The sequence below is a fragment of the Alteromonas sp. G5_S2_22_S1 genome (assembly GCF_054968525.1).
Window position 1 is genome coordinate 1 of sequence record NZ_JBQKUJ010000016.1, and the last position, 57,671, is coordinate 57,671.

Sequence of the window (57,671 nt, forward strand, 5' to 3'; positions counted from 1 at the left end):
GAAGCCGCCTGCGTGTTTGTGTCCCAGCCCGCCTGCGGGCGACATAATTTTTTGTTATACATTTACTTTGTACTTTAAATCGACCGCCTCGTCGCCTGTAATTCCTCTAAAACCCCACTGATATTTTTCTTGCTCTTTGATGGTGATTTCTATGTCGATTGGCTTAATACCGATGGCGGACTCTATTTCTTTGAAAAGCGTTTTAATAAGTTGCTTTTGCGTGTCCGGCTTGCGACCTTTCATCAAATTGATTTCGATTACCGTATAAGCATCGCTTCTTCCACCAGGATAATAAAAGTTGTCTTTTTCTAGAGGCACAAATCTATGTGCTCGTTTGTCTTCGGGCATACCAAGAACTGACTGCATGCAATGATGTATTACATCTGAAAGTGCAGCTTTAATTGGATTGAGATGTTGATTTATTCCATATATTACAACCACTGATGTTTCCTTGTGTATAACTTTCCAATAACGGGCGCATACATGTGGGGCATAATGGCGAAGCCGCCCCGCGTGTATGCGTCCCAGCGAACGAAGTGAGCGAGTTTATTGAGTTGTTATATTTCATCGCTTGTACAACCTGAATTCACTGGATTCAGCCACTTCACAAAGCCCTTTTAACATGCCGTATAATCTTGCTATGCAACCTGTGAGAGTTTTACTATGTAAGTTTTCACGAACAGAAACAGTTGCAATAAAGTTATGTATGCGCTGTTCTATTTTTTCATTAGGAAGGTTATGGGCGAGCTTGTTTCTTACTGCATTTAACTCTTTTATCTGTGTCCAAAGCCATTTGGGCTCTTCATTCGCTAGGCACATGCTTTCCGCAATAGTAATACACGATAATGCGTTTATTTGTGATTTTTCAAACGGTTCTGGATTAACTAACCTACTAGAAATGAATCTTCTAACTAATTTCTCTATGAGGAGGTGACCTTTAAGAACAATCAACGCAGGATCGTGTTCTTCAGACGGGAGGTGTATGATTAAGTCATTAATTGCATCTAAGCTTTGTTCGTCTTCTTTTTCCAATAAGTCTTCTAAAAAGGCGATTTCAGTATTAAAGCTGTGCTCTTTGTGTTCCCCACTATCAGACAGTTTACGTAGTTGTGATAGCTTTGTTCTCAAATCATCCTTTCTACTCATAACCCTTCCCTGAAATATAACTTTTAAATAAGGGGCGCAGGCATGTGGGGCATAATGGCGAAGCCGCCCCGCATGTATGCGTCCCAGCGAACGCAGTGAGTGACTTAATTTTTTTGTTAGGTGCGTGCTCATTTAAACTGCATTTTGTTTCTTACTAGTTGAAATATACATGCACCAGTTAATGCCGCATACACACCCAAAATAAAGTAAAACATGCTTGGGCTGGTTTCTAGAGAATAGTCCTCGCCACCTTTAGGGGAGACTTGTCCAGTAGATAGTCCATGAATAAATAAAGAGATGAAAAACAGACCACAAAAAACTAAAAGAACCTTGTCGGATTTTGAGTGTTTCTTCATAAATGGTTTCATCCAAATTACACTTGAGAAGCTTAAGCAAAGCTTGATTCAGCTGACTTTCGCTAGTAGCACCTAACACCCCACTAAGGGGCGATAACACATGGGCTAAAATTAGGAACGAAGTGACGCAGCCCATGTGTTAGCGTCCCAGCGAGCAGAGCGAGTGCCTTTAGTGTTTTGTTATGCGATTTTTAATAACAGCCTCGTTCTTTCGATGTTGGATATTTTTGAATTCCCATCTAAGGATTCTTGAAGTGACGTTTTTTCCTGTGCGTCTAGTACTGATTTTGAACTCAGTAATGTCGCTAAGCTACCAAGAGTTGCATACCACTCTTCTGAAAATGTTGAGATAAACTGAGACATTGCAGAAGCACAATTTTCTACAGAGTTTGAGGCCTCCGTGTATTCAAATTTGGTAGTGGCGCTAAGTTCCCGCTCGATTGGACCAAACAACCCAATAAATTCCAATTCAGAATTTAAAGGTCTAACACACGTGTGCAGTCTAAAGCACGGGCCAAATGTGAACTTGTGTATATGAATGAATTGAACCAAATATTCTTGTTCTCTAACCCAAAACGTTGGTTTTGTTCGAACAAAACCAAGTGGCTTGATTTGGTTAGTTAGTCTTCTTAAGACCTTATCTGCATTGGAACGTTCTAATTTTTTATCCATGTCCCACCAATCGCATAACTTTTAAATAAGGGGCGCAGACATGTGGGCTAAAATTCGAACGAAGTGAGCAGCCCACATGTTTGCGTCCCAGCCCGCGCAGCGGGCGAACTTGATTTTTTTGTTATACACGTGCCGATTAAACCTTGTTACTGGATACAAGCAGCATAACCACTGGCGAATACATTGCAATAGCCGCAAAAGCTAAAAGCGGATTCCATAAAACGAAGAACGGCATGTACACGTGATAAAGCGGAAAGTTTAAAGCGAAAGAAAAGAACTCAGACGCTGGTATCCCAACACATTTAAACCCTACAAGCATTGCGTCATAGGCGTAACAACCTACAAAATTAGACGGTTTATGACCGTAGTCCACGAAGGTGAATACGAATATTTCAATTAAAAGTAAAGCTGCAACTGCTGCGACATAAGCAATTGATAGCTTTCTCATTAACTTCCAATGTTTAGGTTTCATCAAAGTGTATAACGCTAAGCTTTGGGGCGCAAGCACGGGGCTATAATCGCGAAGCGGCCCCGTGTTTGCGTCCCAACGACCGAAGGGAGTGCCAACAGCGTTTTGTTATATTTCACTTAGTGCTCCGGACTCATTTAATACAGGCTGTGCCCACCTGTAATATTCTGACCTGTCATCAAACCAAGGCCAAAAACCATCAGTTGTTGGCCATATCATTTGTAACACATCAAAATCATCACCATCATGTAGCCACAGTCCCCAGCCTAAATATTCTTCGTAATGTGATTTGTCCACTTTTATGAAACAAACATCAAAGCCACCAAGAAAATCAGAATAGTATTTACCAGGTTCAAAGATTTCACCTGCAAGTAAACGATTTTTATAGTTATTAATAACAGAGTGAGCCAAATCAAGCTTGAGACCGACAATAATTAAATCCGGTTTGTTTTGTTGCTTGTTGATTCCAATCGAATAGCTAAAGCAGGGTTCTCCATCCCCTTCCATGACTTTTAATACGTGACATCCAAATTCTTCGATGTCACTCAGTGCTTTCTCATCCCTTTCGTCCACTAAAATCTCCGTGAAATATAACACCCCGCTTAGGGGCAAAATTAGTGGGCTATAATATCGAGCGAAGCGAGGACAGCCCACGTGTTTTTGTCCCAGCAAGCTCCGCTTGCGTCTACAGCGGTTTGTTATAAGCCCTGCCAATACAACCTTGTACAGAGTTTAAGGTTTTTAACTTACCCACTCTACTGACTACCATCGGAGCCCGCATTACTGCTGTCTTGTGCACCACCACCAAACTCAGAAAATTGTTTTACAGGCTGGTCTTGGCTTTTGTTAAATAGCCATAAACCGATAGCGGCAAAGTACGGAATTAACCAAACCAAAAGGATTTGAAAAAACTTTTGAACATTATCTAAGTCATCTCTTTTTACTAGAAAAACAGAAACAGCAAGGTTTAAAACCAAGTAGATAGCAAAAGCAATATAAACAATTAAAAGAGAGTCCATCTCACAATATCCTTTGGCTTATAACAATTTAGTGTAAGGAAAAAATCCTTTATGTAAGGTGGAAAATTTCCGTATATCACTTTTGATTTGAAATAGATTATCAAATAAAAACAACACACAAAATAAAAACGAAAGGTTTTTTAGATTGAAAGCCGGAAAATTTCTCTTTTATTTTTACCTATAGCAAAAGACTGAAGTGCTGGTTATAAAAACAGTGCTTCTTGCTAATTATAAATAGGCGTCAGGGTGAATCTTGTTAACCTTCCACTCGCCATCTTCTTTAATCAAATCCAGGCTTCGTAGGTCTTCTACTTTATCGCCGTTATAGTTGCCGCTTAAAAACACGGTAATCGTTGATTTTTCTGCAAACTCGTTTCTGCCAACCCGTCCCGCGCTTTGAGGGGTAACTGTCACTGTGTCGTATTTTAAATTAAGCAAGTGGCGTTGAACGTTACTATTCGTGTGATATCGGGTGAGTATTCTGGATAATTTTTCGCTAGAAAGCTGTATCGCAGTATCTAAGTTGTCGTCTTCATAAACACTTTTTAGAAATTTCACGGTAGTGTATTCGGGAGTGCTCTCGTCTAGCATGCCGTAGCGGCCAATGCCTTCTTCTTTTTCACCGCAGCCGGATAAAATCAAAACTGTAAAAAGCCCCAAAAGGGCGTACCACATACGCGTTTTCATTTGATATACCTTAATTTAAAGACGTCCGTTTCTTATTGATAGTTTTATATCTTAATGAAGTCAATGTACTGTTCGCTTCAATAAGCTATTGCTTGATTATTCACAATATTTAATGGAAAAGCAAAATAAGGAATGGGGGGCGTAACGCAAGAGGTAGTATAGAGAAGTCATCTAAGGCTGATTGAGACAAAAAAAGCGAGGCTTCAACAAATGCCTCGCTTCTCTAATTAAAAACGTTGCGTTTTTATTGAACTTCTTCTTGCTCGTCAAATGCACCAGCAAACAGCGGGCTACTTAGATAACGTTCGGTACCGCTAGCTAGCAGAACAACCACTACTTTGTCTTTGTTCTCTGGGCGTTCGGCAAAGCGCTTTGCAGCCACAACTGCAGCACCAGAAGAAATACCGGCAAGAATACCTTCGTCGGTCATAAGCTTACGCGCCATGTCCATACATTCATCGTTGGTCACTTGCTCAACTTCGTCAATTAAGTCTAAGTCTAGGTTACCTGGAATGAAACCTGCGCCAATGCCTTGGATTTTGTGTGGTCCAGGTGTGAGTTCTTCACCTGCAAGCGCTTGCGTGATAACCGGTGAGTCCGTTGGTTCTACTGCGATAGACGTAATAGCTTTACCTTGGGTATTTTTTAGGTATCGGCTTACACCGGTAATCGTACCACCGGTACCAACACCTGCTACAAACGCGTCTACTTTACCGTCTGTATCTTCCCAAATCTCAGGGCCCGTCGTTTTTTCGTGAATAGCAGGGTTAGCTGGGTTATCGAATTGTTGAAGCAGTACGTACTTGTCTGGGTCTGACGCAACAATTTCTTGTGCAGCAGCAACCGCACCTTTCATGCCTTTAGGCGCTTCTGTTAGCACTAGGTTTGCGCCTAATGCTTTAAGTAGCTTGCGGCGCTCTAGGCTCATGCTGCTAGGCATAGTAAGCGTTAGTTTGTAACCGCGAGAGGCAGCCACAAACGCAAGCGCTATACCTGTGTTACCGCTGGTAGGCTCTACAATCTCTTTACCTTCGGTAAGGACACCGCGCTTTTCAGCATCCCAAATCATGTTCGCACCAATACGGCACTTAACGCTGAAACTTGGGTTGCGCGATTCAATCTTCGCGTACACATTACCTGATGTTACGCGGTTTAGCTTAACTAGTGGCGTGCGGCCAATAGATAGGGAATTGTCGTCAAATACGTTCATTATAAATCCTTACCTCGTTCCTGATTTAAAGGAAACCCCGTCTGTCGTGATCTGTACGACCTTTTTAGTAGTTAATAATTCAGCGCACGTGATAGTTAATAATTCACAGCCTAAATTAGGGGATTTCGTCATACCCCTATATCATTGGTCCCAAACTGTAAAATGCAAAGTGTTTTTTAGCTATATGTTATATCTATGGGCAATCATCTAGGTGCCTTGATAATATAGTAAAAATTGCAAAGACGAAAAATTAAACGGAGTACAACAATAATGGCTTTTAGTGGCACGTCTAATTATATCGCAACCAAAGACTTACAGCTGGCGGTTAACGCTGCCATTACCTTAGAGCGCCCGCTACTTATTAAAGGTGAGCCGGGCACGGGTAAAACCATGCTTGCCGAAGAGCTAGCCGAGAGTTTAGGTACTGAACTCATCCAATGGCATATTAAGTCAACTACAAAAGCGCAGCAGGGCTTGTACGAATACGACGCAGTATCGCGCCTTCGCGATTCCCAATTAGGTGACGATCGCGTTCACGACATCAGTAATTACATTGTAAAAGGTAAGCTGTGGGAAGCATTCAGTGCAGAAAAACGTCCTGTTCTCCTCATCGATGAAATTGATAAAGCCGATATCGAATTTCCTAACGACTTACTGTTAGAGCTCGATAAGATGGAATTCTTCGTTTACGAAACACAAGAGCGTGTAGTCGCGAAGCAGCGTCCTATTGTAATTATCACGTCGAATAATGAAAAAGAGTTGCCAGATGCCTTTTTGCGTCGTTGTTTCTTCCACTATATTCAGTTTCCGAACCCAGATGAAATGCAAGAAATCGTAAATGTGCACTTCCCGGATCTAAAGAAAAAGCTGCTTGATGAAGCGTTGAAAGCCTTTTTCGAAATTCGCGATGTACCTGGCCTCAAGAAGAAGCCTTCTACCTCTGAACTGATAGATTGGTTAAAGCTACTTGTCGCTGAAGATATTCCACCTGAAGCGCTGCATTCAAAAGACGGCAAAGCAGCAATACCGCCACTATACGGTGCTTTACTTAAAAATGAGCAAGACATTCATTTGTTTGAAAAACTGGTCTTTATGGCGCGTCGCTAATGCTTATTCAGTTTTTTTATACACTGCGAAAGTATCAGGTTAAAACCACGCTCCGCGAGTTACTTGATTTGCTCAAAGCGTTGGAGCATCACGTGGTATATGCCGACATCGAAGCTTTCTACAGCTTGTCTCGTACCATTATGGTGAAAGACGAAACCCAGTACGATAAGTTCGATAGGGCATTTGCTGATTATTTTGAAGGGGTAGAGTCTGTCGATTTGTTCGGTAAAGACATCCCAGAAGAGTGGCTGCGTAAAGAGATTGAAAAAAACTTGAGCCCGGAGGAACGTGAAGCGCTGCGTAAAGCTGGCGGACTTGACGAACTTATGGACACCTTGAGAAAGCGCTTGGAAGAACAAGAAAAGCGCCATCAGGGGGGAAATAAGTGGGTAGGCACTGGCGGTACGTCGCCGTTTGGCGCCTATGGCGACAACCCGGAAGGTGTACGTATAGGTCAGAAAGGAAACCGCAAATTCTCTGCCGCTAAGGTGTGGGATAAGCGAGAGTTTAAAAACTTAAGTTCTGATGTTGAGTTAGGTACGCGCAACATTAAAGTGGCGCTTCGGAAACTGCGTAAATTCGCGCGCACAGGTGCTAGCGAACACTTAGATGTACCTACTACCATTGGCGAAACCGCGAAGAAAGGCGGCCTGCTTGATATTCACATGGCGCCAGAGCGCCACAACGCGGTTAAAGTGTTAATGTTCTTTGATGTAGGCGGTTCAATGGATCCCCACGTTAAGAGTACCCAAGAGCTCTTTTCTGCCGTACAAACCGAATTTAAGTACTTAGAGTACTTTTATTTTCATAACTGTGTATATGAAGAGGTGTGGAAAGACAATTTACGGCGGGAGAAAGAGCGTATTCCTATTTGGGATATCATTCATCGCTACGGTAAAGATTACAAGGTGATATTTGTCGGTGACGCCACTATGGGGCCTTACGAAATAACCTATCCAGGCGGCAGCGTAGAGCATTGGAATGAAGAGCCGGGTAGTGTGTGGATGCAGCGTTTGTTGAATCATTTTAGCAATGCCGTGTGGCTTAATCCGCAACCTGAAAACTATTGGCCTTATTATTCATCTATCAAGATCATCCGAGAGATCATGGAACAGAGAATGTATGGGTTAACCCTTGAAGGTCTAACTGAAGCCATAAAAGGGCTAAGTCGTAGCCGTTAGGTATAAACGACAATCGCTGATGGGCACGCGGAATTTGAATTTAGGTGATTATAATATAGCGTTCGTATTACTTGCTGGCGGGCAAAGCGCCCGTTACAAGGGTAATAAGCTGCTATCTACTCATCCCGTTTCTTCATTACCTCTTATTGAGCACAGCGTACGTACGCTCATTAAAGCAAAAGAGATATACCTTACCGCGCCATCGGCTTCTGCTTCTAGGGCTTTGTTTACAAGGGCGTGCAATCAGTCAACGTTACCGGTTCAAAACCAAGTCACTGTTGTTACGGGTAAGTGGCATTCAAGTATAGATGCTCAGTTGAGTCAGCTACCGGTTAACCTTGTATGTAACACGGCGTGGAAAGAGGGGATGGCTTCCAGTATTCGAGAAGGTGTAAAACACGTTCTGTCGATTTCTTCACAAGTCACGCTAAAAGATAAAACCATTTCTGAAGGTACACTTAAACCAGGTTGCCAAAAGGAAGCGGATTGGCCCACTCACGTTTTATTTTCATTGGCAGATTTGCCGTGCCTTGTTGAAAGTGACGTGTTGCGGCTTATCGAAGCATCGCAAAAGAACCCTAATAATATTGTTTGCAGCCAATGGCATATCAGTCGTGAAAAGCCAGGCGTAGCAAATAATTCGGGGGCACGGTTAACGGTACCAGCCATATTCCCCAAAGACATGTTTAACGAGCTACTTTCACTTCGCGGGGATGTGGGCGCTAAGCCAGTTATTAACAAATACTTAAAGGCGGGAAGGGTAACCATGGTGCCTACACCGAATGCGCAATTCGATATAGACACGTCACAGGATTGGTCGCGCATAAGCCGTCTTTTTATTTTACCCAGTCATAATCTCGCCCAGAGTAAAAAGCCAAAAGACGCTTAGGCAAACAGTAAGCTTAGCTACACGGCGTTTAAACGCACTGCATTACTAGGGCGTTGAACATAAAGAAGGCGTGCGCCCAACATGATCGCCGCCGCGCTTAAACCTACGATAATACCAATCCAAAAGCCCGCAGCTGCCATTGGCTCTGTAGTTATCCAACTGGTTCTGCCTAAGACTACGCCAGTCGGTAGGCCGATTAACCAGTATGAGACAAAGGTAATGAGAAACATCGCTGTAGTGTCCTTATAGCCACGTAATGCATTGGCCGAAATAACCTGCACCGCGTCGGATAGCTGAAATAGGGCGGCGTAGATAAGGAGCGCATTGGCAAGGGTGTAAACCGCGTCGTCACTGGTATAAAGGCCAATGATGAAGCCTTTAGCTAGCAGTGTAAATGTTGCGGTGCACGCGGCAGAGCAAAAACCAATAAAAATGGCGGTGCGAGCTGCAATTTTAGCCTGCCGCTGATTGTTTTGGCCAATTCGGTAGCCTATTCGAATAGCCGCTGCCATACCTATACTCATGGGAAACATAAACATGAGGGCTGAAAAATTCAGTGCAACTTGATGTGCGGCAACGGTTGTTGCACCAAATGGAGCAAGCAGCAGTGCAACCAATGAAAATAAGGTCACCTCAAACAGAATGGTCATGGCGATAGGTAACCCAAGTTTGAACGTTCTCGTTATGGTGGCCAAGTTTGGCTTGTATAGCTGCCCGAACAGGTTATATTTTTGCAAAGCTGGCGCAAAGCGTACGTATATCACTGTGGCGATAAGCATGGTGTAAATAACGATGGCTGTTGCAATACCACACCCTGCACCGCCCATTGCGGGTATCGGTCCAGCGCCGTAAATGAATAGATAGTTACCTACTATGTTGGCCATCAGTCCAATTACAGTAATAGTCATTGTTGGCTTGGTTTTGCCTAACCCTTCGCAGTAGTTTCTTAGCCACTGGTAAAGTGCAAAACCGGGCATTGCAAATAACACGTATAGTACGTAGTCCACGGTTATACTGTATAGTTCTGAGGCCATTGGGAATAAAGCAACAATACTTGCTGTAAAGGGAATTAAACCCGCCACCAGTACGCCTACAAAAAAGACCAAGTAGCCTGCCTGTTGACTAGCATCGGCAATGCCATTTAAATTCCGATTTCCTTGTAAACGAGAAATAATAGGGGGCAGCGCTAACGCAATCCCCTGAATAAAACACAGCAAAGGTACGGTAATACTGAAGCCCAGCGCTACGGCTGCCATATCGGTTGCACTGTAGCGGCCTGCCATGATGGTATCGCTCACGCCCATTAGCATTTGCGTAATTTGAGCAACCAGTAAAGGCCAAGCTAGTTTTAAAATATCTCTACCTTCTAAAAGAAAGCGTTTTTTATTCACGGCAATGTGTCTCTTAAGTTATCGCTAAGGTGCGAGCAGTGTGTTGGTTTATGAATTAGTGCTCTTGCCTAATAGGTTAAAGCGTGTGGAATTGAATAATGTACGTTAACCCTTCAAGTGCATACTTTATTTAAAAATGAAGAGGCATTACTTGAACCGTATCGCCTTCTTTTAATTCGCTTACTTCCTCAGGTACTATCATCAGGCAGTTTGCAGATGTAATTGACGTCATTACCCCAGAACTCTGCGATTTAAATGGCGTGACTTCCCATTCACCTTGGGCATTTCTAGCCATGGTGGCCCGCTGAAAATCCCGACGGCCTGCGCGGCGCTTTAGAGGCGTTGTGATAGTGGCGTTAATAAAGAGCGGCTCGTGGGTCTTTGCTTCTCCTTGCATTTTTTTGATAACGGGCACAACCAGTAGCTTTGCGGTGACGAACGACGACACAGGGTTACCAGGTAGGCCACAGAAAAGCGTATTATTTATTTTACCTAAGGCAAAAGGCTTACCTGGTTTAACTGCCACTTTCCAAAAGTCTATGCTGCCTAGCTCTGCAATAATATCTTTAACATAGTCTGCATCGCCTACCGATACGCCGCCGCTACTTACCATGACGTCAACGCGCTTGCTAGCCTCAATGAAAAGTTCCCGTAGCGAAACTTCGTTATCTTCAACAATGCCAAAGTCGATAAGCTCAACGTTTTCGTTTTGCAAAATACTGGCAATGCCTACCCGGTTCGATTCGAAAATTTGAGTGGCGGCGCGGCTTTCGCCCGGTGCAGCTAGTTCAGAGCCTGTAGCGACAACGCCCACGCGCAGCTTTCGGAAAACGTCTATTTTACACTTTCCTTGTGAAGACAGTAGCATGAGGTGCTCAGCGCGCAGTCGAGTGCCCTTATGAACGAGAGTATCACCACAGCCAATATCATTGGCCTTTTTACGAATGTTTTCGTGGGCGATGGGGCGTTTGTTTATCTCCACATTGCCGTTGCACTCAGAGGTATTTTCTACCATAACAACGGCATTGGCGTTGTTCGGAATAGGGGCGCCAGTCATTATTTTAAATGCCTTACCTTTTTGTAGCGGGGTATCGGCTTCCATACCTGCTGTGATAATACCTTGAACTTCGAGTTCATTGCTGCCAGAAAGGTCTTCAACGTTAACGGCGTACCCGTCCATTGCTGAATTGTCCCAAGGCGGTACATCAAGGGTGGCAACAAGGTCGTGCGCCAAAATGCGATTGTTAGCCTCAAAAATGCTTACTTGCTCTACGTCGTCAATGGCGTACGCCGCGTCTAATGCTTTGGCCAGAGCTTCTTCTAATGAAAGCCATTTTGATGACATACCCGTCACTCCTTGAAATATTTAACACGCGGATATTACAGAAAAAGCCGCGTTATACCAAAGGTTAAAGCGTGAAATAAAAGAAAGCGGGGGGTATTTTGCTTCTTCAGCTTTTGGCCCCCGTGTTTGGGTTTAATTTAAGCGCGTAACGACAGAATGTCTCTAAAGCTATCGAACACCCAGTCAGGCTGGTAGGTCGCAATACTTTCACCGTAATTGTACCCATAGGTAAGGCCTATACTTTTTATATTCGCGGCTTTAGCGGCAAGAATATCATTCTTAGAATCGCCTACCATTACGCATTCAGAGGGTAAAACGCCCAATTTTTCACAGGCATGCATAAGCGGTAAAGCAGAGGGTTTCTTCTCTAAAAGCGTGTCACCGCCAATGGTAATTGAAAACAAGGGCAACAATGAAAACGATGTAAGGATTGGTTCTATAAACTCTGAAGGTTTATTTGTTACTAACGCAAGTGTAAAGCCATGCGCTTTAAGAGTTTTGAGCGTGGCGGCAACACCGTCGTAAAGCACGGTGCTTTTGGTTTCTAATGTTCTGTAACAGATAAGAAATTTGTCTAGCGCGATATCAACTTCTTCTTGGCTAAAAGCATGGTTAATTTTTATATTACCGCTTAAACCTCTTTCAACCAGAACCCGAGCGCCATTGCCCACCCAGTGCCTTATTTTCGCTTCCTCATAGGTTGGCAGGTTGTAATCACTTAGCATCAGGTTCAGGGCTTTCGCTAAATCTGGCACAGAATCTACTAGTGTTCCATCTAGGTCGAATAGAAAGGTATTAATATCTTGCATGAACATATAATAGGGGGGAGTGTTAGGTTAATCATAACACCGCAGTATCCGTACCGCGGTATATTTATCGACCAGTTGGATTATTCAAAATCTTGGTTACTGATCCACAGTACTTGGTAGGGCTTCATTTGTAAAAAGCCGCTGGAAAGTGAAATCTCATCACGGGTAATGAGGTCAATCCAGTTGTCTGTACCTATCAAGTTAATGTCAGAAAGCAAAATAGTTTGCTCTTCGTCACATATATTGCTGATACAGAAAATACTTTGCTTTCTGTCTAAGCTCTGACGCCAATAGCCGAATATTTGATTGCCCAATTGCAGCGTAAACTGCGTAGCATTGGGGTGGAATGCAGGCTGTGCCTTACGTATGCGGATTAACTGAGAAATACGAGTTAAAACCTTGTGATGTTGAGAGAACGGAGAATCTAACAAGGCTTCTAGTTCGTTAAAGTCCCAGCGCTTTCTGTTTATCGAGCGGTTCTGGCCAGTGTTAGCGACTTTCTCATAGTCGTTAGAGGTGCCCAGTAAACTATGAATATAGATACCAGGAATACCTTCCATGCCTAACATAATGGCATGTGCACAGATAAAACGGTCGACCTGATACTTGTCAGGCCCCTTTATCGTGCCTTGCAGAGCGTCAAACAGTGTGATGTTAATTTCATACGGTTTTTGCTGACCATGCTCAGAGGCCCGCCAAGATACTTTTCCACCGAAGTGCTGCATGGCGTGAACCAAATCAGATATTTCCTCTTCAGAAAGCAGGCCTTCTGCAGGGCGCAGCCCAATACCATCGTGCGAAGCAATAAAGTTAAAGTATGCCGTGCCGTTTTGTGCAGGAGGCATGCTCATCATCCAACTCTTCAAATAAGTACAATCACCACTTACCAGTGTGTTTACAAGCAGTGGCGGTAACGAAAAGTTATAGATTGCATGGGCTTCATTTGCATTACCAAAATAGGTTAGATTTTCCCTGTTTGGAATATTTGTTTCGGTAATGATAATGATGGATGGGTCAACGTGTTCAATCAGGGTTCTTATTAAACGAATGACTTCGTGAGTTTGAAACAGATTAATGCTGTTTGTGCCCACAATTTTCCATAGAAAGGCAACCGCGTCTAAACGGAATATCTTGGCGCCTTTATCAATGTACAGTTTAATGATATCGATAAACGCTAAAAGCACTTTAGGGTTTCTAAAGTCAAAGTCTACTTGATCGTGACTGAAGGTACACCACACATACTTAGTGCCATCGGCGGTCTCGGTTTCACGCAACAAAGGGGAAACACGAGGGCGGGTCACCAGCGATAAATCGTCAGCCGGATCTGCGGTAAAGAAAAAGTCGGATCCCGGCCCTTCACCTTTAACAAAGTTGTCGAACCAAACGCTCCGCGCAGAGCAGTGGTTTATCACTAAGTCTGTCATTAAGCCATAATCTTTGGCTATGGCTTCGATATCATCCCACGACCCTAATGCTTCGTTTACCGTAGAGTAGTCGATGACAGAAAACCCGTCATCGGAACTATAAGGAAAGAAGGGAAGAATATGCACGTTATTGATTGTGTTCTTACAATAACGATGCATGAACTTATTCAACGTAACAAGAGGGCGTTCATCCTCATCAATCACGCTATCACCATAGGTGATCATGATAATGTCTTCTTCGTCCCAATAGTTGTGATGAGATTGAGGTGAAGCTATGTCAGTTTGTTGCTGAATACCTATTGTATTCATTAGCTCTGTGGCTAGCGTCTCATAAGAGACGTCTAGCGCTACATCGGCGTAAATGCTTTCTAAATGGTGCTTTACTTTGTCATGGAGGTGCTCCCATGCCATATTACTTACTCCATATATTCTGCAGTGTCAGCTTCAACCGCTTCTAATAAGCGTTCTAAAATATCCGGTACCGCACTAGTAACGCGGTTCCAACTAGGGATAAACGGTGTTTCCATTGGGTTTTCTAAGAAATTTTGTCCCGCTTTCATTATGTTGCTGGCAAACATTTCTACCGCTTTTTCCTCGCTGTGAATGTCTAAGTTCAAGCCGTTCATTACCGCGTCATTGTGATAGGTTTCTATAAAGTCTAGCGCAATACGGAAATAGGTAGCTTTTATTGAACGGAACATTTCGTTACTAAAGGTATAGCCTTGAGTCGCGAGCTTTCTAAATATCGCTTTAGTAATGTCGATAGACATTTTAGACAAACCGCCCTGGTCGTTATTTAGCGATAGGTCTTGGTGCTTATGGTCGTAAATGTCACAAATATCAGCCTGGCATAGGCGGTTGTGAGAATAATTTCGATGCATTTCAGAAAGCACACCAATCTCTAATCCCCAATCGCTGGGAATGCGGATATCGTTCAAAACGTCACGTCTGAATGAAAATTCACCGGCCAATGGATAGCGGAAGCTGTCCATGAATTCCAAATATTCGTTATCACCCATTATGCGCTTTAAGGCACGTAGTAAAGGCGTTACTAACAGGCGCGAAACTCGGCCATTAATTTTTCCATTAGCCACACGAGCGTAATAACCTTTACAGAATTCGTAGTTGAACATAGGGTTTGCAACCGGATAAATTAGCTTGGCAAGCAAATCTTTTTCGTAAGTCACAATGTCACAATCGTGCAGCGCTACAGATTCAGCGCGATTAGACGCTAAAACGTAACCCATGCAGTACCATACGTTTCTACCTTTGCCTAACTCTTTAGGGGCTAATCCTTGTGCCTGTAGCTCTTCATCAAGTGCTTTTAGTCGCGGGCCATCGTTCCATAGCACTCTGTGGTGCTGAGGAAGTTTGCCAAAGAATTTAAGTGCGTGCTTGTATTGCTCTTCGTTAGCTCTATCTAAACCGATAACAATTTCTGAAAGATAGGGCACGTTGGCCAGTTCATTCACAATATGCGGAAGAGCTTCGCCTTCAAGTTCGGAAAAAAGAGACGGTAAAATAAGTGCCATCGGGCGCTTTTGTGAAAACTGAAGCAACTCTGCTTCAAGCTCTTCGGTAGGACGACGAGCCAAGTTATGTAACGTAGTAACCACACCATTTTGATAAAAATCAGCCATGTGTCCTCCTGATCATAGGGATAGCAATTGAGTAAGCATTTCGTTCCAGCCTTCGGGGCCAGTTAGGGTGCTGGTGTATACCTCTTCTTTTTGTACTTCAGGTGGAGGATTTACCGGAGATAAAATGCGAATAGGAACGTGTGCAGCTTCAAGCATTGCCACGTCATTTTTACCATCGCCAAGGGCGATAGTGTTAACTTTCGTTAAATACTGTTTCTGGTATTCACTCGCCAGCCATTTAAGCGCTTGGCCTTTATCGCAATTACCAGAGATATGAATAAAGCGACCGCCTTCTAAAGGAAACGCGCCTCGGTCTTTAACAATTTTTAAGAAGCGGTGCTTTTCTTCCTCGCTACCTAGCCACAAAACAGGCTCCCCAAATTGACGCTTGGCCGCGAGGGCTGCAGAACGCTCATCTAAGCCAGTGCATTCTTGGATCTCTTCAATAGACATCTTAGAAAACTGCTTATATTTGCCATCGAACTCACTGCCCATTTTCTCAAGCAGTTTAATCCAGTAGTTTTTATTAGAGATAAATGCTTTACACCAATAGCCATCTATCCAAACGGTACCACTGGGCTTTTGCTTAAAAAATCCGTGGGGAATAAAAATAGCCGCGCCATTTTCAATGATGAATGGGCCATCTAAACCAATGCTTTCCCTTAGTGGCTGAAGCTCGGCAAACGTTTTGCTCGTTGTTGGAACAACCGGGATGTCTTTTTCTTCTAACGCTTTTAAAGCCGGTTTCGCCGCCTCGAATGAGTAGGTATGGTGGTCTAACAGCGTGCCGTCCATATCGGTGAAAACAAGCGTTTTCGTCATTGTTTTACGTCCTGTTTAGTAATCGTTCTTGTTTCATCAAGATAAAACACGGTATCGCTCTCTTTAGGCAGTTGGCGAAGGGCGTGTTCGGTAATCCGTTGGTAATGTTGCACAAAGTTTGCCACTTCTTCATCTGACATCACGCCTGTGCTATTTTTTGCGGCTTTTTTAGCGAGTTTATGTTCTTGCTCCAGTCGCCATTGATACACACAATCAAAACTTGGTGCTTTGAGCATAATACGGTAATCGATTTTGGCAAATAACGTTTGGTAATCGCCTGCAAGTTCGGTGTTGACGAAAGAACGCCAAATACCCAGCGGATCTTCAACTTCCTCTAAGTGATTTATAGGGGGCTTCAGTTCGCTTTGTGACTGTGGTGTAGCCCCTACACACCATCCTTCAAGTATGATGAAGTCAGGTGACGACGCTATTACAGGCCATTGTTCAGTAGGGAAGGGGTTGTCGGTTGCTTTGTCAAAGCGGGGAAGCAAGGTGCGTGACCCCGAATCTAAATTACGCAGGGTGTCTAATGCTAACGGTATATTGTGGGTGCCCGGTACGCCGCGAGTTGCGAGCAATGGGTGTACTTTTATCGCTAGTGCATTGCGCTGTGACTGATCAAAATAAAAGTCATCGATAGATAGCGATACCACCTGTTTGCCGTGAACCGATGATAGATAATATTCAATAAAACTGGTCAGCGTAGATTTTCCTGACCCTTGGCTGCCATTTATTCCAACAATAAATGGTTTGGTTGCACCTTCTTGGTGCTTTAGCAGCTGTTCACATAATGGAGTGAACCATTTTTGTGCAGTCTCTGCGTAACTACTTGGCAATTGATGCGTAGTTAAAAAGCCATGTATATCCATGTTGTCACCTCAATCATTGCAGAATTCGCACATTCAACTGGATTGGGGTAACAACATTTATGCCAATAGGTTGGTAAAGACGCTACGCGAGCAACTACTTCTTGTTCGCGACAATGACGGCCCGTTGTGGTGCAGGGTAACCTTCGATGGTGCGAGTAATATCTTCCGGATCGAGAAAATCTTTCAAAGACTGTGTATCCATCCAAGATGTTGAGCGCTGCTCATCTAACGTAGTATGGTTCACATCAACAACGCGAATATTTTCAAAGCCTAATCGGCTAAGCCAAACGGTGAGGGCGTCGGTACTTGGTAAAAACCAAACGTTTCTCATTTGTGCATATCGCTCACCCGCCATAAGCACAGTAGTTTCATCGCCGTCTACGACCAAGGTTTCTAGTATTAATTCGCCGCCTTTACGAAGCTGATCTTTCAGCTGTTGTAAAAATGCCATGGGGTCTTTTCTGTGGTAAAGCACACCCATTGAAAATACGGTGTCAAAGGCTTGCAGAGGCTGCATGTCTTCAATTCCCATTGGCAGAAAATGAATATTGTTAGCAGGCCCATAGCTGTTGCGTATAAACTGTTTGATTGCGTGAAATTGAATAAAGAAAAGCTGTGTAGGGTCTACACCAATAACCCTGTTTGCGCCTTCGCCCAACATGCGCCACATGTGATAGCCGCTACCACAACCGACGTCTAACACGTTTCGCCCTTTTAGGGAGCTAATATGAGGCGCTACTCGGTCCCATTTCCAGTCAGAACGCCATTCTGTATCTATGTGGATACCGTGCACGTGAAAGGGGCCTTTACGCCATGGCATAAATTGCCTTAAAAGCCCTTCGATTTGTTTTTGAGTATACTCATCCACATCGCTTTTAGCGCCGATGGTAACACTTGTCGAAAGGTCTATTTGCTTTGGCGAGGTATTAGGCAATTTGTTAAGTAATCGGCACCATTTATCGAACTCGCCGTGCTTAGCAGTACGCTGCCAAGTATCCATAAGTGCAGGTAAAGTTTGCAGCCAATGTGCTAATGGGCTGTCAATTAACGACGTGTAGCATTCGTTAAACCAAGTCTGTTCTAGTTTACTCATGGTGTTCTCGATGTGTGCTTGAAGCCGCTAAATCGCGGCGATGAAATAAATTGAAAGGGCTAGGCTTTAATCGCAACCATTGACGTAAAGTTATAGCATTTGTACCACATAACCACGTCGGCAAAGCCTACTTTCTTTAAGCGAGTTTCATGTTCATTAAATGTATCGGTAAGCATTACTTTTTCAAGTGCTGCGCGCTTTTGGCTCACTTCTAACTCGCTATATCCGTTGTCTCTTTTGAACTGGTGGTGAAGGTCGATAAGCAGTTCATTGCCGGAGCGAGTTGGGTGTTTCACCTTTTCCGACAGCACTAAGATGCCGCCAGGGTTTAAACCTTTATAAATACTGGCAAGTAGCCCTTCGCGATCGGAAGGAGGAATAAACTGTAGCGTAAAGTTCATTACTACCATTGAAGCGTTGTTGATATCTACGTCTTGTGCAAGCCCTTGCTCAATACTTATCGGGTTAGGTAGCGTAAATGTCTGCACAACGCGTCTACAGCGTTCAACCATAGCACTTGAGGCATCTACGCCAATAATCTCACACGTATTAGCACTCACTGCTCGTGACACTGATAAACTCGCCGCACCCAAACTACAACCTAAATCGTAAACCATGGAGTTCGGCGTTACTGATGACTTGGCGAGCTCGCCAATGGTATGAACGATGGTCTCATAGCCTGGAACCGATCTTTGAATCATATCGGGAAACACATCAACCACAGACTCATCAAATTTAAAGTCATCTACTTTATTGAGTGCCTTTGCGTAAATATTGTCGTGCTTCTTCACTGCTGTTCTTCAATTGCCTAATTTGGAGCGCAATTTTACCGTCTGATACGCAAATGCCAATGGAAAACGCTAATTTTGTTAAATTTTGAGTGATTTTTGTGGATTAGGGCTTTTCGTCACTAATCGAAAGTATTAATCTATACTCATAATATAATAAGGAAGCAGTAACGCTAATGACGAGAATTCTAGTAGCAGACGATCACCCATTGTTTCGCGAGGCATTAAGCGGCGCGTTGGAACCTTACTTTGAAAATGCGCAAATAATTCAAGCGGGAAGCTTGGACGATGCATTGGAAAAGCTTAATGAGTTTGACGGTGTTGAACTGGTGCTCCTTGATCTAAATATGCCTGGTGGTGAATATTTCAACGGTTTAATCACGCTTCGAGAACAATACCCGAATATTCCGATTGGTGTTATATCTGGTAGCGACACGGTAGAAGTTGTGGCACAAGTCATGAGTTTAGGGGCGCAAGGTTTTATACCGAAAGTGTCTGAAACGCGTGAAATTGCCCAAGCCATTGTTGATATCATTGGCGGTAAGAAGTGGCTTCCTGAAGGTATGGAAGAAGAACTAGAGAAAGTCGATGACGAGCTTAAAGTGTTGCTCCAACGTTTTCGCGAGTTAACGCCTAAACAAATTCAAGTGCTTTCATATTTGCGTGCTGGTCTAATGAACAAGCAAATTGCACACGAGATGAACGTAACAGAAGCGACAATTAAAGCTCACATAAGCGCAATCTTACGCAAGCTAGAAATTAACACTCGTACTCAAGCGGTATTGTTAATGGATAAGCTTCAGCTCAGCTAAACGCGTTTTGTTTGATAAAAACCGGATTATTCATCCGGTTTTTTCGTTTGTAAAATAACCTCACCACTTTCGGTAACAATGCCCAGTCCTTTGTCGGGCACCTGCTCAAACTTCTTCTTTCGCTTTGACAGTAATAAAGTAGACGGCCTTTTCGTTTCGGCCTCTGGCAAACGCTGTGTATCAGCTAATTTGGTTAAGTATATGGCCCAATATTCTACATGAGGCGTCGAATAGTCTTTAAAGAAAGCAATGCCTATCTGATCTTGTTCTTGATAGAAGGGGAGCTCTCCCAATAAATGCTGACGATGCGATGTAGAGGTTTTAAGTGCATACCATACGTCATCTGCCGTTTTGTAGCCGCCGGCTAAGGCCTCTACTTGATTACTCATAGCGTCGCCATAATACTCAGGCAACGTTAATCCAGCATTGCGGATACGTGTATTAGGGCTTCCACCTAGAAAATGTGATACCAGCCCTCTCTGTGCCATGTCTTTAGCTTTTTCTTCAGCAAGTTCAACAAGCGTAGGGTTGCACGTTAACACTTTTCGTTGCTGTTTCTTGTCCTTAGCGATGAGCAATGAAAGCGCTTGTGCTTGTTTGTTATTACCGCAAGGGGACCCATCAGCAAAACTAAGGGGGCAAATATGCAAGCGAGGGGAAGTGTGTAATGAAAAAGGCCGCGAGCGCGGCCTTTACGTTTAAACGTTAAACTAAGCAGCTTTACCACCTCGCTTTTTCGCGGCGCTGGTAGAGTTAACTTTAGCGACCAGTTCTTCGTGGTCAAAGTCATCAACGTTGATAGTACGAAGTCTGCCAGCTTCAGTCTTGCGAAGTAGATTCGCTTCTTCTTCGTTAATCACCTCTTCGGCAAGCGCTTCGTCAGCAAGAATATCTAAACGGGTAAATGGAAGCTTAGCTTTCTTATGCTTACAAATACGTTCGAAGATAGGCTCGCTCGCTAATACATCGTCAAGTGTTTGTTCAAGGTCGCCAAATAGGCTGCCTTCTTCGCGCGTCAGGTACTGGCCATACCCTAAGCGGCTACGTGCAGTGGATGGAGTTTGAAGCATTTTAGCAATGGCATGCTCTGTCTTATCCGAGGGCTTGCCAATACGACGGCCAAACGGTATTACCATAACGCGAAGCGCTGCAGCGATAGCACGGTTGGGGAAGTTCGCTAAGAAGTCATCAATAGCCGTTTCAATATCGTGCAACGTGGTTTGCATTGCCCAATGTAGAAGCGGTAAATCTTCTTTCAAACGACCCTCTTCGTCAAAGCGTTTAAGCGTTGTGCTGCCCATGTATAGGCCACTTAAAATGTCGCCTAAACGCGCAGATAGACGCTCGCGGCGTTTAAGATCGCCACCCAGTACACCCATAGACACATCGGTAAGTAACGCTAGGTTTGCGCTATACCCTTGAAGAAGTTTGTAATAGCGGGCTGTTTCATCAGTAAACGGTGCACTGCTAAACGCGCCATTGGTTAACGAGAACCAAATACTGCGAACCGTGTTAGCTACAGCAAAGCCGATGTGACCAAATACCGCTTTATCAAACGCTTGTAGTGCTTCTTTCTTATCTTCAATTGAAGCAGCTTCAATTTCTTTAAGTACATAAGGGTGACAGCGCATAGCACCTTGACCAAATATCATCATATTACGGGTAAGAATGTTTGCACCTTCTACCGTAATGGACACTGGCACGCCCTGGTAGCCGCGGCCCAAGTAATTATTTGGCCCAAGCATTACGCCTTTACCGCCGTGAACGTCCATCGAGTCGTTAATGACCTGACGCATTTTTTCGGTAAGGTGGTACTTACAAATTGCAGAGATAACCGACGGCTTCTCGCCAAGGTCTACACCAACCGTTGAGAAACGCGTGACTCCGTCCATTAAGTATGCATTACCGCCAATGCGCGCCAGCATTTCTTCAACCCCCTCCATGTGCCCAACAGGCATACGGAATTGGCGACGAATACGTGCGTATGCACCGGTGGCAAGTGATACTGATTTTGCACCACCAGCAGCTGATGAAGGAAGCGTAATACAGCGACCGACAGACAAGCATTCAACAAGCATACGCCAGCCGCGACCTGCCATTTGCGGGCCACCAATGATGTAGTCGATAGGTACGAAAATATCTTCGCCTTTAATTGGCCCGTTTTGAAATGGCGTATTAAGGGGGAAGTGACGACGCCCAATTTCTAAGCCTTTGGTATCGCGAGGAATAAGTGCGCAGGTGATACCTGGCTCTTTATTATCGCCAAGAAGGCCCTCAGGGTCTTGTAGTTTAAAGGCAAGACCAATAACCGTAGCCACAGGCGCAAGCGTAATGTAGCGCTTATTAAACGTTAGGCGCATGCCTAACACTTCTTCACCATTCCATTCGCCTTTACATACCACGCCTACATCCGGGATCGCACCTGCGTCAGAACCCGCTTCAGGGCCTGTTAGTGCAAAACAAGGAATTTCTTCACCCGCAGCAAGGCGAGGTAAGTAGTGGTCTTGTTGCTCTTTTGTTCCATAGTGTTGAAGCAGCTCGCCCGGGCCCAATGAGTTAGGTACACCAACGGTGCTTGATAATACAGCACTTACGCCAGCAAGCTTCTGTAGAACACGTGATTGTGCATACGCAGAAAACGCTAAACCACCATATTCTTTCTTGATGATCATAGCAAAGAACTTATGCTCTTTTAAAAACTGCCAAATTTCAGGAGGAAGGTCCGCATCTTTATGGTTAATCTGCCATTCATCAACCATTGAGCACACTTTGTCACATGGGCCGTCTAAGAATGCTTGCTCTTCTGCAGTAAGGCGACCTTTTGGAATGCGGTGAAGCTTATCCCAGTCAGGTTTACCACTAAAGATATCGCCATCCCACCATACGGTACCAGCGTCGATTGCTTCTTGTTCGGTGCTAGACATTTCTGGCATAACTTTGCGATAAAAGGCTAACAGCTTTTTAGAAATGTACTGTTGTCTGATATTGGCAAGGGTGAAAGGAAGCGTTAAGGCAAGAAACACCACCCAACCTAACAGGCCAATGTCACCAAATAAGGTGCCTAAAATCATTACACCTGCGCCCATGGCAACTGCTGTTACCAAGCTGGTGCGCTGATAACTAGCAACCGCTAGTGTCAGTACCACCAATAAAAACCATATAAAATCTGCCATACTTCACTCCTGAAAGGCGTTAAACGTTACACTTATCTGTTTCTCGATGCTGTTTTTGCTTAACAAAAAGCACGTTTAGATCGAGGTCAGACCAGCATGCTGTAAACGTATTATTTAATAGGGCAAAGATCAAGATTTTTACATGAATAATCTATTAACAACGTAATAAATAATAGAGCGATACACAGCAATACCTATAAGTATAGACGTTACTTATTGAAACCATTTACCACGTAAATTAACTCGCTGAAAAACACGATTATTTAGCGCTTACCGCCCTGTAGGCAAGCAGCAACATTGTGGGGAGGAATAGCGATAAAAAAAGCACGCCATTAGCGTGCTTTTTTGAGGAATTTAACAACGCGTTAAAAAACTACTGTATTTGAAAAGATTTGAGCTTAATGTCGCCTTGCTCATCGCCTTCTTTAAACTGCTGTAGCCGAACTAACGTGTAGTTCAATGAAGGGGCAAACCACGCGAAGGTTTCTCGTTTTTTCGAGTCCCGTATGAGTTTTACTTTTACAGCTTCAATTTTACCGTAAGGCAGAGAAAGCACTTCTTCATCGATAACTTGTACGCCGTAGTGTCTAAGTTGACCACGGTAATTAACGAAGTCATAGTCCAAAGAGGTCTCGCCTTTTGCTAATTGCTTAGCAAGGTCAATGCGATAAATTTGATTATCAAATTCACCGTTCCATTTAAAGGTATCCCCATTATCTACGGAGATTTTCCCTTCGCCCTGTTGACTGAACGTGACTTTAAGTTCTTTATCTGGGCCCGTACCCGATCGGTTATAGTAGTATTCAGAAGGTACTACCGTGTTGTCATCCACAAAGAAGATAGAATGCTCACTACGTTCGTCGGACAAAAAAAACTTAGAAACCTTAGAGGTGTAAATCATCGAGTACTGTTGGTTGCCCAATTCAGTAAGCTCTATGTTCGCTTCACCTACATCATCACCCCATTTATAGGCGGTGTACGTGGCCTTGTAAGGCTGAAGGGGCAGTTGCGCGCTAGTATCAGCTTGCGCTTCACATGAAAGCGAAATCGCTAACAGTGCGCCTACCGCGAAAGGCTTAGTCGTTTGCATAACCAGATTCTGGAAGTTCTTGCTCATCTAAAACTGCCTTATTGTTTCGCATTGAAAGCCGACCTGCGCTAAACCAAGAAAGCACAAGAGGGTAGATGCGACGTTCCTGTTCTTGAACACGCTCGGCCAAGTCGCTTGGAGTATCCTCTTCAAATACAGGTACACGACTTTGAATAATAACGGGGCCGCCGTCGAGCTCTGGCGTAACAAAGTGCACACTTACACCGTGCTCTTTGTCACCGTTGTCAATAGCCCGTTGGTGCGTATTCAAACCTTTGTACTTTGGCAACAAAGAGGGATGAATGTTCACTAATTTTCCAGTAAAACTATCAACAAACTCAGGCGTTAAAATACGCATAAAGCCCGCAAGCACTACGCAGTCGGCACCGAACGCATTAATTTGCGATTTTAGTGCTTCATCATAGGAAGCGCGATCATCATATTCCATATGATCCAAACAAACGGCTTCTATACCTGCTTCTCTGGCTCGTTCAAGGCCATAAGCATTTGGCCGGTTGCTAATAACGCCAGTAATTTGCGCGTTAAGACGGCCTGCTTGTACTGCGTCGATAATAGCCTGCAAATTACTACCGTTCCCGGAAATAAGTACGCAAAGTTTAGTTACACGAGTACTCACGCGTTGATCTCTACTTGTTCTTCGCCATCTTTAGACGCGATATCGCCAATTACCCACGCATTTTCACCGTGTTGTTTTAGAATGTTTACCGCTTGTTCTGTATCGGCATCATCAACTACGATAACTAAGCCAACACCACAGTTAAAGGTGCGGTACATTTCATGGCGGGTAACGTTGCCGTTTTCTTGTAGCCAAGAGAAGACCGCTGGCCATTCCCATGATTTTTCGTCAATGACTACTTTTGCATCCTCAGGTAGAACCCGTGGAATATTTTCCCAGAAACCGCCGCCGGTGATATGAGAAATAGCGCTCACTTGCACTTCTTCTAACAGCGCTAGTACTGACTTCACGTAAATACGTGTAGGCTCTAACAACTGGTCGATGATAGGCTTACCGTTAAGCTCTGCGTTTACATCAGCACCACTCACTTCGATAATTTTTCTTACTAATGAATAGCCATTAGAGTGCGGACCAGATGAGCCAAGAGCGATAAGTTTCTGACCAGGCTTAACGTTAGTACCGTCAATGACGTTGTCAGCTTCAACGACACCTACACAAAAACCGGCAATGTCGTAGTCGCCGTCGTGGTACATGCCCGGCATTTCAGCAGTTTCACCACCAATCAGTGCACAGCCTGCTTGTTCGCAGCCTGCGCCAATACCAGTAACCACTGAAGCAGCAACATCAACATCAAGTTTTCCTGTTGCATAGTAGTCTAAGAAGAATAGGGGCTCTGCGCCTTGTACAATAAGGTCGTTTACACACATTGCGACTAAATCGATGCCTACACCGTCGTGACGGTTAGCATCCATAGCTACTCTTAGTTTTGTACCCACGCCATCCGTACCTGAAACAAGTAGCGGCTTTTTATATTTGGTAGGCAGTTCGCAAAGTGCACCAAATCCACCCAAATTGCCCTTCACTTCAGGTCTATGGGTTTTCTTGGTAACAGATTTTATGCGTTCAACAAGTTGATTACCTGCATCGATATCTACGCCTGCATCTTTGTAACTTAAAGAGGTTTTATTTTCGCTCACGGTTGGGCCCTGAAACTAAGAGGTAGAAAACCGCGGATTCTACCAGCAAGTCGTCACAAGTCCAATTTGTGACGGCTATTTTATGCGCTTTTTGATCTTTTTTATTTTATGGGTGAAATTAAACCGAATATAAAAGACAATAGAAGGCTATCTTTTGGTGAACAACTTACTTAATAAAATGTCTCGCGCTAAGAGTAGAGAAAATAGTGTGCTTGTTTGATGTTTTGTCTGCGTCTTTCGCAACAATAAATCGGCGTAGCAACTCGATGGGTAAGGAATTGATTTTAAAGAGTATGGAGTGTCAATGTTAACCGCAGTAAAGCGTAACACCAAGAAAGCAAATACCAAGGGGCGACGTCTCACACCCGCTATAGGGCTTTCACTAATAGCATTGTTAAACTATTCTGCGTTTACCTTTGCTGCCCAACGGGTTGTCGTCAGCGAAGCGCAAATTCAAGTAGGTGACCAATCTCAACGTACCCAGCAAGCTGCGCTTAAAAAAGCGCTTCGCCAAGTTGTTATAAAGATGTCTGGCAGTACCCATGTTTTAGATAATGCAGGGGTGAGAGCCGCACTTAGTTCTCCTCAATCTTTGCTTCGCTCATACCGGTTTGCCTACGAAAATGGTCAAACTTATTACGTTGCTGAATTCGACCAAGCTAAACTTAACGAGATACTGCAACGTGAAATGCTCCCACTATGGGGTGACAGACGACCCGAAACTATCGTATGGCTTGTTGAAGAGGCCGAAAATGAAACCCGGTCTATACTCGATGAATCATTAAATACAGAACTACAACTGGCGCTTAAAAAAACGGCAAAAGAGCGCGGCGTGCCGTTAAGCTTACCTTTAATGGACCTTACCGATAACGTGAATATTTCTACGTATGATGTATGGGGGCGCTTTGTTGAGCCTTTGCGTCAGGCTTCTGTACGTTACAATATCGATAATATTATCGGCGCACGTGTTTATCCGAACGACCCTAGCGCCATCCCTGATTTGCCGGAGAACGCGGTGCCTTCTGGTACAGTTGAGTCTTTAGACGATGTGCTTAGCAAAGAAGGTCAGGACACCATGTCGGAAATGGGCGCTGACGCCACTGTCACCGGTGATAGCGCAGAAGGTGAGGCCCAGAGCGAAGTGAATGGCGACGACACAGAGAGCAACGGTAACGTGAGCAATAGCGAGCAAGCGTTTGATGCAGCTCTAAACAACCGTGACGATAGCGCGGTACCATTTACCATGAACGAATTTGCCGATTACGCTAAACGCGCTGATGAAGGAAAATATGCATTAGATTGGGTGTTCGTTGGTGGCGGCAAGGTCAGCTACGGCAGTATTTATGGTGATTCACCACAGGCTTTGGGTAAACAGCTCATTGATGCCTATTCAAATTACTTATCGTCGCTGTATGCTGTTGTTGGAATTGAGGTTTCAGAACGAGAAGTGATTACGGTATCAATTGCAAACATCGGTTCAATAAACAGCTATGCGAGTGCTACAGACTACCTTAATAGCTTAAGTGTCATTGAGAGTGCTACGTTAGTAGAACAATCGGGTACAGTGGCTACTTACTCGTTGACCTTAGTAGGAACGGTTGATGATTTACTTAATAGCATCCAGTTGGAAGGTCGGTTACGTTCAGTTACCGACGCTTACGGGCAAACCGTAAAAGGGCATAGTTTCTATTGGAGCAATTAATTTAACATGCAACTGCCTTTGCCTATAACGTTACCCGTAGACGAAAACTTCGATAGTTTCGTAAATAAGGGTAATGAAGAAGTCGTATCAATTCTCAGGCAAATCGCAGAAGCGTTGCCATATTGGCGAGAGGCCCCCGTATTGGGGCCGTTGTCTTCACTACAGCTTCCCCTTGTTACTTTGCTAGGCAATAGCGCAATTGGTAAGAGCCACTTATTATTTGCTACTTGTCATCAATTGGCGGGTAAGTCTGTAAGCCACCTGTATCTTAATTTAAACGACTACCAGGCGTGGTCGTTAGACATTTTCGAAGGCCTTGAAAACCTTTCACTGATAGCGTTGGACAATATCCACGCCATTGCAGGCAATGTGCAGTGGGAAGAAGCGTTATTTGACCTTTTTAACCGTGTTATTGAGACCAAGCGCGCGTTGATCATTTGCACCAGTCACCTTGGGCCATCGAACCCGGCGTTTACGTTGCCTGACTTGCGCTCGCGATTAGCGTGGGGTGTGATTTACCATGTAAATCAATTAGATGATGGTGGGCGTGAAGAAGCCGTTCGGCTGCGTGCTGAAGAGCGCGGGTTAACCCTTTCAAACCAAGCCTTACAGTTTCTCTTACACCATAGCGAACGAGACTTGAAAAGCTTGATGTCGTTACTTGCAAGGTTAGATGCACGTTCGCTGCAAGAGCAAAAGAGACTATCAGTAGCCATGGTAAAACGTGAACTTAACTTAGGTTAAGAAAACGCCGTCGCTAGAGCCAACGCCTCCACATATACATATTGCAACTAACGCTATCGTCACAAAAATGGCTAAACGCTTGGGCTAGCAACGTGCCCTTGTCACCTTTTAATAAAGGTTTTTTTTCTTGGTATGTTACTTATTACTGCAGGCTTTTTACTGCTGATTTTGCTCGAAACGGGCCTTTTCTTCTTTCATTTCTTCTTTTAGCTTTTTCAAGCCTAACCCTAATTCTCGACCTCGTTTCCTTGCAAAGGCACTGCAACCTACGAACATTCCCGTACATAAAATGATTTCAACCACAGCGTACCAACGTTCTGCCGGCACGGCGTACGCTACGGTGCAACCATGAATGAGATAGAACAAGACAACGAAATTCGCCCAAGCGTGGGTGTAAGGCTTGCCCTTGAGTATGCCCCAATAGGGTAGCAATAAAGGTAAAATATAAAACAGGGCAATAAAAATCGGCGAATACGTATGTGCTTTAGTAAAGGTAAATTGCCATAATGTTATCCAAATAATTAGCCCTGTGTGGCTAAGAAGTGCGAGATAGCGAAAAAAGCGCGTATCTGATGACATGTTAATTCTCCGATGAGATCGTGTTTTTAAATGTAAAACGTAAGTGTTTGCGTTTTTCCAAAGCGTCTTTTTCAGCGTTGTACGTGACAGCGTTAACGTTCTTCTTTTAGCTTTTCAGCCAATGTAGCTAACCGTTTACCTTGGGCAAAACAGAGCGCTCTTTCATCATCACTGAGTTGCTCTGGCGAAGCATGGCTATGATGCGCAACGTGAGTTACCCCATAGGGGCTGCCTCCAGTCATCGTATTGTGCAATTCAGGTTCGCTGTAGGGCAATCCGCATATAACCATGCCGTGATGCATAAGCGGTAGCATCATCGAGAGTAGCGTCGACTCCTGACCACCGTGCATCGATGACGAGGATGTAAACACACAGGCTGGCTTGTTAATTAACGCGCCTTTAAGCCATTGACTGCTCGTAGAATCTAAAAAGTGTTTAACGGACGCGGCCATATTGCCAAAGCGAGTAGGGCTGCCTAATGCTAAACCACTGCATTGCTCTAATTCCTGAGCGGTCACCACGGGTACCTCTGCTGAGGCGTTGTCAGGCGAAGCTTCGCCGTCTGTTTCGCTAATACTTTTCACCGTGCGCACGATCACCGGTACATTTTGAGATGAAACCCCTTGCGCAATAGCATCGGCTAAGCGCTTGGTGCTTCCGTGGCGGCTGTAATAGAGTACGAGAACAGGTTGCACTATAGTATTTCCAACACCGATTCAGGTGGGCGCCCAATTCGCGCACTATCACCTTTTATAACGATAGGGCGTTCGATGAGCTTTGGCGTTGCTTCCATCGCGTTAAACAGGTCGTCATCAGACAGTGTTTCATCGCCTAAATTGGCGTCTTTATATTCGTTTTCCTTTGTACGCATCATCTCTCTAACCGATTCAACGTTAAGTTTTTTAAATATGTCTTTAAGCGCTGAGGCGTTGAGAGGCTCTTTTAGATACTGAACAACCACGGGCGATAACCCTTTTTCTTCTAGCAGCGCTAGTGTTTGTCTGCTTTTAGAACAGCGAGGATTGTGAATTATAGTAATGTCTGTCATAAGCGACCTCATTGCATAGTTTTTTCAATTGGCGCGAACTATTGCGTTTTTGGTTTCTAATATCAAGCAGTTTACCGATAACTGCCAGAAAATTGGCCAATAACTAATGTTTAATGTAATTCAATCCATATGAAATCGCGGTTTCCCGTCGCACTAAATTAGCTTAGAGTAAGCAAAGTGGCATATGAAATGTGTGTGAAATGATTAAATTACGCTGTTACACAATGCAGTGCTAGAGCGCAAATATAGAGGAACGCAATGGGGTTATTAAAAGCAAAGGCCAATACAAACAAACTAAAGCCGCTTTTAACTCTGCTGTTATTAGTGACGGCGGCCATGGGCGGGGTTTTTACGTATCAGCACCTTCAGCATGATTTTGAAACCTTAGAAGGGCGAACATATAGCTGGAGCACACTAAAAGGCCAGTGGGTTGTAGTAAACTATTTCGCTCCTTGGTGCGCACCGTGTCTACGAGAAATGCCGGAACTTGCTAAATTTAATGCATCACTGCCAAGCAATACTAAGCTCTTCGCTGTTAACTACGACCTGAAAACACTCTCTGAGCTAAAAGAGATGACAGAAAAATATAATATTACCATTCCGGTTATAGTGAGTTCACAGAGTACGGCGCTTCCTATGGAGAAACCGCCCTATTTGCCGGCCACTTTTATTATAGGGCCAGAGGGGAAGGTCGTTGACACTATAATGGGTGAATTAACCGCTGCGCATTTAACTCAGCGCCTTCAAGCTTTAAGGCGCGAGTAAATAAAAGAAAGCATTCTACAGGCGTTCTAGCCGTTCTTCTTGATCTCTAAATTGCTTTATTCTTGCTCTAATTCTTTGCTTTATTAAATGATCATCGCCGGCGAAGTTGTAGGCATACTGTAACTCATCTACGGCGCGGTTGTAGGCGCCATAAAGCGCATAGACTTCCGCTTTGCTTTGATGCATTTGTGAAAAGCGCTTTGATTTTTGATACGCCTCACTCATTAACTGATGAGCAATTTGATAATCCTTTTTAACCAGTAAAAAGTCTTTTAACAGCGAAATCGCTTCATCGTAATTTTGAGCACTGATATAGGCATTCGCTTGGTTAAGTGCTAAAACTTGATTTCTTGGGTTATGCGTAACATGTGGTTTGAGCAAGTTAACCGCTTTAAGTGGCTCGCCAAGCGAAATATAAATGTCTGTCATTGCATCAAGATAAAAGAGGTTGCTGCTGTCACCTGCAATAAGTTCGTCCATGATTTTTTTTGCTTTTTCAGTTTTATCATCGCGCATATACGCCAGTGCCAATCCATAAAGCGACGCTTCTTTACTGCGCTGAACATTTTGTTCGACTGCTGCCTCATAGTATTCCACTGCGTAGTCAGGCTCAAAGGAATAACGCGCTTTTATGCGCGCCTTAGCAAGCTCAAACTGTTTGTTAATGGGCAAATAACGGCGCGGATAATCGCCGGCACGGTTTCTCGCATCTGCGATACGACTTTCTGTTAATGGGTGAGTTAATAAGCGCGCTGGCGGACGTGAAACCATGCGATACTCTTCTGCCATGGTTGAGAAAAAAGACGCTGCGGCGTTGGGATCAAAACCTGCGCGCGCCAACATAGCTATACCAATGCGGTCGGCTTCTTGTTCGTTAGAGCGGGTATAGTCTATTTGTAGCTGAGCGGATGCAGCAGACCCTGCTTGCATAGCCGCGATACCCGCTTCAGGGTTGGCCATAGCAATAAGTACGCCGCCAATGAGTGAAGCTAATGCCAAGGGAGACGAGCGCTGCTGCGCCTGCATGCGCCTGGCAATGTGACGCTGTGTCACGTGAGAGATTTCGTGAGCCAGTACTGAAGCTAATTCACTTTCATTCTCAGCTCGGCGCATAAGCCCCGTGTGAACACCAATATGACCGCCGAAAAAAGCGAAGGCATTAATGGCATCGTTATTCACCCAAAAGAATTCAAAGGGAAACTTTGCATTATCGGCATGAACCACAAGACGATTACCGACGTCCTGCAGATATTCGTCAAGCACGGGATCGGAAATAACGGGGCTTTGACCGCGCATTTGGCGCATAACCGCATCACCGACGATCATTTCCTTGTCTAGCGATATTGCATCTGAGGCAACCACACCAATTTCAGGCAATGCGTTTTTATTACTGTAATTGGCATCTTGCGCTACAGCTGTAATGCTCGAAGTGAGCACGAAGGAGAGGGCAACTAAAGATGCTGAAAACTTTTTTCTCATGAACCTACAATCGTTGTACATGTTTAATAATGCATAACGCTTAGAGCGCTAAGTTGCTAAACAGTTTCAAATTTTATTTTTTTCTTATGTGTATGCGTTTCGAATGGATATAATGCCGAAGTCGATGCACATATACTACGCTTTTTGGTACAAACTCACTTACCGTAGCGTAAATCAACTAATGATAAGAAAACAATCTGTCACTTACTATACTGTAAAAACATCATACCAGTTTGATTTTCAAAGATTCTTAAGTGCTACTTATTGCTAATTGCTAGCGCTATCAACTATGATGCGTGTCCTATTCTTAGTAATTTCTGGGCGTTTTTATGTTTAGCGTTTTTGGTCGATGGTACCGACGCAAATTTTCCGATCCTGATGCAGCAATGCTGCTTATTCTTATTCTTCTGACTACCGCAGTGCTTTTACTGTGGGGCGAATTAATTATGCCAGTACTCGTAGCTGCGGTCATTGCGTATCTACTCGATTGGCCGGTGTGTCGCTTGGTTAATGTTGGGCTTGGGAGAACGATAGCCTGTGGTATTGTCATGGTTGGCTTTATCACTATCACAATTCTAACGCTTGTGGGTTTGGTACCCATAATTTCAAAGCAAAGCGTTAACCTCATTCAGGAAACCCCTCTTATCTGGCAAAAAGCCCAAGAGTGGATTTTAACGCTGCCAGACAAGTACCCAGACTATGTGCAGGTATATCAAATACATCAAATGATGGAAGGGATTAACGAGAAGCTTGTTGAAGTGGGTGAAACCCTGATTTCTGCCTCATTTAGTAACATTGCAAATCTAGCAGCGCTACTTGTATATGTCATTCTGGTACCGTTAATGGTGTTCTTTATGTTAAAAGATAAGCTGTTTTTTTTAGACAGCATCTCTCGTCTTTTGCCTAAAGAGCGTCGTCTTATTACCCAGGTAGGGCATGAAATGAATTCTCAAATTGCGAACTATATTCGCGGTAAGGTTATTGAGATTATTATCGTTGGTGTGGTGAGTTGCGTAACATTTGTACTGATGGATTTACGCTACGCCATTTTACTCGGCGTGCTGGTGGGGTTTTCAGTACTTATTCCTTATATTGGCGCAGCGGTGGTAACGATACCTGTTGCCGTTGTTGCAATGTTTCAGTGGGGGATATCGCCTGAGTTTTGGTATCTCATGATAGCTTACGGCATTATACAAGCCCTTGATGGTAACTTGTTAGTCCCTTTACTTTTCTCTGAAGCCGTAAGCTTGCACCCACTTTATATCATTGTTGCTGTATTGGTCTTTGGCGGCCTTTGGGGGTTCTGGGGGGTATTTTTCGCCATACCGCTGGCAACCTTGGTAAAAGCTGTGGTTACTGCGTGGTCTAGCAACCCTGTGGTAATCCCAGAAGAAGCGAAATAAACGACTTACTGATGAACTAGCCGTGTAACTGCGCTGGGTTGTGGTAGCACAATAGTCGTTATGACTTCAAAGACCCTAAAAGAAAAGCCCCGGAAAGTTTACCTTTTCGGGGCTTTTGATATTTAACGATTCAATTTAAAATTGAAACGCAGTATTAGCTGTTCAAATAGTCCAACACAACCGTGTGATGTTCTTTGGTTTTGAACTTATTAAACACATGCTCAACAACGCCGTTTTCGTCGATAAGAAAAGTGAGGCGATGAATGCCGTCGTACTCTTTGCCCATAAACTTCTTAGGCCCCCACACGCCAAATGCATCCGCCACCGCGTGGTCTTCATCTGACAGCAAGGTGAAGTTGAGGTTTTCTTTCTCAATGAACTTCGGCAAACGCTTTACCGCATCGGGGCTGATACCTAATACAACTACGTTTTTCTCTTTTAGTTCGTCGTTTACATCGCGCAAGCCTTGTGCCTGAACAGTACAGCCGGGCGTCATTGCTTTAGGGTAAAAATAAACGAGGACTTTTTTACCTGCGTAGTCTGAGAGCGATACGGTTTGATCATCTTGGTTCTGCAATGAGAATTGCGGCGCTTTATCACCAGCTTGTAACGTTTTCATTGGGATCCTTTTTTTGTGTGTCTTGTACTTTACCTGTCACATTTAATGAAGTGAACAGGGCCATTAGATCAGATTCTAAGTCATCTACATTTTCATTCGGCGGAAGCGAAACAACGAATTTGCACTGCATGTTCTCTTTGCCCGTGGCTTTATCTTTATACGTGCGCTGCCTGAATGCACTTAACATAGCTTGCCGCTCTGCAAAAAAGCCCGTTACCGCTTTAATCAACCCAGCGGCGTCTTCGCCACTGAATTCGACATTAAAAAGGTGGGCAAGATTTTGCTTTTCATGATGGCTCGTGCGTTTCATCATGGATAATAAATCTAGACGTTGAAACAAAGCGGGTAAAATACACTCTGCCTTTGTTATAGCGCTTTGCGTACCTTCAATGATCATGGTCAAAGAAAACTCCTTGCCATAGATGGCTTGCCTACTATCAAGAATATTGCACTGGGCTTCAGATACCGTGGTGGCAATTTCGCTCAATATGCCACTGTTGTCTGTACCTAGTATGGTCACGATAAGTTGGTGTTTCGGCATCTACTTCACTTCAATGGTAACGATGTCGGGATGTTAGCACAGAGTTTTTTTTAAAGTCAGCGCCTTTTTCTTGCCTTTGAATAAGATATTGTCAAATTCTTGTCATTTTACATGCGCTATTACTTGTGTTTAAGCACTGACATATTTACCATGTGCGCTCACATTTTGCGGAGAGATTATGTTTACTGGTAGTTACGTAGCACTCGTCACGCCGATGTTCGAAAACGGCGATATTGATTACAAGTCTTTAGAGAAACTTGTGAAGTTTCATGTAGAGCAGGGCACCCACGGTATAGTGTCGGTTGGAACTACTGGTGAGTCAGCAACCCTACCGTTTGATGAGCACATTAACGTGGTCAAAGAAACAGTAGCTATGGCATCGGGCGCGATCCCGGTGATAGCAGGCAGCGGAGCAAACTCTACTGCAGAGGCCATTTTTCTTACTGAGCAACTCGGCTCAACGGGTATCAACGGCTTTTTAAGCGTGGTGCCTTATTATAACAAGCCTCAACAAGCTGGTATGGTTGCACACTTTAACGCAATTGCAGATGCCAGCGATCTTCCGGTTATTCTTTACAATGTGCCTGGGCGTACAGTTGCAGACATGTTACCTGAAACCGTAGCAGAGCTTGCCACACATAAGAATATAGTTGGTCTTAAAGACGCCACCGGCGATATTGCGCGATTAAAAGCAACACAGCCCCTTGTTCCAGAAGACTTTGTAATTCTTAGTGGTGATGATGGCACTAGCTGTGAGTTTATGTGCGAAGGCGGACATGGCGTTATCTCTGTAACCGCCAATATCGTGCCTAACGCAATTGCACAAATGTGCGAAACTGCACTGAACAAAGAATTTGATAAGTGTCGTGACATTGATGCGTCTATTAAGCTGCTTCACGACGAACTATTTATAGAGCCAAATCCAGTAATGCCAAAGTGGGCATTATATAAAATGGGCATGATGGAAAGCGCTGTTATGCGATTACCTATGGTTTTACCGGAACTATCAAGCCAAAAACGTATCGAAGAACTACTAAAAAAATACGCATTGATTTCTGGTTAATAAGGAACACAGATGAAAAGAACGCTGGCTATAGCAAGTTCAGTAGCGATGGTTGCACTTGCAGGTTGTTCAAGCCAAATAGATAGAAAGACCGCGTCGGGTAGCTACGAGTACTTAAAAACTAAAGAACACAAAACGCTAGAAGTACCCTCTGAACTAGATGCGCCAACTTTCTCACGGGAATTTGCAGTACCTGAACTAGGTCAAGAAGCGGACAAAAACTTGGTTGGCAAATCGCTTATGGTCCGCTCGCCTGCGTTGGTTCTCCCGCTTGTGACCGGGTCACATGTTGAAGAGGGTAAAAGCTCCGCCACGATTTGGTTTGACCAAGTTGACGACAGTCAACCGCTAAGTCAGGCGATTTGGAATTCCCTTCTAAGCTATTTAGACGAGCAGGGTATTGGTGTAGATAGCTTCAGTCCAGAAGACAAAGTATTGGTAACCGACTGGATGGTTATCACTAAAGAAATCGATGGCCCTTGGTATAGCTTTGCTGATGAAGAAAGTGAAATTGGCAGGCGCTTCGAGTTCAGCTTGGACGTAAAACCTCACGGTCGCAGTGCGGCTCTTACAGTAGAGCTTAAAGATTACATGCAAACCTTAGGTAACGATGTGGTTGCCGACGTATCTTCAATGGAAGAGCGCCGTGAAGAGGTTGAAGTACTCAACCAAGTTATCGGTCATTATGAATACCAAATTCAATTAGCGGAAACCCGAAGAATTGCGCGTATACGCCAGGGTATTCAAACTGAAATGGGCTTTAATGCTGATGGTGACCCAGCCTACCTCGTTGAAGCGCAGTACGACGTAGCTTGGCCGAGAATGCTTTTAGTTCTTCGTAAGCTTGGTTTTGACGTTAAAGATTTAGATAAATCTAACGGCCTACTATTTGTTACTTACAATGGTGATCAAGGTAGTTGGTGGGATGGTTTATTCACAAGCGATAGCGAATTACTTGAAAAAGGTGATTATCGCTTAAAAGTTGCAAAAGCGGGTGCGAATCGCACGTCTGTTACTTTCATGGACAATGAAAGTGTACCGTTTGAAGCAAATCAGGTTTCCGACCTTTACAGTGCCTTCGCTGAGGTCATGTCAGAAGATAATCTTGATATATAACTGAGACTGAGAATGGAAAAACGCGACGAGCTTTACCGCGGTAAAGCAAAAACTGTTTATTACACTGATGATAGCGATAAATTAATTCTTCACTTTAGGAACGACACTTCGGCGTTCGACGGTGAAAAAATTGAACAGCTAGATCGCAAAGGTGAAGTAAACAACAAGTTTAATCACTTTATTATGACAAAGCTTGAAGAAGCAGGCGTTGCAACGCAAGTTGAAGCCCTGATTTCTGATACTGAGTCGTTGGTTAAAAAGCTCGACATGATCCCTGTTGAGTGTGTGGTGAGAAACTTATCTGCTGGCTCTTTGGTTCGCAGGCTAGGTGTGGAAGAAGGCCATGCGCTTAACCCACCTATTTTCGAGTTTTTCCTTAAAAATGATGCGCTTCACGACCCCATGGTAAATGACTATCACATTCTGTCATTTGGCTGGGCAACACAAGAGCAAATTGCTGAAATGAAGGCGCTTACGTTTAAAGTGAACAGCGTTCTAAAAGCATTGTTTGACGATGCGGGTATGTTGCTAGTCGACTATAAGCTGGAGTTTGGTGTCGATAAAGATGGCAACATTGTATTAGGCGATGAATTCACGCCCGATGGCTGTCGTTTGTGGGATAAAGAAACCCGTAATAAAATGGACAAAGACCGCTTCAGACAAGGGCTAGGCTCGGTTGTTGAAACCTACATTGAAGTAGCTGAGCGCTTAGGTTTATCGCTGTAGTTTGAACAAAGCGTTATTGATAAAAAGAGGACGTAATACGTCCTCTTTTTTCGTTTAAGCGCGATACTACTTTTTCCACGCCTCGCCCTTTCAATAGAGGCTTATTTTAGCCACTATATCCTTGCGGGTGACGCTGTTGAAGCCATCGAAAAGCTAATATTCATGCCCAGCATAAGGGAGACGCGCATTGTTTAAACCATTTTTACTGGTAGCAATTGCCATGGTCGCATTTGCGGCAAACTCACTGCTTTGTAGAATGGCCCTTGCCCATACGTCAATTGATCCAGCTAGTTTTACTGCAGTGCGGTTATCAAGCGGGGCATGGGCGCTGCTGTTCCTATCTTTTGTGTTTAAGCACCGGGTTTTAACCACGGGGCCGTATAAGAATCTATGGCAGGGGCTCAAAAATAATGCAAATTTGCTAGGTGGCCTAACATTATTCTTATATGCCTTATGCTTTTCCTACGCTTATGTGTCGATGTCTACAGGTACCGGTGCGCTGTTGTTATTTGGCGCGGTTCAATTAACCATGATTTCTTTTGGGTTAGCGTCTGGTGAACGTTTTAAGTTCCTCCAATGGATAGGTTTTATTTTAGCTTTTGCGGGGCTGGTTATCCTACTATTACCTAGCGCGTCGGCGCCGCCGCTATTGGCAGGTGTGATTATGGTTGCTGCTGGGATGTCTTGGGGAGTGTATTCTCTATTAGGCAAAAAAAGTTCGTCTGCGCTTTTAGCTACGTCGGGCAATTTTGTTTACGCCACCGTGTTATGTTTTGTGCTTGGCGTTGTCGTTCATTTTATGATTGGCTTTAACCTAGTTTTAGACACCAAGGGGTTGTTATACGCCATAGCCTCTGGCGTAGTAGCGTCAGGCTGTGGCTATGCTATCTGGTATAGTGCATTACCGCTTATAAAGTCGACAACGGCAGCCACCGTTCAGTTAAGTGTTCCAGTACTTGCCACACTAATGGGGTGGGCCGTTCTAGGAGAGCAACTAAGCTTGCAAATTACCATCGCCTCAGTGATGACGTTAGGCGGTATTTATTTGGTAATAAAAAACTGATTTAGCACTGTGTTTTGATGTGGAAAAGGTGTAAAAAAATTCGCTGTGATAGCGACACGCCGTAATAAAGCGGCTGTCTAGTCCAAATAGATTGTAGATAAAGGCCTACGTGTTCACTACTTGTAGACTAAAGAGAAATGTTTTTTATGCACAAGTAATGTTAACGTTTTCGGACTTTCGAACTATATTTTAGACGGCAGTGTCGAGTAAAGAAAACGTAGTAGTGTTAAAAGGAAAGCAAACTTTGGGTCTATCTAATGTCATATCTAATGAGCCTGAGAGGATAGCGACGCTCAAGCGATTGGGTCTGCTGGATACGCCGAAGGATGAGCGCTTCGATAGAATTACACGCTTAGCTAGCAGTGTATTTAACTGTCGTTATTCTTCAATTACGCTAATTGACGCGGACAGACAGTGGTTTAAGTCTGCTGTAAATCTTGAGTTGAGTGAATCGTCCAGAGATGTCGCGTTTTGCAACCATACTATCTCGCAAGACGATGCATTAATTATCCCAGATACGAAAAAAGATCCGCGCTTTGAACACAATCCATTTGTTATTGGTGAACCTTATGTTCGCTTTTACGCAGGCGTAAGTCTTGTTGTGGACGGTCAGGCAGTAGGGGCTTTGTGTGTATTTGATTCAGAGCCACGTATTTTTTCTGCAGACGAAATATTCCAATTAAAAAGTTTAGCGGAGATGGCGCAATCCGAACTAGCTAAAAAAGAATACTCAGCGCTGTCGGAGCAACTTGAAGAGTATCAAACTCGGTTGGCACAAACGCAGAAAATTACGAATGTAAGAAGCGCTATATTAGAAAAGGTCGTTAATGCTGAATCGTTACACAGCGTACTGTTTGACATCGTAAATGCTATTGAATCTGAGTATCCAGAAAAAATTTGCAGCATATTGCTTCTTGAAGATGGGAAGCTCACGAAAGGCGCGGCACCTTCATTGCCTGATTTTTATAACGATGCCATAGATGGTGTGGAAATTGGTGAGGGCGTTGGAGCATGTGGTAATACGGCGGCCACTAACGCGCCAACCATCGTAGAAGACATTAGCACCCATACCTTTTGGCATGACTATAAAGAGATAGCGGCTCGGGCTGGTGTAGCCGCCTGTTGGTCTCAGCCCATTAGAGGTGCCAGCACAGAGGTAATAGGTACATTCGCTATTTATCATCGCTATAAAGCTGTACCCACTCCTGAAGAAGTTGTGCTGATTGAACAATTTGCACATATAGCCAGTATTGCTATTGAACGGGAGCGTGCTAGCGAGCTTATCTGGAAGCAAGCAAACTTCGACACGCTTACGGGCTTACCTAACCGAAACCTGATGCTCGACCACCTCCAGTTAGCTTTAAAAACAGCTGATAGGGAAGGTGACAGAGTGGCAGTCGCTTTTCTCGATTTAGATAATTTTAAGGATATTAATGACACGCTCGGTCATGATGTAGGAGATCAGCTTCTGATTGAATGCGCTGAGCGAATAAAGCAATGTTTAAGAGCCAATGATACCGTTTCCCGGCTAGGTGGAGATGAGTTTGTGGTTATTCTAAACAGTATAGAAACCCTGAGTTCTATCGACATTGTTGTACAGAAAATTCTAGACGTTATTTTAAAGCCATACCTAATGAATTTTGAGCGAGTACATACCAGCGCAAGTTTAGGCGTTACGCTATACCCCGACGACGCTCGTGACATAAAAGGGCTGTTAAAAAACGCGGATCAAGCAATGTACGGGGCTAAAGATCTCGGTAAAAATAGCTATAAATACTATACTCAAGACATGCAAGCGGTTGCCGTCAAGCGCATAACCTTGCTGAACGACCTTCGTTATGCAATTCAAAACGATGAGTTATTCATTGAGTATCAGCCTATCACGTCTTTTAAAGACGGTAAGGCAATCAAAGCAGAAGCGTTACTTAGGTGGCAGCATCCAGAGAAGGGGCGTATTGCGCCAGATGAATTTATTCCCTTAGCGGAAGAGTCGGGCTTAATCATCGAAATCAGCAATTGGGTGTTCGAAGAAGTATGTAAAAATGTGAAGCGCTGGCAAACTCACTATTGTCGTGAATTACAGATAAGTATTAATACTTCGCCCAGTCAATATTTTCAGCAAGAAACGAGTATCACTGATTGGCTCACTCGCTTATTGGATGAAAACATTGCGGCACAGTCAATTTTGCTCGAAGTGACAGAAAACCTTCTGATGGAAGCAGATACAAATGTTTCTAAAAAGTTATTTCAATTTAGACAAGCGGGTGTAGACATAGCACTTGATGACTTTGGTACGGGCTACTCGTCGATTTCGTATTTGAAAAAGTTGCCTACCGACTACTTAAAAATTGATAAAAGCTTTGTGAAAACGATGACCGACGTTAGTAACGATAAAGTGCTGTGTGAAGCCATTATCGTTATGGCGAAAAAGCTCGGTATCAAAGTGGTTGCTGAAGGTGTCGAAACCCAAGAGCAATATGACATACTCAATAATATGGGCTGTGACTTTGGTCAAGGTTACTTCATTGCTAGGCCGATGAGTAAAACAAATTTTGAAGCTTTCCTGAAAGCCCACTAGCGCGAACTAACGCGCTAGTGAATTGATCACGATATGCCTAGGCTACTACGACAAACTAGCTAGCGCCTTACCTGAATATTGCTCTAACTCGTCTGTTCGGTTCTCTTTGATTTTGTTTGCCCAGTTCGGGTCTTGCAGCAGCGCTCTGCCTACGGCAACCAAATCAAACTCACCCTCCTCTAAACGCTCGAGTAAATCATCTACAGCTCGAGTACTAGAGTCCTGACCTTTAAACGCGCCGAAGAAGTCGTCGTTAAGGCCAACAGAGCCAACGGTGATGGTTGGTTTCCCTGTGATTTTTTTCGTCCATCCAGCAAGGTTAAGGTCGCTTCCATCGAATTCGCTTTCCCAATAACGGCGTTGTGAACAGTGAAATATGTCTACACCAGCGCTACTGAGTGGCATAAGGAATTGCTCTAACTCTTGAGGGGTAGTAGCAAGTCGTGCCGTGTAATCTTGCTGTTTCCACTGAGAGTAACGAAGCACAATAGGAAAGTCAGGGCCGGTGGCGGCGCGTATCGCTTTTATGATCTCTACAGCAAATCGACCACGGTTATCCATACTACCGCCCCAGCTATCAGTGCGTTGGTTCGTGCCTTCCCAGAAGAACTGGTCGATAAGGTAACCATGCGCACCGTGAATCTCGACACCATCCATACCTATAGACTTGGCATCGGCAGCAGCTTGCGCGAAGGCGGCTATCACTGATTCAATGTGTTCTTCAGTCATAGGCTCGGCGCCTTGTTTACCGGGTTTAAACAACCCTGAAGGCCCCGCACTTGAAAGTTCAGGGTAGGGCGCTTTTTCTGCAACCCGTGCCATACCCACGTGCCACAGTTGCGGCATAATTTTCCCGCCTACACGGTGAACCTCGTCTACCACATTTTTCCAACCTGTTAACGCCTCTTCGCCATGAAATTGGGGAATATTGGCATCCATTGTTGCGACTTTATCGTTAACCGTGGTGCCCTCGGTAATAATTAGTCCTGTGCCACCTTGCGCACGACGTTTGTAGTACCCTGCCACGTCGCTGGTAGGTACGCCGTTAGGTGAAAACTGACGGGTCATCGGGGCCATAACAATACGGTTGGTCAACGAAAGGTTGCCTTGTGAATAAGGCTTAAACAGTGCGTTTGCTGGCATTTTCTATTCCTGAGTTTTGTTGTGCTTGTATGACCTTGTGCGTTTTGCCCATAGAAACAAAACATGCCGCTTTGGCTTAAGAAGCGCCAAATAGACAAGTAGCCTGATGTTTCAATGACTTAGTGCCTTACACACCATTAATAACATTGGCAAGTTAAAAGGTTCACGTTATATGTCTGATACTACTGAGGCGGGTAGGTAAGTCAATTTTCTAATGTTGATAGTAAGCCATAAGTAAAATTAAACAATAAAGCCTCATATTGAGAAATTGCGTTCTCTAATCCAAAATTTCAACAATTTCTCTTGTGGCTTGGATGAGTCTTACCACTTTATTTTCAATACGTACCGTAACCGTACCTTCTTTACCTAATGGCACAACAACTCGCGCATGTTTATAAATATCTCTGTCTAGACGCTTTCCGACGGCTAACTTTTTTTCCCAACCCGGCGGTAACTCACCTGTTCGATCATATTTTTTCGCTATACCTGGAGGCAGAGATTTATCCTTGTGCCCATTGTTCGTAGTGGAATTCGCGGGCAAGCTAATTAATGCTAATACTGCGGAAATACTTAGCAATGGTAAAATTTTCATTGTCATCCTCACATAATACATGAAAGCGTTACACTAATTTTATCGTGCAGCAAAGGTGTACTAAGACCAAGAGCCTTGAATCTTATACGCTACAAGCCTTTTTCAAAATTGAAAATTGGCGAACGTAAAATAGCAGCATGATAGTGATACAGCGAAAACTGTACCAGGGTGAACAAGATAAGTTATCAAATGCGTAATAAGCGTGCGTTCGGTTATGTTACGTTTTAAACTTACTGTTAATCAGATAGTTAATAAACAAGAATTGGGGCAGCGCAATGAGTGATATTGTATTTTCGCGTGAGGAAAAAGGCGTATTAGTCGCTAAATTGCAACGATATTTTGATGATGAATTAAGTGTTGAGCTTGGTCAGTTCGACGGCGAGTTTCTTCTGGATTTCATTAGTAAGGAAATGGGCGCATCGTTTTACAACAAAGGGGTAAACGACGCTAGAGCAGTCGTTGCATCGCGCTTACAGGTTATTGATGAAGAGTTATATGCCATCGAAAAAGTGCTGTGAGAGTGATAATAAGCGTGATGAATAAAAAGGTTACAGCGGTACTTTGATTTTTAACGGGCATTTAGCTACACAACAGCAGGGAAGAATTTCATCGTCGTCAATAAAGGCGAGGGGATCAGTGGTGTACTCCACTTCGCCTTCAATCAGCTTTGTTCGGCATGCACCACAAAAGCCTTCACGGCAGTGGTAGTGAATATGAACGTCTGCTGCTTCAAGAGCGCTTAAAATGGTTTTATCAGAGGGGGTATGAATCGCGCCCACATCGACAACATCGATGCGGACGGATTTTTCGTCACTGCTCATTAAGCTGTGGTTTTACAGCTCAAAATCAGCAAAGTCGTCTTCGCTTACCGCAGAATCAATTTGTCCAACAAGGTAAGAGCTAATTTCAGACTCTTGAGGGGCAACTTGAACGTTGTCTGAGTTTAAGTAATTGTTCATCCATGGAAGTGGATTACTGCTAATATCAAACGGTGTGTCCAGGCCAATAGCAGACATACGCTGATTAGCAATATACTCAACATATTGGCAGAGGATTTCTTTGTTTAGGCCAATCATCGAACCGGTTTTAAACAAATAATCCGCCCACTCTTTTTCTTGCTCAACCGCATTCATGAAAATAGCGCGCGCTTCTTCTTTGCACTCTTGTGCAATCTGCGCCATTTCAGGGTCATCTTTACCCTTCGCCCACATGTTAAGAATGTGCTGTGTTGAAGACAAATGAAGGTTCTCATCGCGTGCAATCAATCGAATGATTTTAGAGTTACCTTCCATTAACTTACGCTCGGCAAAAGCGAAGGTACAGGCAAAAGATACGTAGAAGCGAATGGCTTCAAGTGCATTTACCGAGTTCATGCAAAGGTATAGCTTCTTTTTAAGCTCATACATATTAATCGTGTATGCCGTACCATTAACGGTATGAACACCTTCACCTTGTGTCTGCCAAAGCTGAGTGGCGAAAATGAGGTCATCGTAATACTTAGAAATATCCGCCGCACGGCGCTTAATTTCATCGTTAACCACGATATCTTCAAATATCTCACTTGGGTCTGAAAACAGGTTACGCAAAATATGGGTATACGAGCGCGAGTGAATCGTTTCGAAAAACGACCACGTCTCAACCCAAGTTTCTAACTCGGGTAGTGAGATAATTGGCAAGAACGCAATATTCGGACTACGACCTTGTACCGAGTCTAAAAGGGTCTGGTACTTAAGGTTTGAAATGAATATGTGCTTTTCTGGATCGGTTAATTTCTGAAAATCAACCCGGTCACGAGAAACGTCAACTTCTTCAGGACGCCAAAAAAAGCTAATTTGTTTCTCAATAAGCTTTTCGAAAATGGCATGCTTTTGCTGGTCGTAGCGTGCAACGTTTACGGGGTTACCGAAAAACATCGGCTCGATCAATGGATTTGTACTTTGCTGATTAAACGTAGTGTATTTCATGATGGCCTAACTAAAAACTTAATGATTAACGCGTATTATAGTTTGTGTTCTTGCTGCGAAACGTTAATGGCAAGTGCAGCAATACCTTGTATGCACTTGCCACTTTAACAGGAGCGTGCGGTTTATATCTTACACGCGCCGCCTGCACAATCATCATCTTCCTCTACAACCACTTCTTCTTGACGTGGCATAGGCTCGTTGGCTTTAGCGTCTAGCGCCGAGGTGTCTGATGCACCGTCACGAGTGTTATGATAATAAAGTGTTTTAACACCAAGCTTGTACGTAGTAAGAAGGTCTTTCAGAAGTAATTTCATCGGTACCTTGTTACCTTCGTAACGACTTGGGTCGTAGTTCGTATTCGCTGAGATAGTTTGGTCGATAAACTTCTGCATGATACCCACAAGTTGCAGGTAACCATCGTTTGAGGGGATATCCCAAAGTAGCTCGTATTGGTCTCTTAATGTTTCGTACTCAGGTACTACTTGTTTAAGTACCCCGTCTTTACTCGACTTGATACTGATAAACCCACGTGGTGGCTCGATACCGTTAGTCGCATTTGAAATCTGAGACGATGTCTCTGATGGCATTAATGCAGATAGGGTGGAGTTACGCAGACCATGCGTCTTAATCTCTTCACGTAGCGCATCCCAATCGTAATGAAGCGGTTCATTACACACGCTATCAAGATCTTTCTTGTAGCTGTCTATTGGCATGATACCTTGCGAGTATGTGGTTTCGTTAAACTTAGGACACGCACCTTTTTCTTTCGCTAGGTTGTTCGACGCTTTCAGTAGATAGTACTGCATTGCTTCAAACGTGCGATGAACTAGACCGTTCGCACTGTGATCTGAATACTTAACACCGTTTTTAGCAAGGTAGTACGCAAAGTTAATAACGCCCACACCCAGTGTACGGCGGCCCATAGTTGCATTGTAAGCAGCCGGAACAGGGTAGTCTTGGTAATCAAGTAGGTTATCTAGCGCGCGTACCGCAAGGTCAGCAAGTTCTTCAAACTCATCAACAGATTTAATGGCACCTAAGTTAAACGCGGATAGCGTACAAAGGGCAATTTCGCCGTTTTCATCATTAACGTGCTGAAGTGGCTTAGTCGGTAGTGCAATTTCAAGACACAGGTTGCTTTGACGAACAGGTGCAACTTCAGGGTTAAACGGGCTGTGTGTATTACAATGGTCTACGTTTTGAAGATAGATACGACCGGTGCTCGCACGCTCTTGCATGAACAAGCTAAACAACTCCATGGCTTTGATTTGCTTTTTGCGAATGCTGTCGTCGTTTTCATACTTTACGTACAGTTCTTCGAATTTCTCTTGATCAGCGAAGAACGCATCGTAAAGACCAGGTACATCAGACGGGCTAAATAATGAAATGTAGCCATCTTTCATCATGCGCTGGTACATTAGCTTATTGAACTGAACACCGTAATCTAGGTGACGTACACGGTTTTCTTCAACACCACGGTTGTTCTTAAGAACCAACAGCGATTCAACTTCCATATGCCAGATAGGGTAGAACAACGTAGCCGCGCCACCGCGCACACCACCTTGTGAACAGCTTTTTACGGCAGTTTGGAAGTACTTGTAAAATGGGATACAACCGGTGTGGAACGCTTCACCACCGCGAATTGGGCTGCCCAGCGCGCGAATGCGGCCCGCATTTACACCAATACCGGCACGTTGACTTACGTATTTTACGATAGCACTTGCTGTTGCATTGATAGAGTCTAGGCTATCACCGGTTTCAATCAGTACGCATGAACTGAACTGACGGGTTGGCGTGCGCACACCTGCCATGATTGGGGTAGGTAGCGATAGCTTGAATGTTGAAGCAGCATCGTAAAAGCGACGGATATAGTCCATTCGTGTTGCTTTGTCATAATTCGCAAAAAGACACGCTGCCACTAAAATATATAAGAACTGCGCACTTTCGTATATTTCACCTGTAACACGGTTTTGGACCAGATACTTACCTTCTAGCTGCTTCACTGCCGCATAGCTGAAGTTCATATCGCGCCAATGGTCGATGTAAGTGTCCATTTCAGCAAATTCTTCTGGGGTGTAGTCTTCAAGCAAGTGCTTGTCGTACTTACCCATATCAACCATCTTTCCAACGTGTTCAAACAGCGCTGGCGGCTCAAACTGTCCGTAGGCTTTTTTGCGAAGGTGGAAGATAGCTAAACGCGCAGCCAAGTACTGATAATCTGGCGCATCGGTTGAGATCAGGTCAGCCGCTGACTTAATCAGTGTTTCGTGGATCTCGCTGGTATTGATACCGTCATAGAACTGAATTTGTGCCTTTATTTCAACTTGTGAAACAGAAACATTGTTAAGTCCTTTGGCTGCCCATGTAACGACTTTGTGGATCTTTTCTAAGTCGATGGACTCTTTTTCACCGTTGCGTTTGGTGACGAATAAGTTGTTGTTCATGTTACTGGCCGTTTGTCTGTTAGCGCTTGATGCGTGGGCTATGTAATGCCCATTTTCGTTTTAATTTATTTACGTGACGCTGTTATGCTAATTGGCTCACGCCAGGTAACAACACACACGAAAGCGGCCTAAACCGATACTTAAAAAGTATAAAGTAGAGACTGCTTTTTAAATTCTTTTACTGCTTTTATCTTTCAGCGAGATTGATATCGCGTTAATTAAATGAATAACTTCATTTGCTTTTTTGTGCGATCGGGCGATCCCGATTTCTACGGTTGGGATCCCGTGCTGAACTAAACACAAGATAGTGAGGTTTGACCCGTAATGCAACCCAATATCTGGTGGTATTTCAAGCACTCAAGCTGGCATGAAATTTATGTTAGTAACAACTAACTTTTTAGCGTTCTACAAGCGTAAAATATCGGGATTGCAAGCCTTTTAAATAAAATCTTCGCGATAAAAATTAATTTATTCTTAGAATTTTATTTTTAGATAAACACGATATATGGTGTTTAAAATATCATCGCAACCCAATATATAGTGTTAATTTAGTTTTGCGCGACTGTATATAGTAAGTAGTTAACGTCTACATTATTAGACGAAAGATAAAAGCCTTGGGAAATCGGGTCCATATGCAAGCCTGTCATGTCTCTTGGTAAAAGACCGGCTTGATCTGTCATTGCCATAAGCTCTGAAGGCTTAATGAACTTACTGTGATCGTGCGTCCCTTTAGGTACCAATTTTAGTACATACTCAGCGCCCACTATGCCCATTAAGTAAGACTTTATGTTCCTATTTAGCGTAGAAAAGAAAACGTGACCACCCGGTTTAACTAATTTAGCGCAGGCCATAACCACAGATGCAGGGTCTGGAACGTGCTCTAACATTTCCATACAGGTTACTACGTCAAATTTCGCTTCATTCGCTTCTGCAAATGCTTCGGCGGTCGAGCACACATAGTCAACCTTCACGCCCGATTCTAAACCGTGCAATTTAGCTACTTCTAACGAGGCTTCAGCCATATCCAGACCCGTCACCTTAGCGCCCGCACGCACCATTGACTCTGCTAAAATACCGCCACCACAGCCAATATCCACCACCTGTTTATCGAAAAGCCCTTCACTATGTTGGTTGATAAAGTCTAAGCGAAGGGGGTTAATAAGGTGCAATGGTTTGAACTCACCCTCTGGATCCCACCAGCGAGAGGCAAGCTCGGAAAACTTGTTTATTTCTTGTTGATCTACATTCGTCATGGCTAAAACAATCCTTAAACTATCTCTTCTTAAGATATCGCAAATTGGGTTTGTGTTTTACTGTTTTTAAACAGAATTGGCCTTTTTATGGGACTGGGTGAGCGAAAAATAATCGCTTGTCTTTTTGTTGATTAATAAGCGTAATTAAGCGCTACATAATTCTGTCATCAAGTGGTACACTCGAAGCACGATTATGACCCACATAATAACAATAGTGCGCGCCCACGCCTCGCTTTAACATTGATGTAAGGTGAAGTAGTGGATAACGCAGAACAAACCAAAATAAAGGGATTAAGCAGTTTATGTCTGATAACGCTAAAGAAATCCTCCCCGTTAATATTGAGGAAGAGTTAAAGAACTCTTACCTCGATTACGCGATGAGCGTTATTGTCGGGCGAGCCTTGCCTGATGTAAGAGATGGCTTGAAGCCAGTGCACCGTCGTGTGCTGTTCGCAATGAACGAACTTAAAAACGACTTTAACAAGCCATACAAAAAATCTGCCCGTGTGGTAGGTGACGTAATTGGTAAATATCACCCTCACGGTGACTCTGCAGTTTACGACACTATTGTTCGTATGGCTCAGCCGTTCTCACTTCGCTACATGCTCGTAGATGGGCAAGGTAACTTCGGCTCTGTCGACGGCGATTCTGCAGCGGCAATGCGTTACACCGAAGTTCGCATGGCTAAAATCGCTCACGAACTTCTTGCCGACTTAGATAAGGAAACCGTTGATTTTGTGCCTAACTATGACGGCACAGAATATATTCCTGAGGTATTACCTACCAAAGTACCAAACCTCCTAGTAAACGGTTCTTCAGGTATCGCAGTTGGTATGGCAACGAACATTCCACCGCATAACCTCACTGAAGTGATTAATGGCTGTGTTGCGCTAATCCAAGACCCATCAATTACGATTGATGACCTGATGACGCATATACCGGGGCCAGATTTCCCAACAGCGGCAATGATCAGCGGTCGTAAAGGCATTGATGATGCGTACCGCACCGGTCGTGGTAAAATTTACCTTCGCGCTAAGGCGGAAATAGAGACCGATGCAAACGGCAAAGAAACTATTGTTGTTAACGAAATTCCTTACCAGGTAAATAAAGCACGTCTTATCGAAAAGATTGCTGAACTGGTAAAAGAGAAGCGTATAGAAGGTGTTTCTGCACTGCGCGACGAGTCTGATAAAGACGGTATGCGTATTGTTATTGAGGTTAAACGCAACGAATCAGCAGAAGTACTGCTAAATCATTTATATGCCAATACCCAGCTTCAAACGGTATTTGGTATTAATATGGTTGCGTTAGACAACGGTCAGCCAAAAGTATTTAACCTTAAAGAAACGTTAGAATGCTTTATTCTTCACCGCCGTGAAGTGGTTACCCGCCGCACTGTATTTGAACTGCGTAAAGCCCGTGACCGTGCCCACATCCTTGAAGGTTTGGCCATTGCGCTTGCCAACATCGACCCAATTATCGAGTTGATTAAAGCATCACAAAGCCCAGCAGATGCGAAGAAGTCACTTGTTGCGCAAGGTTGGGATTTAGGCGACGTTTCTCAAATGCTAGAGCGTGCCGGTGATGATGCTGCACGCCCTGACTGGTTAATGCCTGAGTTTGGTATTCGCGACGGCAAGTACTACTTAACTGAGCAACAAGCGCAAGCTATTCTTGACCTTCGTTTACACAAGCTAACGGGTCTTGAGCATGAGAAGATCCTTGAAGAGTACAAGCAGCTTCTTGAACTTATCGCTGAATTACTTCACATTCTAAATAGCCCTGAGCGTTTGATGGAAGTCATTCAAGAAGAGCTTGAAAAGATACGTGACGAGTTCGGCGACGAGCGTCGTACCGAAATTACCGCTGCAAGTCACGATATAGATATTGAAGACCTTATTGAGCAGGAAGACGTTGTTGTTACGCTTTCTCGCGAAGGCTATGTAAAATATCAGAAGCTGACGGATTACGAAGCGCAACGCCGTGGTGGGCGAGGCAAATCGGCTACTAAGATGAAAGATGAAGATATCATCGAACGACTACTTGTGGCCAATACCCACGATCATATTTTGTGCTTCTCAACCCGTGGTCGCTTATATTGGTTGAAAGTGTATCAATTGCCATTTGCAAGCCGAAATGCTCGTGGACGTCCAATTGTGAATATTCTTCCATTAGAAGATAACGAGCGTATTACCGCTATTCTTCCAATTAAAGAGTTTGAAGAAGGCAAATATGTATTGATGGCAACAGCCAACGGTACAGTGAAGAAAACCGACCTAAGCCTATATTCTCGCCCACGTTCAAGCGGTATTATTGCCGTAAACCTGAATGAAGGTGATGAGCTTATTGGTGTTGATATCACCCATGGTGACGATGACATCATGCTGTTTTCTGACGCAGGTAAAGTGGTTCGCTTTAACGAAAAGCTTCGCGACAGTGAAACGGGCGAAGTGAAACGCGATCCTGAAACCGGTGAAGAGCTATTAGCACTACGTCCAATGGGACGTACCGCAACCGGTGTTCGCGGTATTCGTCTTCAGGACGGTCAAAAAGTGGTATCACTGATTGTTCCAAAAGGTGATGGACCTGTTTTGACTGCGACGGAAAACGGATTTGGTAAGCGTACGCCACTTGAAGATTACCCAGCGAAGAGCCGTGCAACACAGGGTGTTGTATCAATTAAGGTGTCTGAGCGTAACGGTAAAGTGGTTGGTGCGGTCCAAGTGGACGATACCAATGAAATTATGCTTATTAGTGATCAGGGTACGTTAGTGCGTACTCGTGTTAGCGAAGTGTCAGTAGTAGGTCGAAACACGCAAGGTGTGCGCTTAATACGTACTGTTGAAGGCGAGCATGTTGTAGGTTTACAACGCATTGAAGAAGTAGAAGAGTTACAAGCGTTTGATGAAGACGGTAACTTGATTATTCCTGAAGATGCATCAGAACAAGCAGAAACTGCTGTTCAAGAGCAAGATAACGCCGCAGAAGACGGTGAAGGCTCAACGACAGAAGAGTAGGGATAGCGCGCTCGCGTTAGGTGTAGCGCATTATCAGTGTTCTTTAAAACAAGCGGCTTTTGCCGCTTGTTTACCTAATAGACCACGAAACATTGCAAAAATCGTGCGTTAAACGGTAATTATCTACAGGTGTTGAAAAACGCGATGAAAGAAGTTTTTAACTTTAGTGCGGGCCCGGCAATGCTTCCAAAAGAAGTAATGGAACAGGCTCAGTCAGAATTTACAAATTGGCGCGACTTAGGCTGCTCTGTGATGGAAGTCAGTCACCGCGGCAAAGACTTCATTGAAATAGCAGCGAAAGCGGAACAAGATCTTCGCGATCTTCTCTCTATACCCGCTAACTACCATGTGTTATTCACACATGGTGGCGGCCGGGGCCAGTTTGCCGCCGTACCCCTCAATCTATCGAACCCAAATGATACCAGTCTTCACCTAGTGAGCGGCTCGTGGTCTAAAGGCGCTGTTAGCGAGGCAGAAAAGTACAACAACGCAGTAGTAGTTGGCAACGTATCTGAAAAAGGTGGGCTTCACTACATTGCGCCACCACAACTCACTGATATTGACCAATCTGCGGCCTACTATCACTTCTGTCCAAACGAAACGGTAGACGGCATCGCTTATGACTGGCTGCCAGAGTCTGGCAAAGTACCGCTTGTTTCTGACATGTCTTCTACTATCTTGTCACAACCATTGGATGTGGCTAAGCATGGTGTCATTTACGCTGGCGCACAAAAAAATATCGGTCCGAGTGGTTTGTCTGTAGTAATTGTACGTGAAGACCTTGTGGGTAAAGCGCGCAAGGAAACCCCTTCAATCTTCGACTATGCACTAGCGGCAAAGTCAGATTCTATGTACAACACGCCGCCTACTTTCTCGTGGTACTTAGCAGGGTTAGTGTTTGAATGGCTAAAAGAGAAGGGCGGTGTTGATGCAATGGCGAAGCGCAATGCCGAGAAGGCTGCACTTTTATATTCTGCTATCGATAGCTCTGACTTCTACTCAAGTAAAGTACACCCAGACAATCGCTCAAAGATGAATGTACCGTTTCATTTAGCTGACCCTGAGCTAGACAGCCTATTCTTGAAACAATCTCAGGAAGCGGGTTTGCTTGCATTGAAGGGGCACCGTTCGGTAGGGGGCATGCGTGCCAGTATTTATAATGCAATGCCTGTAGAGGGCATAGTTGCGCTAGTTGAATTTATGCGCGAATTTGAAAGAGTGAATGGATAAAATGGAGCAGTTAACATTAGACCCGATTGCAAAAGTATCGGGAGAGGTCAATGTACCTGGTTCAAAAAGTCTGTCTAACCGCGCACTACTTCTAGCTGCGTTAGCAGAGGGTGAAACTGAACTGACCAATTTGCTCGATAGCGAAGACATTGAGCATATGCTAAATGCCCTGACTAAGTTGGGAATAAACTATCGTCTTAGTGAAGATAAAACCCAATGTGTGGTGCAGGGAAACGGCGGTGCATTTAATGTGGCCGAACCCCTTGAGCTTTTTTTAGGTAATGCCGGAACAGCTATGCGTCCTTTGTGCGCAGCGCTAGCTGCAAGCAATGTGGATACTGTGCTAACCGGTGAGCCGCGCATGGAAGAACGCCCAATTGGTGATTTGGTAGATGCACTGCGTGAGGCACAAGCTGACGTTACCTACTTAAAAAACGAAGGTTATCCACCGCTACAAATTAAGGGCAAGACCTTAAACGGTGGTGAAATGTCGGTAGATGGCAGTGTATCAAGTCAGTTTCTAACTGCGCTTTTAATGGCGGCTCCGCTTTTTTCTGGTGATGCTACTATCCGCATTAAAGGCGAATTAGTGTCTAAACCGTATATCGATATTACGTTAGACACCATGGCAAAGTTTGGCGTGTCGGTAGACAACGACAACTATCAAACGTTTACCGTTTCTGGTGAGGCTAAGTACGTTGCCCCTGGTAAATTTATGGTAGAAGGGGATGCATCGTCTGCATCTTACTTCCTTGCAGCGGGCGCTATTAAAGGCGGCACGGTACGCGTAACCGGAATCGGTCAAAATAGCATTCAAGGTGACATTCGCTTTGCAGATGTGCTTGAAGCGATGGGCGCGAAAGTAGTCTGGAACGATGAATATGTGGAAGTCACCGGCGCACCGCTTAAAGGGGTGAATATGGATATGAACCATATTCCTGATGCGGCCATGACCATTGCGACTACAGCGCTGTTTGCCGAAGGTCCAACCACCATGACAAACATCTATAACTGGCGCGTTAAAGAAACCGACCGTTTAGCTGCCATGGCTGCAGAGTTACAAAAGTTAGGGGCTAAGGTGGAAGAGGGCCATGACTACATCACTGTGTGGCCAACTGACTCGTTGAAACACGCAGAAATAGATACGTATAACGATCATCGTATTGCCATGTGTTTTTCGTTAGTCGCGCTTAGCGATACGCCTGTGACGATTAACGACCCAGGTTGTACGCGCAAAACCTTCCCTGACTACTTCACGCGCTTTAAAACATTATATAGTGCGTAAATACACCGCTTAAATATAAAACCCATCGAATAAACTTTGGTGAGTCGATGGGTTGATCTATATCAGCATTAGCCAAATGTACAATGCCACCTACGCTAGGTGGCATTGCTTATCTTGCACTAAAGCGTATAATTACGCGCGATTTTTTAGTAATTTAAACGATGGAGCAGGTATGCATTCCACACCCGTAGTCACGGTTGACGGTCCTAGTGGTGCTGGCAAAGGTACGTTAAGTAGCTTGTTAGCAAAGAAATTAGGGTGGCACTTTCTTGATAGCGGTGCAATTTACCGCGTATTGGCAGTAGCTGCACTCCACCACGACCTACCGTGTGATGATGAAGAATGTGTTGTTCCTCTAGCAACCGGTCTTGATGTGAGTTTCGAGACGAATGGCGATTCAACGCGCATTATTCTGGAAGGCGAAGATGTCACAGACGATATTCGCACAGAAGAAGTCGGTGCTGTGGCTTCTAAAGTAGCTGCGCTACCGCGTGTACGTGAAGCTTTATTGCGCAGACAGCGCGCTTTTCAACAAGATCCAGGTCTTGTTGCAGATGGCCGCGACATGGGCACGGTAGTATTTCCAGATGCGCCGGTAAAGATTTTTCTTACCGCTAGCGCAGAAGCCCGTGCTGAGCGCCGTTATAGCCAGTTGAAAGCAAAGGGCATGGATGTTAATATTGCGCGCCTTTTAACCGATATCAAGGCAAGAGACGAGCGCGATACTCAACGTGCAGTGGCTCCACTGGTACCGGCACAAGATGCAGTAATTATAGATTCAACGGACTTGGACATTGACCAAGTCTTTGAAAAAGCGATGGATATTATTTCCTCACGCCTTTAATGACGAGAGCTGATCGCATCCAAAGCAGTGTTGCTACAGGAAGTGGCGACTAAATTTAATAACCCCGCGTTATCCGGATAAGAAGCGTGGATATCAACTTAAAAGTTTATTTGAGACTTATGACTGAAAATTTTGCACAACTTTTTGAAGAAAGCTTACAAGAACTAGAAACACGTCCTGGTTCAATTGTAAAAGGTACTGTTGTTTCTATCGACAAAGACATCGTTCTTGTTGATGCAGGCTTGAAATCAGAAAGTGCTATCCCAGCTGACCAATTTAAAAACGCTGAAGGCGAATTAGAAATCGCTATCGGTGACCAAGTAGACGTAGCACTAGATGCAGTTGAAGATGGTTTCGGTGAAACTATCCTTTCTCGCGAAAAAGCGAAGCGTCACGAAGCGTGGGTTGAGCTGGAAAAAGCTTACGATGATAAAGCGACTATTAAAGGCGTTATCAACGGTAAAGTTAAAGGCGGTTTCACTGTTGAAGTTAACAGTGTACGCGCGTTCCTTCCTGGTTCACTAGTTGACGTACGTCCAGTACGTGACACTACACACCTTGAAGGCAAAGAGCTTGAATTTAAAGTTATCAAGCTAGACGCTAAGCGTAACAACGTTGTTGTTTCTCGTCGTGCAGTTATCGAAGCAGAAAGCAGCGCAGAGCGCGAAACGCTTCTTGCTAACCTTGAAGAAGGTCACGAAATCAAGGGTATCGTTAAGAACCTTACCGATTACGGTGCGTTCGTTGACCTTGGTGGCGTAGACGGTCTTCTACACATCACTGATATGGCTTGGAAGCGCGTTAAGCACCCAAGTGAAATCGTGAATGTTGGTGACGAAATCAACGTTAAAGTACTTAAGTTCGACAAAGAGAAGCAGCGCGTTTCTCTTGGTATGAAGCAAATGGGCAACGATCCATGGCAAGAAATTGCGTCTCGTTACCCAGAAGGTACTAAGATCAACGGTCAGGTTACTAACCTAACTGATTACGGTTGCTTCGTAGAAATCGAAGACGGCGTAGAAGGTCTTGTACACGTTTCTGAAATGGACTGGACTAACAAGAACATCCACCCATCTAAAGTTGTCAACCTAGGTGACACTGTAGATGTAATGGTTCTTGAAATTGACGAAGAGCGTCGTCGTATTTCTTTAGGTCTTAAGCAATGTATTGCTAACCCTTGGGAAACATTTGCTGAGTCACACGAAAAAGGTGACAAAGTGTCTGGTAAGATCAAGTCAATTACTGATTTCGGTATCTTCATCGGTCTTGACGGCGGCATCGACGGTCTAGTTCACCTTTCTGACATCAGCTGGAACAAGTCTGGTGAAGACGCGGTTCGCGACTACAAGAAAGGCGACGAAATCTCTGCTGTTGTACTACAAGTCGACCCAGAGCGTGAGCGTATCTCGCTTGGCGTTAAGCAAATCGAAGAAGATCCTTTCAACAAGTATCTGACAGATAACAAGAAAGGTGCTATCGTTACTGGTACAGTAACAGCAGTTGATGCGAAAGGCGTTACTGTAAACCTAGCTGAAGAAGTTGACGGCTACATCCGCGTTGCAGATCTTGCTGTAGAGCGTGTTGAAGACGCAACAGAAGTAGCAAGCGTTGGTGATAGCATCGAAGCGAAGTTTATGGGCGTTGACCGTAAGAACCGCACTGTTAACCTATCTGTTAGAGCGAAAGATCAGGCTGACGAAAAAGAAGCTATCGACAAAGTTAACCAGCAAGAAGATGTTGGTTTCGCTAACGCGATGGCAGAAGCATTTAAAGCTGCTAAAGGCGAATAATGCTTTTGTGGGTGTGCACACGCACACCCTATTCGCGATAGCTGTTTAAACAATAATATTGACAATGAGGTTAAACATGACCAAGTCTGAATTAATTGAACGGCTCGCGGATCAAGCGCGTCATATTCCGGCGAAAGAACTCGAACTGGCAATTAAAGAACTTCTAGAACAAATGGCGCAAACACTTCAAAAGGGTGAGCGTATTGAAATTAGAGGTTTTGGTAGCTTTTCGCTTCACTACCGCGCACCTCGCGTAGGTAGAAACCCTAAAACGGGTGAAACCGTAAAGCTAGACGGTAAGTATGTACCGCACTTTAAGCCTGGTAAGGAACTTCGCGAAAGGGTAGACGCCTCAATCGCATAATGTATTTTAAAAGCCGCTGGAAAGCGGCTTTTTTGTATCTAGCATTTGATGTTAGGTAAGCATAAGTGGATAAGTCAGTTCATTATTACGGTGCTATGTTTACGTTATAGTAAATATACTTTTGTTTAATTTTTAATGCCTATTGACCCCGGCTTTAATAGGGTTATATATTACTTGAATAACAAAAAACGGTATTCATGAAGTAATGTCAGCCGGCGATGAACAAGCAATAATAAAACAATACCAGCCGCTCATACGTGCTTTAATTCCTTATGAACAACAAAACAAACTGTTAGAAGGAATTAACAAGTTTTCGAAGCGACTCCCTAGTAGTGTCCGCAAAGTCGTGAAAGAAGAAGTGGTTCGCCTTACTTCATTAACCGATGCCCCCGCGGATAACTCGGCGTTCGCGCAATTCCCTGTGATGAAGTTTAAGCATTTCGGGGTGCAAATGCGCCTTGATAAAGTTGGTGCGCAAATACTCAAAGACGAAACGTCTCTTTACCAAGATAGATACACCGTTGGTGTGTTTGAGTCGGTCATGAACTCCGACTTCTACCAAAACCAAATAAAAAGAGAGCAATTCAAAAAAATTGTCGATGCCTTTAATGTCGAAAGCCAGTCCTTTACTGACATAGACTTTGGCGACGACA

Annotated in this window: 55 protein-coding genes (1 of these 55 running past the window's edge); 21 read left to right on the forward strand and 34 right to left on the reverse strand. The window is 44.1% G+C overall.

The genetic code is table 11. The features are described 5' to 3' along the window. Positions 1-54 precede the first annotated feature (54 nt). The 8 genes from ACTRWF_RS15370 to cysK form a co-directional block, all read right to left on the reverse strand. A complete protein-coding gene (locus ACTRWF_RS15370) occupies positions 55-441 on the reverse strand; it encodes a tautomerase family protein (protein ID WP_462835811.1) in 387 nt (128 codons plus the stop codon). Between the two features lie 123 nt (positions 442-564). Then, the gene (locus tag ACTRWF_RS15375; RefSeq protein ID WP_071968172.1) at positions 565-1,146 is read right to left on the reverse strand and encodes a hypothetical protein; all 582 of its coding nucleotides are present in this window, start codon (positions 1,144-1,146) and stop codon (positions 565-567) included. 536 nt (positions 1,147-1,682) lie between these two features. After that, positions 1,683-2,174 (reverse strand): hypothetical protein, encoded by a 492-nt coding sequence (locus ACTRWF_RS15380; protein ID WP_239260057.1) that lies wholly within the window; start codon positions 2,172-2,174, stop codon positions 1,683-1,685. A 136-nt stretch (positions 2,175-2,310) separates the two neighbouring features. Beyond that, the gene (locus tag ACTRWF_RS15385; protein WP_055018621.1) at positions 2,311-2,622 is read right to left on the reverse strand and encodes a hypothetical protein; all 312 of its coding nucleotides are present in this window, start codon (positions 2,620-2,622) and stop codon (positions 2,311-2,313) included. A 129-nt stretch (positions 2,623-2,751) separates the two neighbouring features. Continuing rightward, positions 2,752-3,216, reverse strand: coding sequence for a DUF4262 domain-containing protein (locus tag ACTRWF_RS15390; protein WP_334061023.1), 465 nt, complete (start codon positions 3,214-3,216; stop codon positions 2,752-2,754). A 182-nt stretch (positions 3,217-3,398) separates the two neighbouring features. Beyond that, on the reverse strand, positions 3,399-3,662 hold the full coding sequence (locus ACTRWF_RS15395; protein ID WP_334060958.1) for a hypothetical protein: 264 nt from the start codon (positions 3,660-3,662) through the stop codon (positions 3,399-3,401). Positions 3,663-3,890: 228 nt separating this feature from the next. Further along, on the reverse strand, positions 3,891-4,349 hold the full coding sequence (locus ACTRWF_RS15400) for a nuclear transport factor 2 family protein (protein ID WP_015067356.1): 459 nt from the start codon (positions 4,347-4,349) through the stop codon (positions 3,891-3,893). A gap of 244 nt (positions 4,350-4,593) precedes the next feature. Next, complete coding sequence (cysK, locus tag ACTRWF_RS15405) at positions 4,594-5,559, reverse strand: cysteine synthase A (RefSeq protein WP_012518655.1); 966 nt, start codon at positions 5,557-5,559, stop codon at positions 4,594-4,596. A gap of 270 nt (positions 5,560-5,829) precedes the next feature. Here cysK and ACTRWF_RS15410 point away from each other — a divergent pair, with 270 nt between their 5' ends. Genes ACTRWF_RS15410 through ACTRWF_RS15420 form a run of 3 tightly spaced genes read left to right on the forward strand, consistent with a single transcriptional unit; the run spans position 5,830 to position 8,736 of the window. Then, positions 5,830-6,666, forward strand: a complete 837-nt coding sequence (locus ACTRWF_RS15410) for an AAA family ATPase (protein ID WP_012518654.1) — start codon at positions 5,830-5,832, stop codon at positions 6,664-6,666. Next, positions 6,666-7,847, forward strand: coding sequence for a vWA domain-containing protein (locus ACTRWF_RS15415; protein WP_020743719.1), 1,182 nt, complete (start codon positions 6,666-6,668; stop codon positions 7,845-7,847). The genes ACTRWF_RS15410 and ACTRWF_RS15415 overlap by 1 nt, the downstream gene beginning before the upstream one ends. A 19-nt stretch (positions 7,848-7,866) precedes the next feature. Beyond that, positions 7,867-8,736, forward strand: coding sequence for an NTP transferase domain-containing protein (locus ACTRWF_RS15420; RefSeq protein WP_462835812.1), 870 nt, complete (start codon positions 7,867-7,869; stop codon positions 8,734-8,736). A gap of 17 nt (positions 8,737-8,753) precedes the next feature. Here the strand turns inward: ACTRWF_RS15420 and ACTRWF_RS15425 are convergent, their stop codons facing one another. The 9 genes from ACTRWF_RS15425 to cmoA all read right to left on the reverse strand — a co-directional run bounded on the left by ACTRWF_RS15425 (position 8,754) and on the right by cmoA (position 18,920). Next, positions 8,754-10,127, reverse strand: a complete 1,374-nt coding sequence (locus tag ACTRWF_RS15425) for an MATE family efflux transporter (protein ID WP_462835813.1) — start codon at positions 10,125-10,127, stop codon at positions 8,754-8,756. A 130-nt stretch (positions 10,128-10,257) separates the two neighbouring features. Then, a complete protein-coding gene (gene moeA / locus ACTRWF_RS15430; RefSeq protein WP_015067351.1) occupies positions 10,258-11,472 on the reverse strand; it encodes a molybdopterin molybdotransferase MoeA in 1,215 nt (404 codons plus the stop codon). A 137-nt stretch (positions 11,473-11,609) separates the two neighbouring features. Next, positions 11,610-12,281: a phosphoglycolate phosphatase gene (locus ACTRWF_RS15435; protein WP_278385928.1), complete on the reverse strand. Its 672-nt coding sequence runs from the start codon at positions 12,279-12,281 to the stop codon at positions 11,610-11,612. Between the two features lie 80 nt (positions 12,282-12,361). Next, positions 12,362-14,116 (reverse strand): sugar phosphorylase, encoded by a 1,755-nt coding sequence (locus tag ACTRWF_RS15440; RefSeq protein WP_012518648.1) that lies wholly within the window; start codon positions 14,114-14,116, stop codon positions 12,362-12,364. Positions 14,117-14,121: 5 nt separating this feature from the next. Beyond that, entirely contained in the window at positions 14,122-15,345 is a 1,224-nt protein-coding gene (locus ACTRWF_RS15445) for a glycosyltransferase family protein (protein WP_462835814.1), read from the reverse strand. A gap of 12 nt (positions 15,346-15,357) precedes the next feature. Further along, complete coding sequence (locus ACTRWF_RS15450; protein ID WP_012518646.1) at positions 15,358-16,167, reverse strand: HAD-IIB family hydrolase; 810 nt, start codon at positions 16,165-16,167, stop codon at positions 15,358-15,360. Beyond that, entirely contained in the window at positions 16,164-17,036 is an 873-nt protein-coding gene (locus tag ACTRWF_RS15455; RefSeq protein ID WP_024016394.1) for a kinase-like protein, read from the reverse strand. Before ACTRWF_RS15455 ends, ACTRWF_RS15450 begins: the two co-directional genes overlap by 4 nt. A gap of 94 nt (positions 17,037-17,130) precedes the next feature. Next, positions 17,131-18,129: a tRNA 5-methoxyuridine(34)/uridine 5-oxyacetic acid(34) synthase CmoB gene (gene cmoB / locus ACTRWF_RS15460; RefSeq protein WP_024016393.1), complete on the reverse strand. Its 999-nt coding sequence runs from the start codon at positions 18,127-18,129 to the stop codon at positions 17,131-17,133. A 59-nt stretch (positions 18,130-18,188) separates the two neighbouring features. Next, positions 18,189-18,920, reverse strand: coding sequence for a carboxy-S-adenosyl-L-methionine synthase CmoA (gene cmoA, locus ACTRWF_RS15465; RefSeq protein WP_012518643.1), 732 nt, complete (start codon positions 18,918-18,920; stop codon positions 18,189-18,191). Between the two features lie 173 nt (positions 18,921-19,093). Here cmoA and ACTRWF_RS15470 point away from each other — a divergent pair, with 173 nt between their 5' ends. Beyond that, positions 19,094-19,729, forward strand: coding sequence for a response regulator transcription factor (locus tag ACTRWF_RS15470; RefSeq protein ID WP_015067347.1), 636 nt, complete (start codon positions 19,094-19,096; stop codon positions 19,727-19,729). A gap of 26 nt (positions 19,730-19,755) precedes the next feature. On the opposite strand, the gene ACTRWF_RS15475 is transcribed toward ACTRWF_RS15470, so the two are convergent. From ACTRWF_RS15475 to purM, 5 genes are all read right to left on the reverse strand, one after another. Then, on the reverse strand, positions 19,756-20,271 hold the full coding sequence (locus tag ACTRWF_RS15475; RefSeq protein WP_231125021.1) for a CAP domain-containing protein: 516 nt from the start codon (positions 20,269-20,271) through the stop codon (positions 19,756-19,758). 168 nt (positions 20,272-20,439) lie between these two features. Beyond that, positions 20,440-22,902 carry an acyl-CoA dehydrogenase FadE gene (gene fadE, locus ACTRWF_RS15480; protein ID WP_024016391.1) on the reverse strand — a complete coding sequence of 821 codons (2,463 nt, stop codon included), beginning with the start codon at positions 22,900-22,902 and terminating at the stop codon, positions 20,440-20,442. A gap of 373 nt (positions 22,903-23,275) precedes the next feature. Continuing rightward, positions 23,276-24,019 carry a DUF3108 domain-containing protein gene (locus ACTRWF_RS15485; RefSeq protein ID WP_201765954.1) on the reverse strand — a complete coding sequence of 248 codons (744 nt, stop codon included), beginning with the start codon at positions 24,017-24,019 and terminating at the stop codon, positions 23,276-23,278. After that, the gene (purN, locus tag ACTRWF_RS15490; protein WP_012518638.1) at positions 23,979-24,629 is read right to left on the reverse strand and encodes a phosphoribosylglycinamide formyltransferase; all 651 of its coding nucleotides are present in this window, start codon (positions 24,627-24,629) and stop codon (positions 23,979-23,981) included. The genes ACTRWF_RS15485 and purN overlap by 41 nt, the downstream gene beginning before the upstream one ends. Next, a complete protein-coding gene (gene purM / locus ACTRWF_RS15495) occupies positions 24,626-25,666 on the reverse strand; it encodes a phosphoribosylformylglycinamidine cyclo-ligase (protein WP_012518637.1) in 1,041 nt (346 codons plus the stop codon). The genes purN and purM overlap by 4 nt, the downstream gene beginning before the upstream one ends. A gap of 304 nt (positions 25,667-25,970) precedes the next feature. Between purM and ACTRWF_RS15500 the strand changes: the two genes are divergently transcribed. Continuing rightward, complete coding sequence (locus tag ACTRWF_RS15500) at positions 25,971-27,368, forward strand: DUF2066 domain-containing protein (RefSeq protein WP_462835815.1); 1,398 nt, start codon at positions 25,971-25,973, stop codon at positions 27,366-27,368. Between the two features lie 6 nt (positions 27,369-27,374). Beyond that, the gene (gene hda / locus ACTRWF_RS15505) at positions 27,375-28,112 is read left to right on the forward strand and encodes a DnaA regulatory inactivator Hda (protein WP_015067341.1); all 738 of its coding nucleotides are present in this window, start codon (positions 27,375-27,377) and stop codon (positions 28,110-28,112) included. 156 nt (positions 28,113-28,268) lie between these two features. Here the strand turns inward: hda and ACTRWF_RS15510 are convergent, their stop codons facing one another. From ACTRWF_RS15510 to arsC, 3 genes are all read right to left on the reverse strand, one after another. Further along, a complete protein-coding gene (locus tag ACTRWF_RS15510) occupies positions 28,269-28,691 on the reverse strand; it encodes a DUF2069 domain-containing protein (protein WP_012518634.1) in 423 nt (140 codons plus the stop codon). A gap of 92 nt (positions 28,692-28,783) precedes the next feature. Beyond that, entirely contained in the window at positions 28,784-29,386 is a 603-nt protein-coding gene (gene wrbA / locus ACTRWF_RS15515; RefSeq protein ID WP_462835816.1) for an NAD(P)H:quinone oxidoreductase, read from the reverse strand. After that, complete coding sequence (gene arsC, locus ACTRWF_RS15520) at positions 29,386-29,739, reverse strand: arsenate reductase (glutaredoxin) (protein ID WP_012518632.1); 354 nt, start codon at positions 29,737-29,739, stop codon at positions 29,386-29,388. The genes wrbA and arsC overlap by 1 nt, the downstream gene beginning before the upstream one ends. 258 nt (positions 29,740-29,997) lie before the next feature. On the opposite strand from arsC, the gene ACTRWF_RS15525 reads away from it, so the two are divergent. Then, positions 29,998-30,504 (forward strand): TlpA family protein disulfide reductase, encoded by a 507-nt coding sequence (locus tag ACTRWF_RS15525; RefSeq protein ID WP_462835817.1) that lies wholly within the window; start codon positions 29,998-30,000, stop codon positions 30,502-30,504. Positions 30,505-30,519: 15 nt separating this feature from the next. Here ACTRWF_RS15525 and bepA read toward each other — a convergent pair whose 3' ends face one another. Beyond that, positions 30,520-31,983: a beta-barrel assembly-enhancing protease gene (bepA, locus tag ACTRWF_RS15530; protein WP_015067337.1), complete on the reverse strand. Its 1,464-nt coding sequence runs from the start codon at positions 31,981-31,983 to the stop codon at positions 30,520-30,522. A gap of 329 nt (positions 31,984-32,312) precedes the next feature. On the opposite strand from bepA, the gene ACTRWF_RS15535 reads away from it, so the two are divergent. Beyond that, positions 32,313-33,386 (forward strand): AI-2E family transporter, encoded by a 1,074-nt coding sequence (locus tag ACTRWF_RS15535; protein ID WP_015067336.1) that lies wholly within the window; start codon positions 32,313-32,315, stop codon positions 33,384-33,386. A 154-nt stretch (positions 33,387-33,540) separates the two neighbouring features. Here the strand turns inward: ACTRWF_RS15535 and bcp are convergent, their stop codons facing one another. Both bcp and ACTRWF_RS15545 read right to left on the reverse strand, forming a co-directional pair. Beyond that, entirely contained in the window at positions 33,541-34,005 is a 465-nt protein-coding gene (gene bcp, locus ACTRWF_RS15540) for a thioredoxin-dependent thiol peroxidase (RefSeq protein ID WP_012518628.1), read from the reverse strand. Beyond that, a complete protein-coding gene (locus ACTRWF_RS15545; protein WP_278385937.1) occupies positions 33,983-34,546 on the reverse strand; it encodes a glycine cleavage system transcriptional repressor in 564 nt (187 codons plus the stop codon). The genes bcp and ACTRWF_RS15545 overlap by 23 nt, the downstream gene beginning before the upstream one ends. Before the next feature lie 178 nt (positions 34,547-34,724). On the opposite strand from ACTRWF_RS15545, the gene dapA reads away from it, so the two are divergent. From dapA to ACTRWF_RS15570, 5 genes are all read left to right on the forward strand, one after another. Then, positions 34,725-35,609, forward strand: coding sequence for a 4-hydroxy-tetrahydrodipicolinate synthase (dapA, locus tag ACTRWF_RS15550; protein ID WP_278385938.1), 885 nt, complete (start codon positions 34,725-34,727; stop codon positions 35,607-35,609). 12 nt (positions 35,610-35,621) lie between these two features. Beyond that, the gene (bamC, locus tag ACTRWF_RS15555; RefSeq protein WP_020746050.1) at positions 35,622-36,725 is read left to right on the forward strand and encodes an outer membrane protein assembly factor BamC; all 1,104 of its coding nucleotides are present in this window, start codon (positions 35,622-35,624) and stop codon (positions 36,723-36,725) included. A 12-nt stretch (positions 36,726-36,737) separates the two neighbouring features. Further along, positions 36,738-37,451 carry a phosphoribosylaminoimidazolesuccinocarboxamide synthase gene (gene purC / locus ACTRWF_RS15560; RefSeq protein WP_462835818.1) on the forward strand — a complete coding sequence of 238 codons (714 nt, stop codon included), beginning with the start codon at positions 36,738-36,740 and terminating at the stop codon, positions 37,449-37,451. Positions 37,452-37,638: 187 nt separating this feature from the next. Further along, entirely contained in the window at positions 37,639-38,514 is an 876-nt protein-coding gene (locus ACTRWF_RS15565; protein WP_462835819.1) for an EamA family transporter, read from the forward strand. A 244-nt stretch (positions 38,515-38,758) separates the two neighbouring features. Then, positions 38,759-41,092 carry an EAL domain-containing protein gene (locus ACTRWF_RS15570; RefSeq protein WP_462835820.1) on the forward strand — a complete coding sequence of 778 codons (2,334 nt, stop codon included), beginning with the start codon at positions 38,759-38,761 and terminating at the stop codon, positions 41,090-41,092. Positions 41,093-41,137: 45 nt separating this feature from the next. Here the strand turns inward: ACTRWF_RS15570 and ACTRWF_RS15575 are convergent, their stop codons facing one another. Beyond that, positions 41,138-42,235, reverse strand: a complete 1,098-nt coding sequence (locus ACTRWF_RS15575) for an oxidoreductase (RefSeq protein ID WP_462835821.1) — start codon at positions 42,233-42,235, stop codon at positions 41,138-41,140. Positions 42,236-42,512: 277 nt separating this feature from the next. Beyond that, on the reverse strand, positions 42,513-42,827 hold the full coding sequence (locus tag ACTRWF_RS15580; RefSeq protein ID WP_012518619.1) for a hypothetical protein: 315 nt from the start codon (positions 42,825-42,827) through the stop codon (positions 42,513-42,515). Positions 42,828-43,102: 275 nt separating this feature from the next. Here ACTRWF_RS15580 and ACTRWF_RS15585 point away from each other — a divergent pair, with 275 nt between their 5' ends. Beyond that, entirely contained in the window at positions 43,103-43,345 is a 243-nt protein-coding gene (locus ACTRWF_RS15585) for a DUF2164 domain-containing protein (protein WP_012518618.1), read from the forward strand. Positions 43,346-43,375: 30 nt separating this feature from the next. Here ACTRWF_RS15585 and yfaE read toward each other — a convergent pair whose 3' ends face one another. The 4 genes from yfaE to ubiG form a co-directional block, all read right to left on the reverse strand. Next, positions 43,376-43,648 carry a class I ribonucleotide reductase maintenance protein YfaE gene (gene yfaE / locus ACTRWF_RS15590; protein ID WP_024016381.1) on the reverse strand — a complete coding sequence of 91 codons (273 nt, stop codon included), beginning with the start codon at positions 43,646-43,648 and terminating at the stop codon, positions 43,376-43,378. Between the two features lie 12 nt (positions 43,649-43,660). Then, positions 43,661-44,791, reverse strand: a complete 1,131-nt coding sequence (gene nrdB / locus ACTRWF_RS15595; protein ID WP_462835822.1) for a class Ia ribonucleoside-diphosphate reductase subunit beta — start codon at positions 44,789-44,791, stop codon at positions 43,661-43,663. 122 nt (positions 44,792-44,913) lie between these two features. Next, entirely contained in the window at positions 44,914-47,235 is a 2,322-nt protein-coding gene (nrdA, locus tag ACTRWF_RS15600; RefSeq protein ID WP_015067330.1) for a class 1a ribonucleoside-diphosphate reductase subunit alpha, read from the reverse strand. Positions 47,236-47,783: 548 nt separating this feature from the next. Beyond that, positions 47,784-48,488 (reverse strand): bifunctional 2-polyprenyl-6-hydroxyphenol methylase/3-demethylubiquinol 3-O-methyltransferase UbiG, encoded by a 705-nt coding sequence (gene ubiG, locus ACTRWF_RS15605; protein ID WP_012518614.1) that lies wholly within the window; start codon positions 48,486-48,488, stop codon positions 47,784-47,786. 302 nt (positions 48,489-48,790) lie between these two features. On the opposite strand from ubiG, the gene gyrA reads away from it, so the two are divergent. The 7 genes from gyrA to ACTRWF_RS15640 form a co-directional block, all read left to right on the forward strand. Further along, positions 48,791-51,505 (forward strand): DNA topoisomerase (ATP-hydrolyzing) subunit A, encoded by a 2,715-nt coding sequence (gyrA, locus tag ACTRWF_RS15610; RefSeq protein ID WP_462835823.1) that lies wholly within the window; start codon positions 48,791-48,793, stop codon positions 51,503-51,505. A 144-nt stretch (positions 51,506-51,649) separates the two neighbouring features. Next, positions 51,650-52,735 carry a 3-phosphoserine/phosphohydroxythreonine transaminase gene (gene serC, locus ACTRWF_RS15615; protein ID WP_020746049.1) on the forward strand — a complete coding sequence of 362 codons (1,086 nt, stop codon included), beginning with the start codon at positions 51,650-51,652 and terminating at the stop codon, positions 52,733-52,735. A 1-nt stretch (position 52,736) separates the two neighbouring features. Continuing rightward, positions 52,737-54,020: a 3-phosphoshikimate 1-carboxyvinyltransferase gene (gene aroA / locus ACTRWF_RS15620; protein WP_024016377.1), complete on the forward strand. Its 1,284-nt coding sequence runs from the start codon at positions 52,737-52,739 to the stop codon at positions 54,018-54,020. Positions 54,021-54,192: 172 nt separating this feature from the next. Further along, entirely contained in the window at positions 54,193-54,864 is a 672-nt protein-coding gene (cmk, locus tag ACTRWF_RS15625; protein ID WP_015067326.1) for a (d)CMP kinase, read from the forward strand. Positions 54,865-54,983: 119 nt separating this feature from the next. After that, entirely contained in the window at positions 54,984-56,654 is a 1,671-nt protein-coding gene (gene rpsA, locus ACTRWF_RS15630) for a 30S ribosomal protein S1 (protein WP_015067325.1), read from the forward strand. A 76-nt stretch (positions 56,655-56,730) separates the two neighbouring features. Beyond that, entirely contained in the window at positions 56,731-57,018 is a 288-nt protein-coding gene (ihfB, locus tag ACTRWF_RS15635; protein ID WP_014949641.1) for an integration host factor subunit beta, read from the forward strand. A gap of 205 nt (positions 57,019-57,223) precedes the next feature. Next, on the forward strand, positions 57,224-57,671 hold the beginning of the coding sequence (locus ACTRWF_RS15640; RefSeq protein ID WP_024016376.1) for a PilZ domain-containing protein. The gene runs 1,895 nt beyond the window's last position; 448 of the gene's 2,343 nt are visible here — the first part of the coding sequence; its start codon is at positions 57,224-57,226; its stop codon lies off the right edge, out of view.

Coding starts and splice junctions, on each gene's coding strand:
- ACTRWF_RS15500 (WP_462835815.1), top strand. CDS start 25,971: ATGTTAACCGCAGTAAAGCGTAACACCAAGAAAGCAAATACCAAGGGG.
- ACTRWF_RS15400 (WP_015067356.1), bottom strand. CDS start 4,349: ATGAAAACGCGTATGTGGTACGCCCTTTTGGGGCTTTTTACAGTTTTG.
- ACTRWF_RS15585 (WP_012518618.1), top strand. CDS start 43,103: ATGAGTGATATTGTATTTTCGCGTGAGGAAAAAGGCGTATTAGTCGCT.
- bepA (WP_015067337.1), bottom strand. CDS start 31,983: ATGAGAAAAAAGTTTTCAGCATCTTTAGTTGCCCTCTCCTTCGTGCTC.
- rpsA (WP_015067325.1), top strand. CDS start 54,984: ATGACTGAAAATTTTGCACAACTTTTTGAAGAAAGCTTACAAGAACTA.
- purC (WP_462835818.1), top strand. CDS start 36,738: ATGGAAAAACGCGACGAGCTTTACCGCGGTAAAGCAAAAACTGTTTAT.
- dapA (WP_278385938.1), top strand. CDS start 34,725: ATGTTTACTGGTAGTTACGTAGCACTCGTCACGCCGATGTTCGAAAAC.
- ACTRWF_RS15380 (WP_239260057.1), bottom strand. CDS start 2,174: ATGGATAAAAAATTAGAACGTTCCAATGCAGATAAGGTCTTAAGAAGA.
- ACTRWF_RS15395 (WP_334060958.1), bottom strand. CDS start 3,662: ATGGACTCTCTTTTAATTGTTTATATTGCTTTTGCTATCTACTTGGTT.
- ACTRWF_RS15375 (WP_071968172.1), bottom strand. CDS start 1,146: ATGAGTAGAAAGGATGATTTGAGAACAAAGCTATCACAACTACGTAAA.
- aroA (WP_024016377.1), top strand. CDS start 52,737: ATGGAGCAGTTAACATTAGACCCGATTGCAAAAGTATCGGGAGAGGTC.
- ACTRWF_RS15415 (WP_020743719.1), top strand. CDS start 6,666: ATGCTTATTCAGTTTTTTTATACACTGCGAAAGTATCAGGTTAAAACC.
- ihfB (WP_014949641.1), top strand. CDS start 56,731: ATGACCAAGTCTGAATTAATTGAACGGCTCGCGGATCAAGCGCGTCAT.
- cmoB (WP_024016393.1), bottom strand. CDS start 18,129: ATGAGTAAACTAGAACAGACTTGGTTTAACGAATGCTACACGTCGTTA.
- ACTRWF_RS15450 (WP_012518646.1), bottom strand. CDS start 16,167: ATGACGAAAACGCTTGTTTTCACCGATATGGACGGCACGCTGTTAGAC.
- yfaE (WP_024016381.1), bottom strand. CDS start 43,648: ATGAGCAGTGACGAAAAATCCGTCCGCATCGATGTTGTCGATGTGGGC.
- gyrA (WP_462835823.1), top strand. CDS start 48,791: ATGTCTGATAACGCTAAAGAAATCCTCCCCGTTAATATTGAGGAAGAG.
- ACTRWF_RS15410 (WP_012518654.1), top strand. CDS start 5,830: ATGGCTTTTAGTGGCACGTCTAATTATATCGCAACCAAAGACTTACAG.
- ACTRWF_RS15440 (WP_012518648.1), bottom strand. CDS start 14,116: ATGGCATGGGAGCACCTCCATGACAAAGTAAAGCACCATTTAGAAAGC.
- ACTRWF_RS15535 (WP_015067336.1), top strand. CDS start 32,313: ATGTTTAGCGTTTTTGGTCGATGGTACCGACGCAAATTTTCCGATCCT.
- ACTRWF_RS15420 (WP_462835812.1), top strand. CDS start 7,867: ATGGGCACGCGGAATTTGAATTTAGGTGATTATAATATAGCGTTCGTA.
- bcp (WP_012518628.1), bottom strand. CDS start 34,005: ATGAAAACGTTACAAGCTGGTGATAAAGCGCCGCAATTCTCATTGCAG.
- ACTRWF_RS15435 (WP_278385928.1), bottom strand. CDS start 12,281: ATGCAAGATATTAATACCTTTCTATTCGACCTAGATGGAACACTAGTA.
- ACTRWF_RS15385 (WP_055018621.1), bottom strand. CDS start 2,622: ATGAGAAAGCTATCAATTGCTTATGTCGCAGCAGTTGCAGCTTTACTT.
- ACTRWF_RS15470 (WP_015067347.1), top strand. CDS start 19,094: ATGACGAGAATTCTAGTAGCAGACGATCACCCATTGTTTCGCGAGGCA.
- moeA (WP_015067351.1), bottom strand. CDS start 11,472: ATGTCATCAAAATGGCTTTCATTAGAAGAAGCTCTGGCCAAAGCATTA.
- ACTRWF_RS15525 (WP_462835817.1), top strand. CDS start 29,998: ATGGGGTTATTAAAAGCAAAGGCCAATACAAACAAACTAAAGCCGCTT.
- ACTRWF_RS15510 (WP_012518634.1), bottom strand. CDS start 28,691: ATGTCATCAGATACGCGCTTTTTTCGCTATCTCGCACTTCTTAGCCAC.
- serC (WP_020746049.1), top strand. CDS start 51,650: ATGAAAGAAGTTTTTAACTTTAGTGCGGGCCCGGCAATGCTTCCAAAA.
- nrdA (WP_015067330.1), bottom strand. CDS start 47,235: ATGAACAACAACTTATTCGTCACCAAACGCAACGGTGAAAAAGAGTCC.
- fadE (WP_024016391.1), bottom strand. CDS start 22,902: ATGGCAGATTTTATATGGTTTTTATTGGTGGTACTGACACTAGCGGTT.
- ACTRWF_RS15445 (WP_462835814.1), bottom strand. CDS start 15,345: ATGGCTGATTTTTATCAAAATGGTGTGGTTACTACGTTACATAACTTG.
- ACTRWF_RS15580 (WP_012518619.1), bottom strand. CDS start 42,827: ATGAAAATTTTACCATTGCTAAGTATTTCCGCAGTATTAGCATTAATT.
- cysK (WP_012518655.1), bottom strand. CDS start 5,559: ATGAACGTATTTGACGACAATTCCCTATCTATTGGCCGCACGCCACTA.
- hda (WP_015067341.1), top strand. CDS start 27,375: ATGCAACTGCCTTTGCCTATAACGTTACCCGTAGACGAAAACTTCGAT.
- nrdB (WP_462835822.1), bottom strand. CDS start 44,791: ATGAAATACACTACGTTTAATCAGCAAAGTACAAATCCATTGATCGAG.
- ubiG (WP_012518614.1), bottom strand. CDS start 48,488: ATGACGAATGTAGATCAACAAGAAATAAACAAGTTTTCCGAGCTTGCC.
- ACTRWF_RS15485 (WP_201765954.1), bottom strand. CDS start 24,019: ATGAGCAAGAACTTCCAGAATCTGGTTATGCAAACGACTAAGCCTTTC.
- ACTRWF_RS15575 (WP_462835821.1), bottom strand. CDS start 42,235: ATGCCAGCAAACGCACTGTTTAAGCCTTATTCACAAGGCAACCTTTCG.
- ACTRWF_RS15545 (WP_278385937.1), bottom strand. CDS start 34,546: ATGCCGAAACACCAACTTATCGTGACCATACTAGGTACAGACAACAGT.
- cmk (WP_015067326.1), top strand. CDS start 54,193: ATGCATTCCACACCCGTAGTCACGGTTGACGGTCCTAGTGGTGCTGGC.
- bamC (WP_020746050.1), top strand. CDS start 35,622: ATGAAAAGAACGCTGGCTATAGCAAGTTCAGTAGCGATGGTTGCACTT.
- arsC (WP_012518632.1), bottom strand. CDS start 29,739: ATGACAGACATTACTATAATTCACAATCCTCGCTGTTCTAAAAGCAGA.
- ACTRWF_RS15455 (WP_024016394.1), bottom strand. CDS start 17,036: ATGGATATACATGGCTTTTTAACTACGCATCAATTGCCAAGTAGTTAC.